Raw genomic sequence first — 55,380 nt, 5'->3', positions numbered from 1 at the left:
GGCCGCGGTGCGCGGGATCGCCTCACTGGCGGTGGCCTCGGCCGCGATCAACACGATCGGCAAGGGCGCGGTCCGCAGGGAGCGGCCGATACTGGACGCCGTGCCGGTGATACGACAGCTCAAGCGCCAGCCGATCACCACGTCGTTCCCGTCCGGGCACGCCGCGTCGGCCGCCGCCTTCGCCACCGGGGTGGCCCTGGAGTCGAAGGGCTGGGGAGCGGTCGTCGCGCCCGTCGCGCTGTCCGTGGCCGCCTCCCGCGTCTACACCGGCGTGCACTACCCGAGCGATGTGCTGGCCGGTGCGGCGCTGGGCATAGGAGCCGCGTTCGCCCTGCGCGGCGTCGTACCGACCCGGGGGCAGCTGCCCGCACCGGGCAGGCCGCCCGCCCACGCCCCCTCACTGCCCGACGGCCAGGACCTGGTCGTCGTGGTGAACCAGGCGTCCGGGACGGCCACGGCCACGGCCGCGCTGGTCCGGGACGCGCTGCCGAACGCCGAGGTGGTCGAGTGTCCCCCGGAGATGCTCTCGGCCGAGCTGGAGAAGGCCGCGGGACGGGGCCGGGCGCTGGGTGTCTGCGGCGGTGACGGCACGGTCAACCAGGCGGCGGCGGTGGCCTCCGTGCACGGTCTGCCGCTGGCCGTGTTCCCCGGCGGGACGCTGAACCACTTCGCGTACGACCTGGGCATCGAGACCGTGGCCGACGCCTGTGCCGCGATCGGCGCGGGCGATGCCGTCCGGGTGGACCTGGGCCGCTTCCGGCCGGGCCCCGACGGACCCGGCGGCGCCCACGGCTACTTCCTCAACGCCTTCAGCATGGGTGTCTACCCGGAGCTGGTCCGGACGCGCGAGCACTGGTCCCCCCGGATCGGCGGCTGGCCGGCCGGGGTGCTGGCCGCGTTCCATGTACTGCGCGGCGAGCGCCCCCTGGAGGCAGAACTCCAGGGGCGGCGACGGCCGCTGTGGCTGCTGTTCGTCGGCAACGGCCTGTTCCAGCGGGTCGGCCCGGCGCCCGGCCGTCGGCACAACCTCGCGGACGGGCTGCTGGACGTACGGGTGGTGCACGGCGGGCGGACGCCGGGGCTCCGACTGCTGGCGGCTGCCGTCGCCGGCCCGCTGACCCGCTCCCCCATGCATGCCGCCGTCCGCCGTCACCGGGTGCGGATCTCCGGGCTGAAGCCCGGGACACCGTATGCGTACGACGGTGAAGTCGCGCACAGCCAGCGCGAGTTGATGATCGACAAGCTGCCGGAGGCGCTGACGGTGTACTGCCCGATGCAGGTGTGAGACCGGCCAGGACCGGGTGAACGAGGGGCGGCCGACGCCATGTCGGCCGCCCTTTCCCATGCCCGCGCCACCCATCAAAGTCATCCCACATCGCAAGATGCCCATCTCATTATTCGGCATCCGGGCGTACCGTGGCCGTACCGATCAGCGCTTCGTCGTTCGCGTTTCGAGAGAGGATCCACGGTCATGCCGAAGGAGACCGCCGTCTACACCCACGGCCACCACGAGTCGGTGCTGCGCTCGCACCGCTGGCGCACCGCCGCCAACTCCGCGGGCTACCTCATCGGTGAACTGCGCCCCGGCATGGACGTGCTGGACGTGGGCTGCGGGCCCGGCACCATCACCGCGGACCTCGCCGCGCTGGTGGCCCCCGGCCGGGTCACCGCCGTCGACACCACCCGCGAGATCCTGAACCAGGCAACGGCGGTGGCAGCGGAACGCGGCCTGGACAACCTGGAGTTCACCACCGCCGACGTGCACGCCCTGGACTTCCCCGACGACAGCTTCGACGTGGTCCACGCCCACCAGGTGCTCCAGCATGTCGGGGACCCGGTGCAGGCGCTGCGCGAGATGCGACGCGTCTGCCGGCCCGGTGGCGTCGTCGCGGCCCGCGACAGCGACTACGCGGCGATGACCTGGTTCCCCGAGGTGCCGGTCATGGACGCCTGGCAGGAGCTGTACGGCCGGGTGGCCCGCGCCAACGGCGGCGAGCCGGACGCGGGCCGCCGGCTGCTCTCCTGGGCCCGGCAGGCCGGCTTCACCGACATCACCCCGACGGCCGCCGCCTGGTGTTTCGGCACCCCGGAGAGCCGGGACTGGTGGAGCGGCCTGTGGGCGGACCGTACCGTCGGCTCGGTCTACGCGAAGCTGGCGGTCGACGGCGGGCACGCGTCGGCCGAGCAGCTGACCGCGATCGCCGAGGCGTGGCGCACCTGGGGTGCGCAGGACGACGGCTGGTTCATGGTCCCGCACGGCGAGGTGCTCTGCCGGGTGTGAGCGCGCCGGCCCCGGGCCCACCGGCCCGGGGACGGCCCCGTCGGCCGAATCGATCACACACCGCTGACCGGCCAACTACGCTGTTCCGCATGGAAATCCTGGGAACCACGCTGCGTATCTGCGTCGACGACCTGGAGGCCGCGGTGGCCTTCTACGAGAACCTCACGGGCAGTCCGGCGCTGCGTTTCGAGCGCGGCGGGGTCTCCGTGGCCGCCATCAGCTGCTTCCTGCTGATGAGCGGCCCCGAGGCGGAGCTGGAGATCCTGCGCAAGGTGACGGCGACGATCGCGGTCAAGGACGTCGAGGAGGCCAACGCCGCGCTGGCCCGGGTGGGCGCCAGGGTCATCGTCGGCCCCGTCCACACGCCCGCCGGCCGCAATCTGATCGCCGTCCACCCCGACGGTTCGGTCTTCGAGTACGTCGACCGGAACCTGGTGACCTGAGCAACCGTCAGTCACGGGTGGAACGAGGGTAGTTCGACCCGTTCCACAACAGTCCGTCAGGTACGCGGCCGCATCCGGTAGTTGTACGCGTCCGGCAGCGGCTCGTCGTCCGTGAGCTCGGCCCACACCTCGTCCAGGATCTCCGCGCCCTCCCGCAGATCGGCGACCTCGAAGCCCTCGTCGAACAGGGCGCGGGCGGCCGTGCGGTCGCCCTCCGCGATCAGCAGCCTGGCCTCCAGCAGCCGGAAGCGGCCGCGGCGGCGGATCTCCGGGAGCAGCCCGTCCCAGACAGTGCGGGCCGGCCCTGGCCGGTCCGCCGTCAGCAGCGCCTCGATCGCCTCCCGGCCGAGGGCGGCGGTGGCCGCCGTCCAGGTGTCGCCGTCGTCGCCGCGTTCGGCGCACAGGTCGCCGAACGCCTCCGTGTAGTGGTCGGCCGCCCGCTCCCACTGCCGGCTCTCCTGGGCGGCGACCGCGAGGCAGCGCAACAACGGCCAGCGGGACGGCGCCAGGGCCAGTCCGCGTTCCCAGCTGCGGACCGCCTGCGCGCGGTCGTCGGCGTGCCACTGGGCGATCCCCAGGTGGTATTCGGTGAGCGGTTCGGCGGAGGCCGTCTCCAGCATGTCGCGCCAGTGCGAGGAGACCAGGGAGGGGCCGGGCGGCGCCACCCGGCGCTGTTCGGGGAAGGTCCCCTGCTCCAGCAGCTCCAGCCAGGGCGCCTGCTGCTCGCCGAGGGTGGACGCGGCGAAGGGGGTGCCGGGCAGCTTGTACCCGGCGCGCCGCACTTCGAGCGCGCCCCAGCCGGACCCGGTGGCGAGACTCTCGCCCGGTTCGGTGTCGGCACAGCGGCGCCAGGCCTCGTACGCGGCGTCCACATCGGCGCGCGGCAGGGCGGCGGCGAGCCGCTGTTCGGTCTCCGCGCGGGCCGCGGACCAGTCGTCCCCGTGCACGGCTGCGGGGTCCGCCGACAGCGGTCCGTACGACTCCAGCCAGCTGAACTCGCCGCCGGGCTCCAACGGCACGTGTTCCAGCTGGGTACGGGCGAGCCCGGCCTGGATCTCCGCGTAGCCGGCGGTGCCGGGCTCCGTGAGCCACTCCTGCCAGCGGCGGCCGCCGGGGCCGCTGCCCCAGAGGAAGAGCTTGCGGCCGCGCAGCAGGTCGGTGGAGGTCTGGACGAGCCCGTGGCCGTTCTCGTCGAGGGAGGCGATCCAGCGCCGGGCGCCGTCGGGCACCTCGTAGAAGTAGTCGGCGGGGAAGTCGCTGCGCAGCGGGTACGTCCGGTCGACCGAGCCGCTCTCGGGGACCGGGACCCTGGTCAGCGTCCGCTCGTAGCCGAAGTGCCAGGCCTCCTCCGCCGGGGCCACGACCCGGGTGCGCTCGTCCTCCGCCACGGCGATGTTGGACCACCAGTAGACCGGTGCGGGGTGCTCGTGCGGATTGCGTATCCGTACGCCGACATGGAGGAAGTCGGAGTCGTCGGGCAGCCACAGGTCCACCTGGAACGGCAGGTCGCGCAGCCTCTCCCACTCCCAGAGCCGCACCATCTCGCCGCCGTCGGGCGCCGGGACCAGGGCGGCGTGCACCGGGGCGCAGGACAGGGTGGTGTGGCCGGTCGCGCCGATGTTCCACTCGATGCCGCCGGAGAACCAGGCGCCGTTGAGCGCGAAGTCGGCGGGCTGGAGCACGGGGTTGACGTAGACCAGGTCCCGGCCCGTGGGCTTGTGGAAGAGGGAGTGGACGCGGCCGCCGAACCCGGGCAGCACGGTGGCGCGCAGCCGGTCGTTCTCGATCACGATCACATCGAGGTCGGTGGCGGTGCGCTCGCGCCCGTAACCGTCGAGGACGGCCACGGGCAGCACGGTGGCAAGGGGCTCGTGGCCGATCTGGCGGGCCATGTCCCGGGGCAGATCGGCCCGGTCGCGGTCGTCGACGACATGCATCTCGTCGAGGGGCCGCAGCGCCGGCAACGGGTTCTCCGGTCCCGTCGCCGCCGCGGGCAGGGTCAGTACGGCACGTCGTACGGTGGTGGCCAAGGCAACCTCGCTCCCTCGCGCGGGCCGCCGCAGGTCCGGGCGCCCCCCGATGACCATGGAACACGCTGAACGCCGCACGGGCCAGAGGATCGGGCCCCCGTCTTCGGTAAAAGCACCAGCCACCGGCTCCGCGACGAGCCGGAGCCCACCGAATATTCCGCGTGCGGTCCGCCCCCGCAACCGTAGGCTTGCCCCTCGGACGTTTGCGGTACGCGACAGAGACGGTGGAACACGATGACCACGCAGCACACCTACCGAGTGATCGTGCGCGGCACCTGGGAGGGGCTGACGGACGAGGCGCGCGAGAGGCTGCTGACGGAGGTGGAGCAGCACGGTCTGGCGGCCATGCAGTTCACCGAGGAGGGGTCGCTCACCTATGACCGTGTGCTGAAGCACTTCAGCTTCCGGTACGTGGTGGTGTCGGACGCGCAGGACGGCGAGGAGATGGCGTCCGCGATCGCCGAGGACCGCGCGGAGACGACCCTGCGGGCGGCCGGCTACGGACACGGCGAGCTGCGTTCCACCGCGACGGACATGGACACCATGAAGATCAATTACAAGGGGCGGGTGCATTGAACCCTGGGTCCCGAACGGCGGTAACTCGCCCAGCCCTCCGGTGTTCTGCGCACGGGTGTTGGTTCCCGTAGGGGTAGCACGGAGGGCTGGGGTGCCGCGAGAGAGCCGGCTCCCGCGCCGTGGACCGTGCCGACCTGGCTGGAGCACCGGGTCCGTCGGTGCTGGGTAGCTGATGGAGGGCGTCCGTGGACTGCCGGGGACATCTCCGCGCTGTGCGGAGTGGGCGGCCGCGAAGGGGAGTAGCCCCGCAAACCGGTCGTCGACATGCTGGAACCCTCGGGTTCCCGGTGGCTGGGTCCGTGCAGAATCTGCCGGGCGGGCGAGACCTTCGGTTCCTTGTCGACGACTTACGTGCGTCGCGGGGCCGAGGTCGTGCGCCGGAACCCTCTCCGCACGTCTTTCCGAGGCTTCCCGCGGTGCGGGAGAGCTGGACGGTCAGTGTGATCCATTTTGTGTTGCTCATCGTGTGCGCGGTCGCGATCTGCCTCTCGTGCGAGTGGTTCGTCAACGCGGTCGAGTGGCTGGGCCAGCGGCTGAACGTCGGGAAGATGGCGGTCGGCACCATCCTGGCCGCGTTCGGTACCGCGCTGCCCGAGTCCGTGGTCACCCTGGTCGCGGTGACCACCGGTGCCAATGAGGAAGCCAAGAACATCGGCGTCGGCGCGGCCATGGGCGGACCGCTGGCGCTGGCCACCGTCGCCTACGGCGTCACCGGAGCGATGCTGCTCCTCAAGCGCCGCAAGGAAAAGGCCCATGCCCGCTCGACCACCGCCATGCCGGAAGGCCGTGCCGAGGGGGAGGACGAGGCGCTCGGCGAGGTCTTCGACCCAGATCATCGAGGCGCGCGGGTGGAGGCCGGCGAGGTAGCTGTCGGGGGTCTTGTCGTATCGGGTGGCGACGCCTCGCCACCCGCGCGGGGTCGCTTTCGGCCCCCTGCCCTCTTCGTTCGAGGCCGCCACCTTTGACCTGGCCTTCTCCTCCACCATGGCTGCTTCCTCCAGGGCGGTGACGACGTCCTCGTCAAGGTGCAGCCCAGCCGCGTCGTGGTGGGCCCGGACGGTGGTGGAGTCGATCCGGACGCCGAACTCCGTCGGCATCTCCCGCCACTGCGCGCCCGTCCTGACCCGCCGGATCACGCCCTCGAACTGCCGCCGCAGCCGCTCGGGATACGGGCCGCACTCACCGATCCGCAGGTACGGCTCGATGAACTCCCGCTCCGGGTCGCTGAGTTGCACTCGCGTCACGCAGGACGGTCCATCGGACCGGACCATGCCACGAAGGCACATTCCGCAGATCGATCACCACTCGATACGCGCCCTGGACCTGCATACCCGCGTACGAACGCACTCTCCCCCTAGTGTCGATTTCTAACACGTGGTAGATATTTGGCGCCGGCCTACCGCCGGCCGTGGTACCGACGTTGCACCGGGCGATCTCGCACCCGTAGCAGGCACCACCAACACGCCATCGACGAAGGGACCCGGTGTGGAAAGCATCACCAAGAACAGGCAGTCTCCCGAGGTGCTGCGCGCCATGATCGAGCGCGCTTACGGGGCCGCCCAAGTCCCGGCCGGGGACGGATGGGCGAGTGAGCTCGGGCACGGCTGGTTCAACGTCGCCTATCGCATCCGTCTGCGCGACGGCGCCGAGGTCGTCCTGAAGATCGCCCCGCCGCCGGCGGTGGAGGTGATGACCTACGAGCACGGTGCCATGTCGATCGAATTGACCACGCTGGACCTCCTGCGCACGCAGACCACCGTGCCGGTCCCCGCCGTCGACTTCGCCGACCGGAGCCGCGAGCTGTGCGACGCCCACTACTTCTTCATGCCGTATATCGACGCCGACAACCTCGGCATCATCGCCGATACGCTCCCCACGGCCGAACGCGACGCCTTGATGGAGCAACTCGGCGCGGTCAACCGGGAGATCAACGCCGTCCGCGGTCAGCACTTCGGCCCGCTGGCCGGACCCGGCCATGCCGGCTGGCGGCAGGCGTTCACCACGATGATCGAGAACGTCCTCGTCGACGGCGAGCGTCGCGGCGTCGACATCGGCTGGGACTACGACACCGTGCGCGCAGTAGTGGCCGAACACGCCGACAGCCTCGACGAGGTCACCGAACCCCGCCTGGTCGAGTGGGACCTGTGGAACAGCAACGTAATGGTCCGCGACGGCAAGATCGTCTGCATCATCGACCACGAACGTGCCTCCTACGGCGACCCGTTGATCGAGGCCGGCTTCGCCGGCACCCAGATAGCCGCCTTCGGTGACCCGGCACCCTTCATGCGCGGCTACGGTCACGGCGAGCTGACCGAGACCGAACAGACACGACGCCGCCTGTACTGCCTGCACCTGCTGCTGATCATGGTCATCGAGACCGTCTACCGCGGGCACACCGACACCAAACAGTACGACTGGGCACGCCCGCACCTCGACGAGGCCATGGCTCTGCTCGGCCGCACCCACCCGTGACCTCCGCGCAGACGGCTCCCGCCGCAGACCACACCACCCGGCTCGGCACCGACCCGGTAGGCCGTCTGCTGTGGCGCACCTGCACCCAGACCACCGCCGCGGTCGGCGTGTACGGCGTCTACGCCCTGACCAACGCCTGGTTCGTCGGCCGCGGCGTGGGCGACACCGCGATGGCCGCGGTCAACCTGGTCGCCCCGCTGTTGCTGCTGCTCGGCGCAGTGTCCACCACCGTCGGCGCGGGTGGCGCCTCCCTCATCTCCCGTGCACTGGGCGCGGGAGATCACCGGGCCGCCGCCCGTGCTGCGGGCAACTCCTTCGCCCTGTTCTGGGCCTGCGCCACCGCCACCACCGTCCTCGGACTGGCCTTCCTGGACCCGCTGCTCACCCTGCTCGGCGCCACCGGCGAACTGCGTGCGACCGCCCGCCCCTACGCCGCAGTACTGCTGTGCGGGGCCCTTGTCTCCACCGGCTTCTCCAGCCTGGTGCGAGCCGAAGGCCGCATGGGCTTCTCAACCCTGCTGTGGCTCGTGCCCGTAGCCGTACAGATCGCCCTCGACCCGCTGCTGATCTTCGGATTCGACATGGGTGTGCGGGGCGCCGCGCTCGGAACCATCGGCGGCCAGGCCGTCTCCGCGGCGATGAGCCTGTGGTTCTTCTTCGTACAGCCGCGCCGCTCCTACCGCATCGGCCTCCGGGACCTGCTGCCCCACGGCCCGACGCTGCGAGCGCTGCTGGGCGTCGGCCTGCCCTCGTTCCTCGCCGGCACCGGTGTCACACTCCTGGCCGTCCTTGTCAACGCCACCCTCGCGGCTACCGGGTCGGCCACCGCGCTCGCCGCTTACGCCGTCTGCGCCCGCCTGCAGACCTTCGTGCTGATGCCGCACACCGGCATCAGCCAGGGACTGCAGCCCATCGTCGGCTACAACAGCGGCCGCGGCCTGACCGACCGCGCACTCAAAGCCCGCGACTACGCGCTCTTCGCCTCACTCCTGTACGGACTGATCACCGCCGCCGCCCTCGCCGCGCTGGCCAGGCCCCTGGCCGGCCTGTTCCTGAACGATGACGACACCATCACCGCCGCCGGACAGGCACTGCCGGTCATCGCGATCGGGCTGACCGTCGCCGGGATCGGCCCGCTGGTAGCGGCCTACGCCCAGTCACTGGGCCGCCCCGCACCCGCGTACCTCATCTCCATCGGCACCCTGCTCCTGATCAAAGTCCCGCTGATCGCCGCCCTCGGCCGACTGGGCACCACAGGCGTCTGGACCGCACTGGCCACCGGCGAAGTGGCCACCGCAGCATGCGCCCTCCTGCTGCTGCGACGCCTGCACGGCGCTACGCCGAAGGCTCCTTGAGGAACTGCTCCACATAGGAACGCAGCACCCCGGCCATGTCCACCGCGTCCGGACTCGTCAGCCACTGCACCTGCAACCCGTCCATCAGTGCCACGAACCCGGCCGCCGCCACCCGGGAATCGACCCCGTCCCGCAACGCCCCCTGCTCCGCGAGCTCCCGCAGCGCATGGTGCACGTATTCCCGCGTCGTCCGGTAGTGCTCCCTGAAGTACTGATGCGCGGGATGATCCTCGGCGAACGCCTCCGCCGCGAGACGCACGTACAACTCGACCATGCCTGGATGCCGGGCATTGTGATCGGCCAGATCAACCAGATGCTGCACCGCCGCTTCGGGGGAATACACCTTCGGCCCGAGCTGAGCGGTGTCCTCTTCGTCCCGGCGCTCCAGCACCGCCGCCAACAGCGCCTCACGGCTGGGGAAGTAGTAGTGGAGGCCCACGTGGCTGATCCCGGCCCGCTTCGCGATCTCCCGCAACGAGGCGCCGTGATAACCCACATCCGCATACACCTCGACAGCGGTCGTCACGATCTGCTCACGGCGCGCCCGCCCCTTCGCATACCCGGGCGAGGACGCAGGCACCTTGGCTCCACCATCAGACATGACCCCATCATCGCAGCGGCGGCGATCAGAGGGCCGGGCAGCAGGTGCCTCAGCGCGATGCCGGTCGAACTGGACCGGCCCGCGAGCAAGGTCCACCTCTGATGGCAGCAGGCGCGTTGCAGACGATCACGGAGCGCGGCCACAAGAGCACTGAGACGATCCCCCTGCATGCTGCTGAATGGGCTACTCACGATTGCGCGAGGTTGCTCAATGCACCGAAGGAGACGACCGGTCCGGATCACTCAGTCCGCCCCGCTCCGGGAGCGTTGAGTCGGCGGCACCGCAGGAGCGCATGGCTGCTTCAGTCCTCGGAGCCTTCACCGGGATGCACGTGGCCGGCCGTCTGGCCGACCCCCTCGGCGCACGCGCCGTGATCCCCGCCGGTGCCGCGCTGTGCGGCGCGGCCCTGGTACTGCCCGGCCTCGCCCGGGAACCCTGGAAGAACAACGCCTTCCTCTTGCTGACCCCGCTCTGCTCGACCGCCGCCGTCACCGCCGGAGTTCTTCGCACCGGATCCGGCCGCACCCGCGAGTTGGCGTCGAGCAGCCACTGACCGCCTGTGCGGCACGGCCCCTGACTCCGTGCCGCACAGGCCCCCCTCGCCCCCGACCCCTAAGGAGCCTTCGATGTCCGAGATGACCCAGGTGAATGCTGTGCCGCGCTGAGCGCCCATCGAGCCGCCTCCTCTCCTGGCAGGACTGGCCGCGCCTTTCACCGTCAGCTGGGCTCAGCGCCTGCGGTCCCCAGTGCCTGCCCGCATCCTGCAGAGAACCAATCAGCGACGGCGTGAAGACGGGATACGGGCGGCTTCATCACCGCGGCGGGTTTCGGTCCGCTCCAGCGTGCCCAACTCGCGCGGGGCCCGGAGCTCATCCCGGTCAGTCCCCTGGCACTGCCCGGCAACCTCGTTCTGCCCGCTGAACAGCGCCATGGCCGCCCGATACAGCTCAATCACAAGGGGCGGCGGGATGCCGGGGCCGGAGGACATGGCCCAACGCGCTCACGCCTCGTCCCCGAGTCCTGCCACCATCGCGTGCGCCTGCGTCGCCGTGTGCGTGAGGCTGATCAGCCAGGTGCGGACGCCCGCCGCTTCCGCCAGCGCCGCCGCTCGGCCCGTGAGGTGGAGGGAGGGCTTCCCCTCCGGGGCCCGCCGGACCTCGATATCGGTGAGCGGTGCACCGGCGAGGCCCGTGCCCAGTGCCTTCAGCACCGCTTCCTTGGCCGCGAACCGAACCGCGTACCGCTCGGCCGGGTCCTTCATGATGTCGCAGTAGGCGCGCTCCGCTTCGGTGAACACCTTGGCCCCGAAAGACGGCCAGCGGGCGAGCACGCTCCGCATCTCCGCGACGTCCGCCAAGTCCGTTCCTACGCACAGGACTCGCCTGCCGACCAGGCGTTCCGTCCATGTCGTGTGGGACGCCACTCCGGTATCCTCTCTGTGCTTGCCGCCTGCCCCGCCGCAGGCTAACGTGCCTGCCGCTGTCCGACAATGCACCACCGGAACCGAGAGGGTCCCTGCGATGAGTGTGCGGTTCACGGTCGAGGTCAATCCCAGCCCGGTGAGTCGCGCCCGTCGCGCCGAGATCCTGGAAGACCCCAAGTTCGGGCAGTACTTCACCGATCACATGGCCCGTGCCGTGTGGACGAAGGACGGCGGCTGGCGGGACGCCGCCGTCGTGCCGTTCGCCCCCATCACGATGCACCCGGCCGCCGCCGTCCTGCACTACGCGCAGGAGATCTTCGAGGGCATGAAGGCCTACCGCCACGCGGACGGCTCGGTGTGGACCTTCCGGCCCGAGGCCAACGGCGAGCGCTTCAACCGCTCGGCCCGCCGGCTGGCCCTGCCCGAGCTGCCCGTCGAAGTCTTCCTCGACTCCGTCACCGAACTGGTGCGCGCCGACCGCGACTGGGTGCCAGAGCAGGGCGAACAGAGCCTCTACCTGCGGCCGTTCATGTTCGCCTCCGAGGCGTTCCTCGGCGTGCGGCCCGCGGCCGAGGTCACGTACATGGTCATCGCCTCGCCGGTCGGTCCGTACTTCTCCGGCGGCGTGAAGCCCGTCTCCATCTGGCTCTCCGGTCAGTACACCCGGGCCGGGCGCGGCGGCACCGGTGCGGCGAAGTGCGGCGGCAACTACGCCGCGAGCCTCGCGCCCATGCTGGAGGCCGGTGAGCACGGCTGCGACCAGGTCTGCTTCCTGGACGCCACCGAGGGGCGGTACGTCGAGGAACTCGGCGGTATGAACCTGTACTTCGTCACCCGCGACGGCCGTCTCATCACTCCCGCGCTCGGCACCATCCTGGAGGGCGTCACCCGCGCCTCCGTCCTCACCCTCGCCAAGGATCTCGGCCTCGACGTCGAGGAGCGGCCCGTCGACATCCGCGAATGGCAGGAGGGCGCCCGCACCGGCGAGATCCGCGAGGTGTTCGCGTGCGGGACCGGCGCCGTCGTCACTCCCGTCGGCCGCCTCGTCTGGGAGGACGGCGAGGCGACCGCACCGGACACCGACACCGAGGACTCGATCACCATGAAGCTGCGCCGCAGCCTCGTCGACATCCAGTTCGGGCGCGCCGAGGACCGGTACGGCTGGATGCGACGCCTCATCTGAACCCGGGCGCCGCGGGCAGCGAGGCGGTGAGCAGTCCGTGGCCCACCGCCTCGTTCGGGCAGGTCCCGCCGCAGTCGTCGCCGGTCAGCGTCCGCCCCCGTGTCACCGGCAGACAGGCGTCCGCCAGGTCCGCGGCGGTCAGCGCGCGGCCCTTGCCGATGCCCTGCTGCACCGCGAGCGCCACGACCCCTGCCGCATACGCCGTCGCTCCCGATGTTCCGCTGGACACCAGCCAGCCGTCGTCGGGGGCGGTGCCGTCGTACGCGCTGTTGCGGCGGTCGAACATGCAGCCCGGCTGGGTCGGGAACACCACGTAGTCGCCGTGCGGCAGCATGCCGCAGGGCCCGGACAGGTCGGGGACCCGCCGGCCGGGGAAGACGTCCGAACGGTAGCTGGACGCCAGGTCGGCGGCCTGCCTGCGCCCGTCCGGCCCCACGTGGACCCCGCCGACCGTGATCGCGCCCGGGGTCGCCACCGACTGGAACATGGCGGTCCGCCGGTCCGTGGAGCCGTTGCCGGCGGCGAACAGGACCGTAATCCCACGCCGCACCGCGTTCGCGATCTCCAGGTGGAGGTGCGGCTCCGCGCGCAGGGTGCCCCAGCTGCAGGAGATGACGTCCGGGGCCAGCTCCACCGCCCGCTGGAAGGCCGCCAGCGGGAAGGAGAAGCTCTCGCAGGCCATCTTGACCATGGTGAGGTCGGCGCCCGGTGCGACCGCGAGCAGCAGCGCCGACATGGCGGTGCCGTGGCCGCGTTCGTCCACGGCGGGATCGAGGGCGGACAGCGCGGGGACGACCCTCGTGCGGTAGCCGTGGGCGCGGTGGTGCGGATGGTCGTACAGGCCGGTGTCGACCATCACGACCCGGACCCCGTCGCCCCGGACCCCGGCCGCGTGCGGCCGCCCGGCGCCCGCGAGGCGTACCGCGTCCTCGGGCAGCCGCAGATACCGGGCGTCGCGAGGGAGGGGCGGGGTGGCGTCGACGCCCAGCTCGAAGCCCGCCCGGGGGATCCGTACCTCCGCGACCAGTTCGGTGTGGAGCCGGGAGCGGAGCGGGCCGGCGGCGGCGAACTCGTGGCGGACCGTCTCCCGGATGTACTTGTTGCGCACCGGCCGCACCGGGTGGCCGAAGACCTCCGCGAGCAGGGCGGGGGCACCGGAGACGGTGATGCCCACCTCGGTGCGGGCCTCGACGTCGAGCCCCTCGCGGGCGTACGCGTCGGCCAGCCGGTCCACGGTGCCGGGCGCCGGGAGGAACTCCTCCGCCCGGTGCCGCAGGAGCAGCGCGGGGTCGTCGCCGAGCGCGAGACCGGTGGCCGAGCGGGGCACGACAGTCAGCACGCCGCACCGCTCGAAGCGGGCCAGTTCCTCGTCGGTCACCTGGACTCCGTACCCTTTCCGGCCGCGTCCGCCGTCGCGCGCAGCCGGTCGCGGTCGAGCTTGCCGGACGGCGTCAGGCTGACGTCCCCGTCGGCCAGGAACTCGATGCGGGCCGGCAGCATGTAGTCGGGCAGCCGCAGCGCGAGCTCCCTGCGCAGCTCCTCCTCGCACAGGCCCGTGTCGCCGTCCTGCCGGCCCAGGACGAAGAGCATGATCGCCCGGCCGGTCAGCGGGTGGGCCACCGGAACCGCGCAGCAGTCCGTCACCCCGCCCACGGCCAGCGTCGCCGCTTCGACCTCGGAGAGGTGGACGAGGTTGCCGTTGATCTTCAGGGCGTCGTCGCGGCGTCCCAGGAAGACCAGGGCGCCGTCCTCCGGCCGTCGGCGCACGTAGTCGCCGGAGCGGTAGTACCGGCCCCCGGCGCCGGCCGGGAGCTCGATCACGGACCGGGCGGTGCGCTCCGGCTCGCCGCAGTAGCCCGTCATCACCTGCGCTCCGCCGATGAGGAGTTCGCCGGTCTCCCCGTCCCGCACCGGCCGCAGCTCGTCGTCCACGACGAGCACGTCGACGGCCGGCAGCGGATGGCCGATGGGCAGGAACTCCTCGCCGTCCTTGCCCGGGGCGTCGGTGAGGAAGAGCGTGGCGCTGTGCGTGGTCTCGGTGGGCCCGTACCCGTGCACGTACCGCAGTCCGGGTACGAGGGCGGAGAACGCCTCCAGGACCGACACCGGGCACGACTCGCCGCCGAACCACAGCCGCCGCAGCGAGCCGAGGTCGCGGCGCCCGGCGTCGCTGAACCGGCTCACCAGCATCCGGATCACGGACGGCACGAGCAGCGTGTCGGTGATCCGCCACTCCTCGACGGCGCGGGTGACCTGGGTGGGCATGCGCAGCCGGGGCAGCAGATGGACGCTGCCGCCGACCAGGAACGTCGACCACAGATCCACGACGGAGGCGTCGAAGAAGAGCGGCGCCACGTTGAGGAAGCGCATGCCGTCCTCGAAACCGACGGTCTCCTGTACCCCGGCCAGCAGGGCGCACATCGACCGGTGGCTGATCACGACGCCCTTGGGCGAGCCGGTCGAGCCGGAGGTGAAGACGACGTACGCGTGGTCGTCGGGGCCCCGGCCCGCCACGTCGGCCGGCCTCGGTTCGGCCTCGGCCGAGGGGTCCCAGCCGGCGCCGGCGTCCACGGGGTCCGCGCCCACCGTGACAACCGTCCCGGCCGGCGCGCCGTCGAGCAGGTCCCGGTAGGCGGGCTGGACCAGGGTGGCCGTGGGCGCGCACTTGCCGAGCAGCAGCGCGATGCGGGCCGCCGGCAGCGACTCGTCCAGCGGTACGTAGCGGGCGCCGAGCCGCAGCGTGGCCCACATGACCGCCACCGAGGCGACGGACTTGTCCATCACCATCGCGACGGTGCCGCCCCGGCCCACGCCGAGCCCGGCGAGGAGGCCGGTCAGGGCCTGGACGCGCCGGGCGAGGGTCCGGTACGAGACCTGCTCGCCCGTCTCCAGGTCCACGACGGCCGTGGCCGCGCTGTCCCGCCGCCGCTCAAGCAGCTCGTCGGCGAGCATGACGTTCATCGTTCCTCCAGACGAGTCCCGTCGAGGCGGCGGCGGATCGCCTCCAGCAGCTCCGGGAAGGTGTCCATCTGCTGGTCGTACGAGCCGAAGTGGCCCATGCCGTGCATGGGGTTGAACGTGCTCCCGGTCAGCTCGTGCAGTTCCTCGGCGACCTCGAAGGGCACCCAGGGATCGTCCTTCGAGTGGAACTGCTCGATGAACGACTGGTTGGCGCGGATCGCTTCCCAGTCCCACGGGGTGTCGAAGAAGCCGCTGCGCCGCTCCAGTTCGAAGCCGCAGTCGTGGTGGTGGCCGGCGACGGCGAAGGTGCCGAGGAGCGGCGCCTTCTCGGCGTACCGGAAGGCGGCCAGCGCGCCGGACGAGTGGCCGACGATGACCGTCCTCCCGTCCGGGCGGATGACGTCGGTGAGGTAGGGCAGCCAGTACCGCATCCGGCCCTTGATGGGGTCGGGGAAGGTCTCGGCCACCACCTCGGCGCCGAGGGCCTCCAGTTCCCGCTTGAGATACGGGAACCAGATGCCCTCGACGCTCGCTCCGGCGTTCCCGTGGATCAGCACCACGCGCACGTCCGAACGGATCTCAGACAGGGGACACCTCATCTTCGAGGAGTTCCTCCAGGAGACCGGCGAGGGAGCCCAGGGTCGCGAAGTTCTCCGTCGTCAGCAGCTCGGGTTCGAGCTCGATGTCGTAGAACGTCTCGAACCCCAGGGTCAGTTCGATCATCTGGGTCGAGTTGAGCGACAGTCCGCCGTTGAACAGCGGGGTGTCGGAGTCGAGTTCGACCAGCTGCGCCGGGAAGATGTAGGCGATCACCCCACGGAGATCGTCCTCGATCTCCTTCTGGGTCTTGCGGGTGTTCACCGGCTGATCAGCTCCCCTCGGGTTTGGCGGAGGTGCTCTCCTTGGTGGTCTCCTCCGCCGACTTCGGGCGGGTCTGGAGGAAGAGCGGGGTGCGCGGGATGTTCTGCGCGTCCTGGTGGAAGGGGTTGCGCTTGTTCTTCAGCGACAGGTACATCGTGCGCCGGGCGCGGGCCTTCTCCTCGTCCGAGTAGAAGAGGAAGGCGATGTTCCCGGCGTTCTCCCGGCCGACCTCGGTGAGGGTCAGGTCCTCGTCGGTCTCGATCGCGTAGCCGCCTTCGACCAGCCAGTCCACCTCGCGGCGGTACTTCTCGAAGTTGCCGACGTCGGCCTTGCGGACGGTGCCGAAGACCGGGAAGAAGACCATGACCCGGTTCTCGACCTCGTCCTCGGAGCAGATGCGGCCCTGCTCGATCGGGATGATGCCCTCGTCGACCTCCCGCATCCACCGCTCGACGTCGGTGTGGTTGCGGTAGCTGCGCTCGCCCATGTAGTTCTCGGCGGCCGGACCGATGCCGAGGGTGTAGCTGGCGCGGTAACCGTTGCCGCCGCAGGCGTGGTTGAGGCCGATCTCGCCCGCGTCGTCGAGGTGGGTGAAGAAGTTGATCAGGAGCTGCTTGTCGTAGCCGTACTCGGCCAGACCGTTCTTGATCTGCCGGTACTGGTCCCGCTCGATGGCGCCCGACGGCTTGACCTCGGCGACCTTGCCGGCCCGGATCTGCTGGTCGAGGCGGGTGCCCTCCCACTGGTTGAAGCGGTACGTCTGGACGAAGCTGGGGCGCAGCTCGCCGCAGATGCCCTCCAGGTCCCGGGCCAGGACCTCGTCGTCCTGCCCCGGCAGGTTGTACATGAGGTCCAGGGCGAAGGTGCGGATGCCGGCCTTGCGGATGTTCTCGGCGGTCTGGTGGACCTGCTCGACGCTGGCCTTGATGGTGAGCTTGCGGCGGATCTCCTCGTCGAGGGTCTGTACGCCGAAGGAGATGCGGGTGATGCCGAGTGACTTCAGCATCTCGATGTAGCCGTCCTTGGAGAGCCCGAGCGGGCTGCCTTCCAGGGAGATGCCGTCGACCTCGCTCAGGTCGAACTCGCGGTGGACGGCCTCCAGGATGGTGGCCATCGACTCCTGCTCCAGGGCGGACGGCGTACCGCCGCCGAACTGGACGTACTTGACCTTCGTCCCCTCGAAGTACTTCGAGCGGGCGTTGCGCTGGATCTCCTTGACCATCGCCTGGACGAAGCGCTTCTGCCGCTCGCCCTGGTACTTCGCCGCCGACTCCTTGAAGCAGGCGCAGAAGTTGCAGAAGGCCTCGCAGAACGGGATGTGGAAGTAGAGCAGGATGTCGGTCTGCTCCGGGTGGGACTGGCGGTCCAGGAACGAGAAGTACTCCGCCTTCTTGCCCTCGGAGTCGAGGGCGTCCTGGAAAGCGCAGATCTTCGGGTAGAACCAGGTGACGTTGGTGCGCTTCTCGGGGCTCTCGAACTCGTCCTTCAGATAGAAGTTCGAGTCGAGGCCCAGCATGAACGGATTCTCGACGTGGGTCGTCATGACCTAGGCTCCCGCTCTGTGGGTCAGGAAGGCTGGCTGGAAGGCTCGGCGGGGGCCTCGGGGGGCTCGCCCTTGGTGCCCCGGCTCTCGAAGATGACCGGGTACTTGTTGCTCATCTCGCCGTTGATCTCGATCCACTGGAGCTTGTCCTCCGGCAGGTCGATGTCCGCCCAGATCGCCTCGGGCGGGCACTCGGCGACGCACGCGTTGCAGTCGATGCATTCCTCGGGGTTGATGTAGAGCATCTCGGGTCCCTCGTGGAAACAGCTCACGGGGCAGACGTCCACACAGTCCGTGTATTTGCAGCCTATGCATTCGTCGGTGACGACATACGCCATGGTTCTCTCCTCCCTCAGGCGTGTACGGGCGCGACTTCGGTGATCCGCCGCATCCAGCCGAACCGGTCGACGGACTCGCCCCGGTGGATGCCGTCCAGCAGGTCCCGGAAGCGCGCGGTGACCGGGCCGGCCTCCTGCGATTGGAGCCGGTACTCCTCGCCCTGGTGGCCGAGGGAGACCACCGGCGACAGCCCGGCGGCCGTGCCGGTGGCGAAGCACTCGGTGAGGGAGCCGTCGGCGACACCCTTGAGGACCTCGGCGAGTTCCACCGGCCGCTCGACGAGGGTGGTCCCCGCGTCCCGGGCCAGCTTCACGACGGAGTCACGGGTGATGCCGGGCAGGACGGAGCGGTCGAGCGCGGGTGTGGTCAGCACGCCGTCGATCACGAAGAACGCGTTCAGTTCGCCGATCTGCTGGACGAAGCGCCCCTGCGGGCCGTCGACCCACAGCACGTGGTCGTTGCCGTAGTTGTCGGCGATCTCGCCGGGCACCACGCCCGCCGCGAGCCCGCCCGCCGCGTTCACGTCACCGGTGCCGCCGGGCCAGGCCCGCACGTACCCGTCCAGGGTCATGGCCTTCAGCGGCTTCGCCTCCGCGGCGGCAGGCACCGACCCGAGCACGTAGAAGAGGCAGTCGTCCGCGGGCCCGGCGGTCAGCGCCGCGCCGTCGGCGGCGAGCACCGCCCGCAGCCGCAGGGAAGCTCCCGCCTCCTGCGCCAGCCAGCCCTCGTCCAGTTCGACCAGCGCCCGGACCGAACTCCACACCCGGTCGAAGTCGACCTGCGGCATCGCGAGCCGGCGGGCACCGTTGTTCAGCCGCTTGATGTGGCTGTCGGGGCGGAACACGGCGACCGTGCCGTCCGCGAGCCGGTAGGCGGCGAACTCGTCGACGACCGTCTGGCCGGCGAGTACGGCGGCGGCCGTGGGCCGCAGCGCCGGGGTGCTGTCCCGGTCGGCCACGGTCAGCCCCTGCCAGCCGCGCCGCTTGCCGGTCCGCATGAAGAACGCGTGGTCGGTGAGGACGGCCCCGGCCGCCCCGTCCGCCTCGGGCCGCGGGCGCGGGGTGGTCGTGGGGGTGACGGTCAGTTCATTGCTCATGCGGGGGCACCTTCCTTGTCCTGGTGGCCGACGCCGTCGACGTCGACCCTCACGTCTGCGAGGACCGAGGCGACGAGGCGCTCGACCCGGTCAAGGTCGCCCTCGAAGTGGATACGGGCGACCCGGTTGCTGAAAATGTCGCCCGGGTCGAGCACTGCCCCCGGCTCCGCCTCCGGCAGGAGGCCGCGGAACTCGGCCGCCCGTGTGAAGGCGTCGAGACCGGGGAGCGTTCCGGCGAAGGTGCCGGGCCGGTCGGTGGTGACGAACGCGAGGCCCGCGCTCACCGGCGACAGCGCGCCGGGGTCGTGCGGCACCCCGCGTGCGGCGTCGGCCGTGGCGGCGCACAGGTCCACGCCGGGTCCGGCGAGCACCAGTTCGGGGATGTTGTCGCCGGCGAGCCGGGCCCCGACCTCGATCAGGACGGGGCCGCGGTCGCGGACGATCCGGGTCTCGATGTGGAACGGGCCCACCGTGAGGTCGAAGGCGGCCACGACCTCGCGGGCGTACCGCTCCAGGACCTCCCCGTGCGGCGAGCGCTCCGGCGCGGTGGCGATGTGGCCCATCTCGAAGAAGTCCGGCGGGGCGGAGAGGAACTTGGTGGTGACGCTCGCGAGGTGCGGGCCGCCGGCGTCGACCCAGCCGTCGAGGGAGAACTCGGGGCCCTCCACGTACTCCTCGACCACGGCGGTCCGGCGCGGGTTCGGGTGGAACTTCACGTCCTCGCCGGGGTCGTGCACGGTCGCGCAGGCCCGTGCGTACTCCTCCTGGTCGTGGCAGAGGCTCACCATCAGGCTGCCGCCGCAGTCGACCGGCTTGACCACGACCGGGAACGGCAGCGGACAGGGGCCCGTGTCCCCGGGGCCGACCGTGACCGAGCGCGGGAAGGCGACCCCGCGCTCCTCGCACCGCCGCCGCATGACGTCCTTCTGCCGCACGGCCTCGGCCGCATCCGCGCCGAGCGCGGGCAGCCCGAGGGTCCGGGCCAGTTCGGCGGCCTCCGGTACCGCGTACTCGAAGCCGGCGATGACGCCGGTGGGCGCGGCACCGGTCTCCGCGACGGCCTTCTCGACCAGGCGGAGCAGTCCGGCCACACCCGCGCCGGGGTGCCAGTCGACGACGGTCGCGCCGGAGTGCACCTCGGGCGGCAGCAGCTCGGGGAACTGGGTCGGTACGAGGCAGGGGACTCCGGCGGCCACCATCCGGGCGGTGAGCCGGACACCGGCCGACAGGGGCTGGACGACGATCAGCATGCGCTTCCGATCCCCGCGCCGTCGCGGTCGTCGTCACCGAGGGTCCGGCCGACGTGCAGAGTGAAGATCATCGGCACCGGGCCGAAGTTCTTGATCAGCCGCAGCCCCTCGGCCGCGGCGGCGGGCCCCGTCGTCACGCAGGCGTCGTACTGCCCGGCCGCGCACAGCGCCGCGGCGAACGAGTTGCTGCTGGTCAGCGTGACGTCGCCGAGCCCGGCCACCAGGCTGCTGGGGGCCGGGTGGCTGACGATCGTGGCCATGGCGGCGTGGTCAGGACGCCCGGCCAGGACCATGTCGTGGGTGTCGAGGATGAAGCTGTCGGCCATCTCCAGTCGGTGCAGGTTCCTGAAGACGAGGTCGTGCAGCCGGGGGTAGACGGCGCAGGCGAGGATGGCCTCGGTGCCGTCGAAGGCCATCGCGTCGAGGCCGTCCTCCACCTCGGTGTGGAGCGTCACCTTCCCGGCGACGCCGCGCTCCGCGAGCCAGTGGTGAGCGGCCTTCTCCAGGTTGGTGCCCGTGGGGCCCAGGGTGTGGATCACGGTGACTCTCGACAGGGCGGGCTCCCGGTCGCTCTTCAAGGCCGTGCTGTTGTCGTTCATGCGCCTCGTCCCCCGTTCTCATCGGCCCATGTGATGGTCCGAAGCCAGCCATGTGTGTCGGGCGTGCGTCCGTGCTGGACGTCGAGCAGGCTGTTCCGCAGCAGCGCGGTCATCGGGCCCTCCCCTCCGTCGCCGACGGTCATGTCCTCGCCGCCGGTGCCGAGCCGGCTCACCGGGACGACGACACCGGCCGTGCCACAGGCGAACACCTCGGCCAGCTCTCCGGAGCGGAGGCCGGTGCGGACCGCGTCGATCGTGGTGTGCTCCTGCGCGACCGCGATCCCCCGGTCCTCGGCCAGGGTCAGCAGCGAGTCGCGGGTCAGGCCACGGACGATGGTTCCGTCGCACGGCGGGGTCGTCACCCGTGCCCGCGCCCCGTCACGCCAGACGAGGAAGACGTTCATGGTGCTGAGCTCCTCGATCCGGGTCCGTTCGAGCCCGTCGAGCCACAGCACCTCGTCGTACCCGGCGGCCTGCGCCTCGGTACGGGTGAGGAGGCCGGCGGCGTAGTTCCCGGCGCACTTGGACTCGCCGGTGCCGCCGCGTACGGCCCGCACGGTCTCGGTCGACGTGGTCACCGACAGCGGACGGAAGTCGGCCCCGAAGCACGGGTCCGCGGGGTAGGCCAGGATCACGCACCGGTAGCTCTTCGACGGCCGGAGCCCCAGGTCCGGCTCGGTGGCGATGAGCAGCGGCCGCAGATAGAGGCTCTGTCCGTAGCCGCCGGGCACCCATCGCTCGTCGGCCGCGACGAGCGCGGCACATGCCCGGGAGAACAGCGTGGCGGGCATTTCGGCCATCGCGAGCCGTGCGGCGGACCTGGCCAGGCGCCGCCCGTGGTCCTCGGGCCGGAACAGGTGCACAGAGCCGTCGGCGGAGCGGAATGCCTTCAGCCCCTCGAACACCGCCTGCCCGTAGTGGAGTCCGAGCGTGGCGGGGTCCATCACCAGGTCGGACCAGGGCTCGACGCGCGGCTCGGACCAGCCCGTCTCCGCATCCCAGTCGACAACGGCGGTGTGCCCGGTGGAGTAGCGGCAGAAGCCCGGGTCCTTGAGGATCGCTTCGAGCTCCTCGGCGCTGCGCGGCTCAGACATGGACCTCTGAGCCCCACAGGTCGAGCGGCGCGAGGGGGCCGCCGTAGCGGTCCGGCTTGGCCTCCGGGCGGCGCAGCAGCGTCCCGAAGAGGAAGTCCACGGCACCGGACCGGTAGGCGGCGTCGTCCTGCGTGGTCTCGATCTCCTCGATCAGGCGCACGAGTTCACGTACCGACTCGACGATGCGGGCCTTCGTTCCGAGAACGCTGCGCCCCTGGTCGTCCTGGGTGAACAGCCCCTGGGAGGCGAGCCAGGTGCCCAGTGCGAAGCCGGTGCCGGCATCGAAGTTGCGCAGCGGCTCGGGCTGCGCCGGGTAGCGCAGCAGCCGCTCCAGGAGGATGTACTCGAACACGATCTCGCCGTACGGCACTTCCTCCTCGAAGCAGGCGATCGCCGACTTCATGTCGACCTTGAGCTCCTCCAGGAGTCCGGGCCGCCAGGTCGTCTTGATCGCCAGGTGCTGGTCGAGGGGGCGCGGTCCTGTGTGGTGGAAGTAGTCGTGCATGTACCCCCAGACGCAGCGCGCCTGGTACGTGTCCTCCGGGTCCACGTCCGCGGAGACGAGCTCGTCCTCGCCCGCGAAGGGCGAACCGGGTCCGCACAGGCGCTCCGTGATCGCCAGGGTGTGGGCGTATATCTCGGTGTGCCGGTTGAAGAAGAACCACGCGAAGTTCTGGTTCGTGCAGCGCGTGGCGGCCGGGATGTTCTCGGGGAAGAAGACCACGCAGTTGCCCTCCCGCAGACCGCGGGAGGCGGACAGCAGCCGGGTGGACTGGAAGACGGCCTTGGGGTGCGGGTAGGTGGCCTGGAGCAGAGGGGTGCTGTCCGGGTCCTGGCGGATCACCGAGAACGCCTCGATGTGGACGTCGTGCCGGTCGCTGTTGGGAAGGGTCACGGGCCCCACGAAAGCGGCGGCCTCGCCGTCCTCGGGTGCGGGCACCGCGTCCCGGGTGCTGTCGAAGTGCGGCACGCCCTCGCAGCCCGCTTCCTGCCAGACCCTCAGATCCTCGCACGTGGCCGCGATCTGACGCTCCGGCATCAGACCTCGCAGACCCTCGACGGCGGAGCGGACGGCGTCGACAGCGACACGTATCTCCTCGTCGGAGCCGTCCGGTGAGCCATCACGAGCCTTGCTCCGCAGCTGCCGGAGACGGTTCACCGCAGGGATGACGACCTGCTCGAACTCCAGAAGTTTGGCAACGGTACGCGGCCCCACAACACCCCCATGTAAGTGGCCCGGATGAAACTTCCCGGCGGAACGCGCCTCGCCGGCGCCTCGCCTGAAGTGTTCGATATCGGAAGTTAGCTCCCGACTAGGCGCCAGGCAAGGGGTGTTCAGATGTTGACACGTAACGCCTTCCTCCTCGCGACCGGCGGGAGAGGCGCAGGTCCCGGATGCGCCGAAGCTTGGGGAAGATCGGGGCGAGCCGTATATTCTGGCACCGCCCCGCGAGCAGGGGGCATGAGTCAGCTGGTCTCGGACCGCGAGTCGGGGAGGTCCGCGATGAGGAACAGCAGCGCGTGGACGGGGAGTTCAGGGGGCAGCTTTTCACGGCGTCCGGGACGGGCGGGAAGCTCGTGCGGGCCGGGTCGAGGCCCGCGGTGACCGGGCTCGTGCGGATCAGGGTGCGCGGGGCCCGGCAGAGGCGGGACAGGGCCCGGATTTCCTGGCGTGCGGCCTCTTCTCCGACCGGTCATGAACATCGATAGCCCGTTCGTCGAACTTGGTGACATGAAACATGGGGGAGCATGAGCCACGAAGAGAGGGAGAGCACGACCGAGGCCCCCGGAGGGGAGAGGGAACTCGGCGGCGGCGATGCGGGAATACCGAAGCACGCCTACATGCCGGCCCCTCAGGTGGCACGTTTCGTGGCCGGTCGTGGACTGGCCGCGCTCGGCGACCAGTTCCTCCTGTTCGCCATTCCGCTGCTCGCCTTCAAATTGACGGGCAGCGCGTCGCAAACCGGCCTGATCTTCCTTGTCGAATGGCTTCCCCGGGTGATCTTCCTGCCCGTGGCCGGGGTGTTCGCGGACCGAATACGCAGCTACATCCTGTACATAGGCTCGGACATCGTCCGCTCCGGGCTGGCGCTGACCGCGTTCGCGCTGATGTTCCTGCTGCCCGACGGGAAGTTCCTCACGCTGTGCGTGCTGGCCGCCGGCATGTCAGTGGCCGGCGCGCAGTCGTACGTCGCCCTTGAGGCCACGCTCCCCCGGTTCGTTCCCATGGACCAGATGGTCCGGGCGCAGTCGATCATCCAGGGGACGGAACAGACCAGCGAGGTGGTGGGGCCCGTGCTCGCCGCGCTGCTCGCCGCCGCGCTGCCGACCACCAGCCTGCTCGCGGTGATCGGTGTGGTGTACGCGCTGACCACGCTCAACACCCTGTCCCTGCGCCGCTGGCTCCGGGTCGAGGCACTCGCCGGCAACACCGACGAACCCACCACGGTCCGTTCGGTGGCCACCGGCATCGGCGAGGGCGTGACGACCCTGCTCAAGCTGCCCGCGATCCTGGGCCTGGTCGGACTGACCATGACGGTCAACCTCATGGTCGGTGTCGGCATGGCCACCAGCGCAGCCACCACCGTGGGCGTCTTCCACCAACCGGACAAGTACTACGCGGCGTTGAGCGCCGGAGCCGGCATCGTCGGCATCCTGACCTTCTTCGTCGTCCCGGTCCTGATGAGGCGGCTGAATCCGTTCGCCGCCCTGATGACGTCCTACTCCCTGATCTGCCTGGGCGGCATCGGAGTCGGCCTGGCGAACACGTTCACCCAGTACGCGCTGAGCTACGCGCTCCTGCTCGGCATCGTCGGATTCTTCAACGTCGTCATACGCACGGAGCGCGTCAAGAGAATTCCGCGCGAGCACTTCGCGAAGACGATCGCCATCATCATTCTCCTGAATCAGCTGTCGCTGCCGGCAGCCGGACTCCTGGTGACCGTCTTCACCACGTCCTTCAGTCCCCAGAGCATTGCTCTGGGTTCCGTCATCGGCTCCGCCTGTGCCGTCGTCCTACTCATACCGCTTCTCGCCCGCCTGAGGAACTATCATGCGCATCCTGATCCTGCACCGAGTCACGGACAAAATGATCCGGCACGCGAACGGAATTGACCACGCGGCACACGACGTCACCTACGTCGGCCCCGCGGACCGGCTGGCCACTCTCCCGTCCGACCTCCGGTGCACGCTCATCGAGCGTCCCGACACCGGCGACCTCACGGAGGAGGTGCTGGCCGCCGTCGCCGGCCTCCCCGCCTTCGACATGGTGCTCGCGCTCTCCGAGTTCGACCTGATCGCCGGTGCCCGGGTGCGGGCGGCCCTCGGCGTGCCCGGCGACCGGGAGGAGGACATCAGGCCCTGGCGCGACAAGGTGGTCATGAAGTCCGCGGTCGCCGCGGCGGGTCTGCGGGTCCCCCGGTTCCTGTCCCTGACCGAAGCGCTCGACGCCGGGCCAGGTGGGCTCCCCTGGTCGGGCGAGACGGTGCTCAAGCCGCTGGACGGCGCGGCGAGTCTGAACGTCCACATCTACCCGACGGCGGACGCGGCCCTGGCTGCGGTCCGCGAGGCCGGGGTGCCCGAGGGCGCCGAGCAGGACGGCTTCGAGGTCGAGGAGTTCGTCACCGGACCCATCATCCACGTGGACGGCATGCTCATCGACGGCAAGCCCATGGCGATCCAGGCCAGCCGCTACGTCGGCACCTGCCTGGGATACGCGCAGGGAACGCCGCTCGGCTCGGTGCAGATCGAGCTGACCCCGGAGCTGAGCCGCTGGACCGCGGAGTGCCTCGCCGCCGTCTCCATCACCACCAGCCTCTTCCACCTCGAAGGCATCGAGACCCCGGACGGGCTGGTGTTCCTGGAGGTCGGCGCCCGCTTCGGCGGCGCCGACGTGGTGGACACCTTCGAGCTCGCCACCGGGGTGCATCTGCCCTCCCGTTACCTCCAGTTGGTCACCGGTGGCGCGGACGCCGAGAACCTGACCTGGTCCCAGGGCGACGGGTCCCGCTACGGCTGGTTCGTCTGGCCGAGCCACAAGCTCGGCGCCGAGTACTGCCGGATCGAGGGCGAAGCGGCGTTCCGCGAGAGCCCGCTCGTCCACCGGTGGAGCCAGCGGCCCGAGGACGAGCCGATCAAGACGGTGCTCAGCTACGCGGACACCGACATCCCCCTGGCCGGCGTCGTCGGCCCCGGCGACTCGGCCGAGCTCGACCGGTTCCTCAGTGACGCCTTCTCCGCCATCCGTGTCGAACCCTTCACGCCCGAGAAGGCCGCCGGAGCGGAGCCGGCGGGCTGACCGTACGGGCCGAGGCTCCGCCGGGCGGGTGGGCGTCGGGAACGGCGGGCCCAGGCGAGGAGGGCCGGGATCGCACGTTCCCCGTCCACCTGTCCGGCCGCGCGCACCGCGGCCGGCAGCGCACCGGCATCACTGCAGGCCAAGGTCTCCCAGCTGCGGCGTGCCCTGGAGGACGCAGAGGAGGTGTCCCGCGACCTGGTGGTGCACCGGCCGCCGGGGTACACACTCCGGGCCGAGAAGGAAGCCCTCGACATGCAGCGATTCCGTGCCCGTGCGGCACGCTCCCGCACGCTGGCCGAACCGCGGGCGAGGGCGGGGGCCCTCTCGGACGCGCTGGCGCTGTGGCGGTGTCCCGCGTTCACCGAATTCTCCGACGAGCCCTTCGTGCGGACGGTGATCGCGCAGCTGGAGGAGGAGCGGCTGACGACGGTCGAGGAGCACTTCGAGGCGCGGCTCGAACGGGGTGAGCACAGCCTCCTGGTGGGCGAGTTGACCGGTCTCACGACGGCGCATCCACTGCGGGAACGGCTGCGGATGGCGCACATGCGGGCGCTCTATCAGGCCGGTCGGGCGTGAAGGTGCCGGCCACCAGCAGGGAACCGCTGCGGCTGCCGGGCGAGACGGTGCTGCCGCTGCGGCCGCCGGAGTCGGCGGAGCCCGCCGAGCTGGAGAGGTCCAGCGCCGTGCGGCTCTTCGTCGTCGTACCAGCCGATCGCGTTCTTCAGCGACGCCGGATATCCGAAGCGGTATTCCTGCGTGACGACGGCGAACGCGTCGGCGGCGGCCAGCCACGGGGAGAGGTCGCGGACCGCCGAGGGCAGCGGAGCGGTGGGATCGGCCGCCATGAGGTCCGGCAGCCAGGCCGTGGCGAGATCGATGACATCGACCTCGAAGTCCTGGCGACGCAACGGGGCGCGAGCCCCGAGCCACTCGGCCGCGGCGAGACCGAACCGGTCCTCTCTGGCCGCGCCGACGAGGATCACCAGCCGTAACCGGTCGCGCGGATCGTCAGGGGCCGGGAACCGGGCGCGGCCGGCTGCGAACGGCGTCGCCGGGCCCGGCCGTTGACGTTCTCTCAGCGCTGTCCGGCGCTTCGTCAGGCGTTCACCAGGTGCAGTTCGGTTCCTGAGGCCCGCACGCCCTCGGCCGCCGCGTCGGCCAGGGCGCTGTCGGAGATGATCGTGTCGAAGGCGTTGAGGGGGGCCACACGGTACTTGCCGAAGGTTCCGAACTTCGAGGAGCCCGCCACGAGCACGGAACTGCCGGTGCACTCCATGGCCGCCTGTTTGACTTCGACCTTGGGCTCGGAGGGGATCGTCACGCCTCGGAGGAGATCCCATGAACTGGTGCTGATGAAGGCCATGTCGAGGGCGAGCTGCCGCAGGACGGTGGCGGCCAGCCGGCCCACGCTCGACCGGTTGGAGGGCTCCACCTGTCCGCCGACGTGGATGATGTCGAGGTGGGGCGCGGCCATCAGCGCGTCGACGGTCGTGAAGTCGTTGGTCACGACGGTCAGCGAGGTGTGGTGCACCAGGAGCGGGACCATGGCGAGCAGGGTCGTGCCCGCATCGAGGTAGACGGTCATCCCGTCCTGCACCAGTTCCGCGGCGCGCGCGGCCATGGCCTGCTTCTCGGGCTGCTCGATGAGGGTCTTGGCCTGGTGGCTCGGTTCGCTCTGCAGATGGCTGGCGATCCTGGCACCGCCCGGTACGGAGAAGACCAGTCCCTGACGCTCCAGTTCGGCGATGTCACGGCGCACGGTCATGTGCGAGACGCCCAGGAGCTGGGTGATCTGCTGCACGCTGAGCACTCCGTCGCGACGCAGGTGCTTCACCCCGTACGTCTACGTCACCCCCACCGGCACGGACCTGTCCCGGATCGACCCCGCCGGGCTCAGCGTCCTCGATCCGGCCGGGGCCCATCTCGACGGACCGAAGCCCTCCAAGGAATTCCCGCTGCACACGGCGCTCTACCGCCGCGATCCGGCCGCCCGCGCCGTGGTCCACCTGCACTCCCGGCACGCAACCGCGGCCTCCTGCCTGCCCGCCTGGAGCGAGCACAGCGCGATACCGCCGCTGACCCCGTACTTCGTCATGCGGGTGGGCCAGACGCCGCTCCTCCCCTACGCCGCGCCGGGCGACAGCGGGCAGGCGGAGCGGATGGAGGCCCTCCCGTTCCCCTTCCGGGCGGCTCTGCTGCAGAACCACGGGCCCGTCGTCGCCGGCCACTCCGTCTCCGCGGCCGTCGACGCCGCCGTGGAGCTGGAAGAGGTCTCCGCGCTGCTCCTCGCGCTCGGCGACCGCACTCCGCGGCTCCTCACACCCGAGGAGATCGCCCCGCTGGCCGCGAAATACGCCTCACCCTGGACGGGCGGCCCACCGGCCTGACACACGAGGCCCATCCTGGCCCGCCGAGGGTGCCTCAGGTCCGGTCCCCGCCGTCGAACGGCCATGCCTCGATGTCGCGGTAGCGGACCGGTCCCGGGCCGCCGCCGGTCGTGCCGCCGACCAGGTGCAGGCGTTCGGCCGGCCACGGGAGGCCGGTGAACCCGGCGAACACCGCGGCGATCTCGGCCACCGAGGACAGATCGCCACGGCGGGCACGGGCCAGCGTCAGATGGGGCCGCAGGGGCCGGTCCTCCAGGGCCACGCCACAGCTCCTGACGACGGCACGCACGTCGGCGGCGAGTGCGTGCAACGCGTCGAGTTCTCCGTCGATGCGGCTCCACAGCACCCGGTCGTCGAAGTTCCCGCCCTCACCCAGCGCCAGCCGCACCGGCCTGCGGGCCGCCGCGAGGGCGGCGAGCCGCGGAAGCAGCGGAGGGACGGCCGATACGGGGAGCTCACCGAGGAACGCCAGGGTGATGTGCCAGTCCTCGATGCGGTTCCACCGCATGTCCGGGTGCGTGGCGTACGCGGGGCGCAGCTCCCGGGCGAGCTCCTCCTTCGCCCGGTCGGGCGGGGCGAGCGCGATGAACAGGCGAAGGGTCGCGGGCCGGATCTGTTCGTTCACCCGGGAATTCGTACACCATCCGGACGGACGGGCGACGAGCGGGTGCCGGGGAGCCGCGTCCGCCGATGGCGCGCCCCCATAACAAGCAAGTGAGTACTTGCCTATCATGTGGGGGTGGCCGACGACCTCTTCAAAGCCCTGGCCGACCCCACCCGTCGCACCATCCTCGACGAGCTCACGGAGCAGTCCGGACAGACACTGTTCGAGATCTGTTCGCGGCTGAGCATGAGACACGGGCTCGGCATCTCGCGTCAGGGGGTCTCGCAGCACCTCGCCGTGCTGGAAGCCGCCGGGCTCGTGGAGACCAGGCGGGAGGGCCGTTACAAGTTCCACGAACTGCGCACGGCGCCGCTGCGGCAGATCACCGAGCGCTGGCTCGTGCCCGATACACCCGGACCGGAGAAGAGCACCTCATGAAGATCCATCTGACCAGCGTCTTCGTCGATGACCAGGACAAGGCCGAGCGCTTCTACACCGAGATCCTCGGCTTCGTGAAGAAGCACGACGTCCCGGTGGGCGAGACCGACCGGTGGCTGACCGTCGTCTCGCCCGAAGAGCCCGGCGGTACGGAACTCCTCCTGGAGCCCCTCGGCCACCCGGCCGCCAGGACCTACCGCGACGCGCTCGTCGAGGACGGGATCCCGCTCGCCCAGTTCGCCGTGGACGACGTGAAGGCCGAGTTCGAACGGCTGAGCGGTCTCGGCGTCCGCTTCGTCCAGGAGCCGCTGGAGACGGGCCCCGTCACCACCGCCGTCCTCGACGACACCTGCGGCAATCTGATCCAGCTCGCGACACAGCCGCGGTAGCCGCCCGGCCGGACCCGCGGCTGCGTCACCTCATGTCGGCGGTGATCGCCCAGCGCTCGTGGTCGCGCCAGCCTCCGTCGATGAAGAGGAAGTCCGGCGAGAAGCCCTCCAGCCGGAAGCCGGCCCGGCGCACCAGTGCGAGCGAGGCCTTGTTGCCCGGCTGGATGTTGGCTTCGAGGCGGTGCAGGCCGAGGGGCCCGAAGGCGTACCGCAGAACCAGGTCGAGCCCCTCGGCCATCAGCCCGCGCCCGGCCGCGTGGGCGAAGGCGCCGTATCCGAGGGCGCCGCAGCGGAAGCCGCCGATGACGATGTTGTTGATGTTGATGAAGCCGGCGACGGCACCGTCGGCCGCGCCCTCGCCGCCGTGCCGCTCGCACACGAGGAAGCCGGCTTTTGCCGGGTCCTCGATGAGTACGGTCGCGTACGCGGCGTACGTGTCCGGATCGGCGGGCGGGAACAGCCAGGGCCGGTGCAGTTCGCGGCTCTCCCGGGACCGTGCGGTGAACTCGTCGGCATCCGCGAGGGTGAAGGGGCGGATCGCCGTGCGCGACCCCTCGGCCAGGTAGGTGGTGTCGGACATCGGCCCAGCGTAAGTGCACTACGCCGGACCACGGGGCCGGCGCCGTCCGGGACGCCCGCGGGAGATCGCCGCTGCTACTTGGGCCGCCTGCGGAAGACGTAGGCGCCGCAGGCCATCCCGGCCACGAACATCACGATCAGCGCCACGTAGAGCGGCATGGTCACCAGCGGGATCAGGAGGCGGACCGTCACGTCGCCGGTGTTCTCCGCGATGAACACCACCGACAGGACCGCGATGACGAGGACCAGAATGCGGGCCGGGGTGAACGGCCCGGTGCCTCTCGTCCCGCCGCTCGACACATCTTTCGGGCTCATGAACCGGCCCCTTCCCTGCTCCTGGCGCGCGCCTCGCCCCCGGAGCACCAGGATGGCTCCGTCCGGGTGCCGGTGGGCGGTCCTGTACGCCCATCCGGGTGGCGGGGTGCGGCAGGCGCTCACCTCATCGGTTCGCCGTGCCGCCGCAGGTTCGGGCCGGGGAGCCCGCCCGCACCGCTCAGACCAGCGCCGGCACCTCGACCGTGAGGGTGGCGGGCCCGCCGTCCGCGGGTGCGTCCAGCACGGCCGGCACCCCGAGCGGAATCGTCAGCCCGGTGGAGCCGTGGCCGAAGCCGAGCTCCTCGACGACGGGGACACCGAGGCCGCCGAGCCGGTCGGCGAGCACCGCCCGCACCTTCGCGTACGGCCCGCAGCCCGTCCAGGAGCCGCAGGCCACCCCGGCGACGCCGTCGAGCGCCCCGGCCCGCAGCAGCTGGGTGAGGATGCGGTCGATGCCGTACGGGTCCTCGGTGGTGTCCTCGATGACCAGCAGCCCGCCGCGGGCCGACCGGCGGGCGTGCGGGGTGCCCAGATCGGCGGCCAGCAGGCTCACGCAGCCGCCGTAGGTGATCCCCCGGGCCCGGCCCGGCACGATGGCCGCCGCTCCGTCGAGCCCGAGTGTCCGTACCGTCCAGGGCTCGAACAGGGTGGCCCGCAGGGATTCCTGGGTGCGCGGGTCCTTGAGGAAGGTCTCGGTGCCGGCCATGGGGCCGTGCAGGGTGGCGAGCCCGGCCCGCAGGGCGAACGCCTCGTGGAGCACGGTGATGTCGCTGTATCCGACGAACACCTTGGGCCCGGCGGCCCGCATCGCCGCCCAGTCGAGCAGGTCGACCATGCGGTGCGCCCCGTACCCGCCCCGGGCGCAGATCACCGCGTCGACCGACGGGTCGCACCAGGCGTCCTGGAGATCCCGGGCACGCGCCCCGTCCGTACCGCCGAGGTGGTCCAGCTCGGGGTGCACGTCCAGGACGTGCGGCATCGTCACGGGGTCGAGGCCCCAGCCGCGCAGGACGTCGAGGCCGGGCTCCAGGCGGTCGACGGGCACCGGTCCGCTCGGGGAGACGACGGCGACCCTGGCGCCCGCGCGCAGCCGGGCCGGGCGGGTCAGCGGTACGAGGGGTGCGGAGGCCGCGAGGGTCACTTCCGCAGCTCCAGCCGCGGCACGTCGGTCCGCTCGATGCCGAAGGTCTGCGCGTAGAGGGAGAGTTCGGCCTCCAGCGCACTGATCATGGTGTCGGCGCGGCGGAAGCCGTGGCCCTCGCCCGGGTAGGTGAGGTAGGCGTGCGGGATGCCGCGCCCCTCCACGGCGACGAGGAAGCGTTCGCACTGCACGGGCGGGCAGATCGGGTCGTCCTCGCCCTGGAGCAGCAGGAACGGCGTGGTGAGCCGGTCGGTGCGGGTGATCGGCGACCGTTCGCGGTAGCGGTCGGGGACCTCGGCGAGCGGGCCCACCAGCGACTCCAGGTACTGCGACTCGAAGTCGTGGGTCTCCCCCGTGCCCCAGCCGGTCAGGTCGAGGATGGGATAGATGATGGTTCCGCAGGCGTAGACGTCGGTGCCGGTCAGCGAGGCGGCGGTGGTCCACCCGCCGGCGCTGCCGCCGCGGACGGCGAGCCGGTGCGGGTCCGCGGTGCCCTCTGCGGCGAGTGCCCCGGCGACGGCCGCGCAGTCCTCCACGTCGACGACGCCCCACTGTTCGCGCAGGCGGTTGCGGTAGGCCCGTCCGTAACCGGTCGAGCCGCCGTAGTTGACCTCGGCCACGCCGATGCCGCGCGAGGTGAAGTAGGCGATCTCGAGGTCGAGGACGAGGGCCGCGTGGCCGGTGGGGCCGCCGTGCGCCCATACGACGTAGGGCGGCAGCTCGTCGGCCGGGCCGGTCCGGTCGGGGCTGTGCGGCGGGTAGATGTGGGCGTGGATCTCCCGGCCGCCCGGACCGGCGAAGGTGCGGTCCGCGGGCCGGGGGTAGTACGCGGGGTCGACGGCGTCCTCGTGCGGTGCCCCGATGATCCGGGTGTGCCCGGTCGAGGTGTCCAGCTCGACGATCTCGTACGCGCTGCGCGGGCTCGCGGCGATGCCGATGACCCGGCTGTCCTGCACGGCGAGCGTTCCCGCCCAGTCGGTCCAGGGTCCGGCGATGTCGACGAGGCTGCCGGTCTCCGGGTCGAGGATGCCGAGCGTGGTGGACCCCTTGCCGTGCAGGGTGGCGATCAGCCCGTTCTCCAGCGGCCGGAACCAGCTGAGGCCGATCTTCCACAGCGGTCCGGCGAACTCCTCCTCCCTGGGGCAGAGTTGCACCGCGTTGCCGTCCGGACCCGCGCGGTACAGGTTCCACCACCCGCTGCGGTCACTGGCGAGGAGCAGCGTTCCGTCCGCGGCCCACTGGATCTGGGGTACCGATTCCTCCGGACCGCCCAGGAGGGTCCGGGGGGCGTGGAACGTACCGTCGTCGCCGATGTCCGCGACGATCACCTCGGTGCCGTCCCACGGCATCCGCGGGTGGTCCCAGGCGATCCAGGCCGCCTGCTGTCCGTCGGGCGAGAGCTCGGGCCCGGTGACGAACCGGTGCCGGGCGTCGGAGAGTTCGCGTACCGCCGGCCTGTCGTCGGCCGCCGAGCCGTCGAGCGGCACGGCGGCGATCAGCCTGCGCAGTTCGCCCGGTCCCTCGCCGGTGAACTCCTCCAGGACGCACCAGACCTCGCCCGAGGCGCCCCGGTCCGGGTGCAGTCGCGGATCGACCCAGCGCAGTCCGCCGCCGACCGGCGAGACGGGGGTGAGCGGCCGGGGTTCGCCGGGTCCGTCCGGCTCGTAGGCGTACAGCCGCTGGTCGTCGAAGTGGACGAAGACGATCAGCGGGCCGCCCTCGGCGCGTTCCGTGCCGGTCCAGGGCCGTCCGCCGTACTCGATGACGCGGCTGCGGACGTTCCAGGGGGCGGGCAGCTCCGCGGTGGTCCCGTCGGCCAGGCGTCGCACGAGGGCGCGCCGGCCTGCCTGGGCCGGGCGCGGCTCCGTCCACCACAGTTCGTCACCGACGGCTTCGACGTACTCCGGCCGGCCGTCCCGCGAGGCGGCCGTCGCGGCGTCGATCGGTGACGGCCAGCTTCCGTAGGCCCCTGTGGTTGCCATGTTCGATTCCCCCGAGTGGGTCAGGCGGTGCGGAGATAGTGGTCCAGGACCCGGACGCCGAAGTGCAGCGCCTCGACGGGGACACGTTCGTCCACGCCGTGGAAGAGGGCCTGGTAGTCGAAGCCGACGGGCAGCTTCAGCGGTGAGAAGCCGTAGCCGGTGATGCCGAGCCGGGAGAACTGCTTGGCGTCGGTACCGCCGGACATGGAGTACGGCACCACGTGGCCGTCCGGGTCGAACCGCTCGACGGCGGCCCGGAGCCTGGCGTACGTGGGTGAGTCGACCGGGGCTTCCAGGGCGATCTCGCGGTGATGGAACTCCCAGTCGACCGAGGGGCCGGTCAGCCGGTCCATGGTGGCGTGGAACTCGTCCTCGCCACCGGGCACCATCCGGCCGTCGATGAACGCGGTGGCGTGGCCGGGGATCACGTTGACCTTGTAACCGGCGTCCAGCATCGTCGGGTTGGCGCTGTTGCGGACGGTCGGCTCGACGAGGGCCGCGGCCGGTCCGATCTTGCCGAGGAGTTCGTCCACGTCGAAGCCGGGGGCGTCGAGGTCGGGGTGGATGCCGTGCAGTGCGGCGATCTCGGTGAGCGCGGCGCGGACCGTCGGGGTGAGGCGTACCGGCCATTCGTGTGCGCCGATACGGGCGACGGCGGCGGCCAGCGCGCTGACCGCGTTGGCCTTGTTGACCTTGGAGCCGTGCCCCGCTTTGCCGTGTGAGGTGAGCTTGAGCCATCCGGTGCCGCGTTCGCCCGCCGCGATGGGGTAGAGCGGCATGTTCGGTCCGGCGTGGAAGGTGAAGGCGCCCGATTCGCTGATGCCCTCCGTACAGCCCTCGAAGAGTCCGGCGTGCTGATCGGCCAGGAAGCCCGAGCCGTCGTCGGCGCTGGCCTCCTCGTCGGCGGTGTACGCGATGACGATGTCGCGGCGGGGCCGGATGCCGGCCCTGGCCCAGAACCGGACGACGGCGAGGACCATCGCGTCCATGTTCTTCATGTCGATGGCGCCGCGGCCCCAGACGACCCCGTCGCGGATCTCGCCGGAGAAGGGGTGCACGGTCCAGTCGTCGGCCTCAGCGGGCACCACGTCCAGGTGCCCGTGGACCAGGAGCGCTTCGGCGGACGGGTCGGTGCCCGCGATCCGGGCGACCACGTTGGTACGGCCGGGGGTGCGCTCCAGGAGCACGGGGTCGAGTCCGGCACCGGCCAGCCGCTCCGCGACGTACTCGGCCGCCGGGCGTTCGCGGCAGTCGCCGCCGCCCCGGTTGGTGGTGTCGATCCGGATGAGTTCGGAGGTGAACGTCACCGATTCGTCGAGCGCGAGGTCATCGACGCTGTTCTTGGGGTTGGTCACCTCAGCCATACTGTTCCTCCACGGCGGAAGACACGATGGTCGTCACCGCCTTGAACGTGCGGATACCTTCGTACATCGTCTCGCTCGTGTAGGCGACACGCCTCTCGCCGGAGGCCGCCACGCCGGGTACGACCGTGGCCGCCGCGGCCAGGTGCTCGGCGTCGAACTCCAGCTCCACGGTGAACGGTCCGCCGTCGACCGCCGGGTACCGCCCGGCGAGCGCCGTCGCCTCCTTGGCCGCCGCACGGATATCGGCGGCGGTACGGGCGGGGGTGCGGCAGACCGCGGCGTACCGCGAGACGTAGTCCTTGACCGCGACCGTACGGGCGTCGGGGGCGTACCCCCGCGCGTCCACACAGGTCAGGTCGTCCCCGGTGACGAGGACCACGGGGACGCCGTACTCGGCGGCGACGTGCGCGTTGAGCAGCCCCTCGCTGGCCCTGACCCCGTTCAGCCACACCCCGGTGATGGAGTTGGCGAGATAGGTGTGGGCCAGGACCCCTTCCGTACCGGCACCCGTGTGGTAGCCGACGAAGGCGACCGCGTCGACGTCCCCGTGCTGGATGCCCTCCACCATGCTGAGCGACTTGTGCTTGCCGGTCAGCATCTGGACCCGGTCGTCGAGCCGCTCCAGCAGCAGGTTGCGCATGGTCCAGTGGGCCTCGTTGATGAGCACCTCGTCGGCGCCCCCGTCGTAGAACCCGAGGGCCGCGGCGTTGACGTCGGAGGTGAACAGGGAACGGCACCGTTCCCACTGCGGGGAGCCCGGCAGGACATCGGCCGGCCACGTCACACCGGTGGCGCCTTCCATGTCGGCGCTGACGAGGATCTTCATGCGGCCACACGGTACGCGTCGCGGAACGGGCAGGCCAGGGCTGTCCGGACCTCCAGTGGTCCACTCCACTGAAGGAGGTCCGGCGGAAGGCCCCGGAGCGGGCCTCAGCGGCGCCTGGCGCCCTTCAGGAGCTTCTCGATCCGGCTGAGTTCCTTGTCGCTGAACTCCAGGTTGCGGACCGCCTGGACGCTGTTCTCCAGCTGGGCGACGCTGCTCGCGCCGACGACGGCGGAGGTGACCCGGCCGCCGCGCAGCACCCAGGCCAGCGCCATCTGGGCCAGCGACTGACCGCGCTCGGAGGCCAGTTGGTCCAGCTCGCGGAGCGATCCGACCAGCTCCGGGGTGACCGAGTCGGCCGACAGGAACGGGCTGCTGCCCGCCGCCCGTGAACCCTCCGGGATGCCGCGGAGGTAGCGGTCGGAGAGGATGCCCTGCTCCAGCGGGGAGTACGCGATGGAGCCGGTGCCCAGCTCGTCGAGGGCGGTGAGCAGGCCGTCCTCGACCCAGCGGTCCAGCATCGAGTAGCGCGGCTGGTGGATGAGCAGCGGGGTGCCGAGGTCCTTCAGGATCCGGGCGGCCTCGCGGGTCTGCTCGGCCGAGTAGTTGGAGACACCCACGTAGAGCGCCTTGCCCTGCTGGACCGCCGAGTGGAGGGCGCCCATCGTCTCTTCGAGCGGGGTCTCGGGGTCGGGCCGGTGCGAGTAGAAGATGTCGACGTAGTCGAGCCCGAGACGGCCGAGGCTCTGGTCGAGCGAGGAGAGCAGGTTCTTGCGCGAGCCCCACTCCCCGTAGGGGCCGTCCCACATCAGGTAGCCGGCCTTGGTGGAGACGATGATCTCGTCCCGGTGCCGGGCGAAGTCCGTCCTCAGCGCGCGGCCCATCGCGCTCTCCGCGGAGCCGGGCGGCGGGCCGTAGTTGTTCGCCAGGTCGAAGTGGGTGATGCCGAGGTCGAACGCCCTGCGGAGGATCTGCCCCTGGGTCTCCGGCGTCCGGTCCCCGCCGAAGTTGTGCCACAGGCCGAGCGAGAGGGCCGGCAGCTTCAGCCCGCTGCGCCCGGTGCGCCGGTAGGGCATGTCCTGGTAGCGGTCGGCGGACGGGATGTACATGCGGGGCTCCACGGGAGAGGTCGTTCCGGTCCGCCGGGGACGGGCTGCTGTTCGGCTCCGCCCCGGCGAGCTTGCAGGGTCCAGGCTCGCCCACATCGATCCAGCAGTCCAACAGGAGATTCCGCTTGGATTCAGCGTCTATATTTCTCAATCATGGAGTTGCGCCAGCTGGAACACTTCGTCGCGGTCGCAGAGGAGCAGCACTTCACCCGGGCCGCCGAGCGCCTCGCGGTGTCGCAGTCCGGCCTCTCCGCCTCCGTCCGTGCGCTGGAGCAGGAGCTGCGGACCCCGCTGTTCAGCCGGACCACCCGCAGCGTGCGGCTGACCGAGGCGGGGCGCGCCCTGCTGGTGGAGGCCGAGCGCACGCTGGCGGGCGCGCGGGCGGCGAAGGACGCCGTCGACGCCGTACGGGGGCTGCTGCGCGGCACCCTGTCGGTGGGCGTCGAGCAGTGCGTGGCCGGGGTGAGCCTGCCGCGGCTGCTCGCCGCCTTCCACCGTGCGCACCCGCACATGGAGATCCGGCTCCGCCAGGAGGGGACGACGAGCCTGGTGGACGGGGTGGCGGGCGGGCGGCTCGACATCGCGTTCGCCGCCACGGTGAGCTCCGTGGAGTGGCGCGGCGAGCTGGTCCCGCTGGCCCGTGAGCCCATGGTCCTGCTGTGCGCCCCCGGTCACCGGCTGGCCGCGACGGAGCGGGTCGGGTGGGAGGAGCTGCCGGGTGAGCCGTTCATCGACTTCCATCCGGACTGGGGTCCGCGCCGGGCGGCCGACGAGGCGTTCGCGTCGGCGCGGGTGCGCCGCACGGTGGCGCTGGAGGTCAACGACGTGCACAGCCTGCTGGAGCTGGTGCAGGAGGGGCTCGGCATCGCGGTGGTGCCGCACCACTTCTCCCGCAAGCCCGAGGCGCGGGACCTGGTGACGGTCCGGCTCGACGGGGCGGTCCAGCCGTACTACGAGAGCGTCGTGGTGCTTCCGGACGCACGGTCCATGAGCCCCGGAGCTCGGGCGCTCATGACGCTGGTGCGGGAGGAGACGGGGCGCTGACGGTTTCCGGGGCGCGGCGGCTCAGGGACTGCCCGGCCGGCGGCCACCCGGCAGCGCTCAACCGCTCAGCGCCTTCGCGAACGCCCCCGCCGTCTGCTCGACGCCGCTGCACGTGTCGCTCGCCTTCGAGGTGTTCCCGCCGGTGCACGGCCGGTCGCGGAAGGCCGCCCACTGGGAGAGCGCACCGACTCCCACGCTCCGGGCGAAGCTGCGCAGCGACGCCGCGTCGGCGAGCGTGAAGGTCTCCCCCGCCACGTCGTTGACGCCGATCATCACGGTGATGTGCAGGGCCCGCCAGGCCTTCTTCTCCGACAGTCCGAGCAGGTCGGCGATCTGGCCGTGGGCCGCCTCTGCGGCCTGCCGGGCGTAGTCGCCCATGTCGCCGTCGTGCGAGGAGCTGTAGTTCATCGCCATGATGTTGACCGCGGAGACGTCGACGCCCTGCGCGACGGCGTCGTCGAGGACGGCGGTTCCGTCGGCCTCCAGCCCGTCGGGCATGACCGGCAGGGTGTACGTGATGTCCACGTCCCGCTCCTGCTGGAGCAGGTGCAGGGCCTCGTTGCGGCGGGTGACGGACGCCGTGTCGGTGAGCGCGTCGCCCTCGATGTCGAAGTCCGCCCTGGTCGCGCCGACGGCGTCGAGCACCTGCCCGTAGGCATCGGCGAGTTCCCGCGCGCTGTCGCAGGCGAGCGCCGGTTCGGTGCCCGCGGCGCCGCCGAAGGAGACCCGGACGTCGGCGCCGGAGGAGGTGAGCGCGGCGACGCGTGCGACCACCGCGGGGTCGGTCGCCGCGGCGCTGCCGCCCCACACCGGGGTGCACGCGTCACCGTCGGCGACCACGAAGGCCAGGTTGTACGTGTCCGGGGAACCGGCGGTGTCCGTGCCGGCGGCGGTCGTGGCGCTGGCGTAGGGGGTGTACGCCGTCGCTCCGGCGGCGGACGCGGTGGCGCCGGGGCGGCGCGGTGCGGAGCCGGCGCTCTGGTCCGCCACGGTGCCGGTCGCGCAGCCGGAGCAGACGAGCAGGAGTGCGAGAAGTCCGGCGAAGGCAGCGGTGGCCCGGGGCGATGACATACGCATGGTGTTTGCACCTGCTTTCGGTGAAGCGTGTCCCGGAACTGCGGCGCAGAGGGAGGGGCGCACCGAAAACCTCTCACACACACCTGTCGTCCCCATCCACAGGAAATTCACGGCCGGACAACACGCGGACAGGCACCTGAGGGGTGAACACATCCACAGAGCAGCAGAGTTGCTGCCTCCACGGACAGGATGGGCAACGAACGGCGGCCCGTCCGCTCTCAGCCGGCGAACAGGTTGCGGACGTATCCACAGCGTTCGGCCAGCAAGTCCTCAGACTTCGCACATAGCGGTTGGTCAGCATACGCAAATGCATTCCGATACCGCTGTCGACAGAGAACCGGCCGTGCCCGGCCGACGCCGCAAACACGCGCGCACCGCCCGGACCGAGGCGCCGGAAGGGCCCGTCTTCGTGGACAGTTCGGGCCGCCGCGCCCGGCTGCTGCGCCGTGCGGGCATCGCGCTCGGCATCGCCTGCGCGGGGTACACGGCCGTGCTCGGCCTCTCCTTCATGGGCGGTATCTCCCTGTCCCCCTCGGCCCTGCTCCCCTTGGACGGCGCGCCCGCCACGCCGGGCGGTCCCGGCGGGGACATACCGCCGGGCAGCGGCACGGGCGCACCGCCCACCCCCGAGGCGGCACCCCGATGAGCAGGATCGGGCGGGTCCGCCGCCAGGCGGTCCCCGGGCCGCGCGTGGTCATCGCCCTTCTGCTGCTGCTCGGCCTCGCCTCCGTGATGCTCCTCGACGGCTATCTGCGGTCCGAGGTCGGAAACGACCAGCGGGTCCGCTCCGACGCGAGCGCGAGCAAGGTGCCGGACAGCGTCCTGAACGGCGGCCCCCTGCTCACCTTCCGGGGCGGCACGGCGCGGACGCAGTCGGTCCCCGACCGGACGATCGTGCTCACCTTCGACGACGGCCCCGACCCGGAGTGGACCCGCAAGGTGCTGCGCGTCCTGGACGACAACGACGTCCCCGGCACGTTCTTCCTGGTGGGATCGATGATCTCGCGCTACCCGGAGGTGGTGCGCCAGATGGTCGACGACGGCAACGAGGTGGGGGTCCACACCTTCACCCACGTCGATCTGTCGTACCAGGACACCGCCCGGGTCACCCGGGAGATCGCCCAGACCCAGCTGGCCCTCGCAGGGGCCGCGGGCATCACCACCACACTGTTCCGGGCGCCGTACTCCTCGGCGAACAACGCCATCGACAACTACAGCTGGCCCGTCTACAAGAAGCTCGGCGCGATGGGCTACACGAGCGTCTTCATCGACACCGACAGCGAGGACTGGCAGCGGCCCGGCGTCAACAAGATCATCGACCTGGCCACACCGGAGAGCGGGAAAGGCGCCTCCGTGCTCTTCCACGACTCGGGCGGCAATCGCGCGCAGACCCTGGCGGCGCTGCCCCGGTACATCAAGAAGATGAAGGCGAAGGGCTACACCTTCACCACCGTCAGCGGCGCCCAGCAGCGGGACGGGCAGTCGTCCCGGAGCCGGTCCGCGCAGGCGGCGGGGCAGCCCGCCACCGGTCCGTCCACCGGCTCCGTACCCGAACAGGCCGCGCACCGCGAGGCCGGCACCGCCACCCGCTGGGAGGGCCGTGCGCTCCTCGCGGCCGTCGCGGTCGCCGAGTGGACGGTTCCCGTACTCGCCGCCGTACTGATGGTCGTCGGGGTCGCCGTGCTGGGGCGGTTCGGGATGATGCTCGTCCTCGCCCGGCGCCACTACCGGCAGCGCAACAGACGCCGGTTCGTCTGGGGTCCCGCCGTCACCGGACCGGTGAGCGTCATCGTCCCCGCGTACAACGAGAAGGAGTGCATCGCCCACACGCTCCGCTCACTCGCGTCCAGTACCCATCCGATCGAGATCATCGTCGTCGACGACGGGTCGACCGACGGGACCGCGGAGATCGCCGAGTCCCTGGGGCTGCCCAACGTCAGGGTCGTGCGCCAGGAGAACGCGGGCAAGTCCGCCGCGCTCAACAACGGTGTACGGCAGGCGCGTCACGAGATCGTCGTGATGATGGACGGCGACACCGTCTTCGAACCCGACACCGTGCACCGGCTGGTGCAGCCCTTCGGCGACCCGGAGGTCGGCGCGGTGGCCGGCAACGCCAAGGTCGGCAACCGCGGCACGATAATCGGTGCCTGGCAGCACATCGAGTACGTGATGGGCTTCAACCTCGACCGCAGGATGTACGACCTGCTGCGCTGCATGCCCACCATCCCCGGCGCGATCGGCGCGTTCCGCCGCGGTGCGGTACTGGCCGTCGGCGGCATGAGCGAGGACACGCTCGCCGAGGACACCGACATCACGATCGCTCTGCACCGCGCCGGATGGCGGGTCGTCTACGCCGAGCACGCCCGCGCCTGGACCGAGGCGCCCGCATCGCTGGGCCAGCTGTGGCGGCAGCGCTACCGCTGGAGTTACGGCACGATGCAGGCGCTGTGGAAGCACCGGGGATCCCTGACCGACCGGGGGCCGTCGGGCCGCTTCGGCAGGGTCGGGATGCCGCTGGTGGTCCTCTTCCAGATCGTCACCCCCCTCTTCGCACCGCTGATCGACGTGTTCACCCTCTACGCGATGCTCTTCATCGACTTCAGGGCGTCCCTGCTGGCCTGGCTGGCCGTCCTGCTGGTGCAACTCGTCTGCGCGGCCTACGCGTTCCGTCTCGACCGGGAGAAGTACCGGTATCTGCTGATGCTGCCGCTCCAGCAACTCGCCTACCGGCAGCTGATGTACCTGGTGCTGATCCACTCGTGCGTCACGGCGGCCACCGGCGGCCGGCTGCGCTGGCAGAAGCTGAAGCGCACCGGCTCGGTCGGTACGCCCGTGTCCGGTACGGGGGCACGCTGATGGCGGGTGCGCACCGACGGGGGGCGCCCCCGGCGGTGCCGCGCGCCGAGGCCGCCCGGGGCCTGCCACGTGGGCCCGCCGGCGGGGGCCGAGACCGGTACTTCGACGTGCTGCGGGCCTTCGCGCTGGTCCGCGTGATCACCTACCACACCTTCGAATGGCCCTGGCTGGGGCTGGTGTTCCCGTCCATGGGCGTGATGTTCGCGCTGGCCGGTTCGCTCATGGCGCGTTCGCTGGAACGGCCGGCCAGGCAGGTGGTCCGGGGGCGGCTGCGCAGACTGCTGATCCCGCTGTGGGCCTTCGGCCTGGTGCTCGGCGTGGCGATGCTGCTGCACGGCTGGGTGCCCGGCGCGGACGTCCTGTACTGGGTGCTGCCGGTCGGTGATCCGCCGGGCGACGCGTGGGGCGAGCAGGCCTGGGCGGTGCTGTGGTACCTGCGGACGTACCTCTGGTTCGTCCTTCTGTCACCGGCCCTGCTGCGGATCTTCCGGCTCGCCCCGCTCCCGGTGCTGGCGCTCTCCCTCGTCCCCGTCCTGGTCCTGACGGCGCTGGGCGGCGTACCGGACGGGCGGCTGGGGAGCGCGGTCAGCGATGTCTCGGTCTTCCTGTTCTGCTGGCTGCTCGGCTTCGCCCACCGCGACGGGGTACTGGACCGGCTCCGCCCCGGCCCCGTCGTCCTCGCGGCGCCGGTCCTGCTGGCGGCAGGCGGCTGGTGGGCGTTGCACCACCGGGTCGACGGGTCCTACGACCTCGATGACATCCCGCTCGCCCAGGCCCTGTGGTCCGCCGGCTTCGTCCTGCTGCTCCTGCGGTTCCGGCCCGGCTTCGAACGGCTCGGCCGCCACCCGGTGGCCGAGCGGGTGGTGAAGGTCCTCAACGCCCGTGCCGTGACGGTCTATCTCTGGCACGAGGTGGCGCTGATGGTGAGCGTGCCGCTGATCGACCTGATGTGGAACGTGCCCGCGTTCGAGACGTATCTGCCGCTCGACAGCATCTGGCTGCAGTTCGGCGTGGCCTGGGTCCTCATCGCCGCGGCCGTGGTGCTCCTCGGCTGGGTCGAGGACGTCGCCGCGAGAAGGGCGCCGCGGCTGCTGCCCTGACGGATGCCCCGGGCCCCGGACGGTCTGCGCGTCCGGGGCCGGCACTCTCCTGTCGGGCCCCGGATCAGCCGACGGCGAGCACGAACCACCTGGCCGGCAGGTCGATCCGGGTGCCGTCGGGCAGCCGCTCGGTCTGCGGCAGGGCCGTGTCACCGCTGTCCAGCGTGGTCAGCCCGGCCGCCCTCAGGAGTTCGGGCACCTCCTCCTCTGTGGCGTCCGCCGGCTTGAGCCCGTGGTCGTAGACCCGGCGCAGCTTCTTGGGCGGCCCGTCCGGCCCCTGCGCCGCCTGCCGGAGCACGTCCTTGGAGGCCGGGGTCAGCTCGGCGACGAACGCCCGGCCGCGCGCCCCCAGCAGCGTCGCCACGGCCGCGGCGACCGCGGGCCTGTCCCCGGCCTCGCTCTGGTGGATCACCGCTCGCATGTAGACGTTGGCGTCCCCGATCCGCTCGTGCAGGGCGCGCACCGCGTCGCCGTCGGTCAGATCGAGCCGGGCGAACTCGGCGACGCCCTCGGTGTCCGCGCGGCGGGCATGGCCGATCGCGGCGTGCGAGAGGTCCACGCCGATGGCGCGGGCGAACCGGGTGGCGAGGTAGCGGGTCTGGGTGCCGTTGCCGCAGCCGAGGTCGACGACGGGCAGCGCGGCGTCGGCGTGCGGCAGGAGCAGTTCGCTGTGCGGTGCGGCGCTCAGTGAGGGGTCGGCGTCCCAGATCGCCTCGCCGGGCGCGTCCGAGGTGGCCGCCCAGAAGCCTTCCCACGCCTCGCGGTACCGCTGTGAAACATCCATGCGCACTCCCAAGTCCCGTCGCGCTGAAGCACCTTGCACACCAAGGAACTACCGCTCCCCGCTGGTCAGGGCAAGGGTGCGTACAGGACCGGCGGCCAGGGGCCGCCGCGTTTACCAGCCGTTGCGCGGGAGGCGGGGCAGCCGGGAGAGCGCCATCTCGAACCAGACGGTCTTGCCGCGGGCCGAGGTGCTGCTGCCCCACTCCCGGGCGAGGCTGCTCACCAGGACGAGCCCGCGGCCGAACTCGTCGTCGGCGGCGACTTCGAGGAGCGTGGCGGGGGCGGGCTCGTCGTCGCTGACCTCGCAGAGCAGGGCGCCGGTGCGGACCAGCCGGAGCCCGATGTGATGGGTGCGTCCGTGCTTCACGGCATTGGTGACGAGCTCGCTGACCATCAGTTCGGCCGCCTCCACGGCGTCCGGCAGCTCCCAGTCGAGCAGCTTGCCGCGGACCATCCGGCGGGCACGGGCCACCTCGCGCGGGTCCAGCGCGAGTTGCCACTCGACGACGTCGTCGTCGGGGATGCCGTTGAGCCGGGCCATCAGCAGCGCGACGTCGTCGTTGCGGCCGCCGCTGGGGTTGAGCGCGCGGATGATCGTGTCGCAGGCGTCGTCCATCGACGCGGCGGGGTGCGCGGCGGAGGCGCAGAGCGCGGCGAGACCGGCACCGATGTCCTGGCCGCGCACCTCGACCAGGCCGTCGGTGCAGAGCACCAGACGGTCGCCCGGCCGGACCCGTACGGTCGCGGTCGCGAAGGCCACCCCGCCGACCCCGATCGGCGCGCCGGTCGGCAGGTCGAGCAGTTCGGCCCGGCCGTCCTCCGCACGGACCAGCACCGGCGGGATGTGCCCGGCGTTGGCGATCTGGAGCTCGGAACGGATCGGGTCGTACACGGCGTAGAGACAGGTCGCCAGATACTGCTCGCCGAGGCGCTGGGCCAGGTCGTCCAGGTTGCGCAGCAGCTGTGCCGGCGGCATCTCCATGGTGGCCATCGTCAGTACCGCGGTACGCAGCTGGCCCATCATCGCGGCCGAGTTGAGGCCGTGCCCCATCACGTCACCGACGACCAGCGCGGTCCGGGAGCCGGGAAGCTTCACCGAGTCGAACCAGTCGCCGCCGACCCTGCCGAGCCGGGCGCCGGGCAGATAGCGGGTGGCGATGTCGCAGCCGGCCATGCGCGGCTCGACCTGGGGCAGCATGCTGTCCTGGAGGGTCTCCGCGACGTTCTCCTGGTAGGTGTACATGCGGGCGTTGTCGAGGACGAGCCCGGCCCTGGCGGCGAGTTCGGCGCCGGTGGTGCGGTCCATGTCGTCGAAGGGCTCCCGGCCGGGGCGCCGCATCAGGACCATGAAGCCGAGCACCACGTCGCGGGCCTTGAGCGGCACGATGAGCAGGGAGCGGTGGGTGATCAGCGGGCGCAGGTCGCGCTTCTCGAACTCGCCCGAGATCCGGTTGCTCAACTCCTCGCTGACGTAGGGGATGATGACCGGTTCGCCGGTGACCATGCACTGGAAGAACGGGGTGTGTTCCGGGAAGGCGATGGACTCGCCGACCGGCACGGTGTCGTCCCAGCGGCCCGGTTCGTCGTTGTGCTCGACCCAGACCCGGTGCCAGATCGTCGTGACGTCGGGCGGGCCGTCCGGGAAGCCCTCACCGGCGAGGACCGCGGCGCGCAGATGGGTGCCCGCGAAGTCCGTGAAGCGGGGCACCGCGGCGCTGGTGACCTCGCGGATGGTGCGCTCCAGATCGAGGGAGGAACCGATGCGGCCGCTGACCTCGTTGAGGAATTCCAGCCGTTCACGGACCGCCGCGTATTCGAGGTCCAGCTCGGGGCGGGGCGCCGCGCGGGGTGTGAGCCGGGCGTCGGCGTTGTGCCGCGATTCCCCGGAGTCCCGGTGTCCGGCGCGCTGCGGCACTCCCCAGTCAGGGGTCACCGGAATCCGGTCGTGGCGGCTGAAGTCCAGTACGGGGTAGCCGAGTTCGAGTACCTGGGAGACGATCCGGGTGGCCTCGTGGACGCTCATGCTGGGCAGGATCTCGGGCAGCCGCCCGGACAGCTCCCGGTAACCGGGGAAGTCGGTGTGCAGGGCGAATCCGGGTGCGATCGTCTCGGCGTCCCGGCCCTCCCCCGCCGCCGCGCCGCGCACCTGCGCGGAGTCCGCGGCGAGGACGAGCAGCCGCTCGGGGCCGGGGCCGACGAGTGGATAGGCCCACCACAGGATCTCGATCCGGCCGCGGTCCGGTTCGTCCACCCGGGCCCGGCCCGCCGCCGGGTAGCCGACGGTGCCGCTGAGGGAGCTGTCGAGTTCGGGGCCGTACTCGGCGTACATCCCGCCCCGGGACGGTTCGCCGTGGTCCTCCAACGCCCCGGCTACCGGGAGTAGTTCGCCGGCCGGGCAGCCGACCGCGTCGTCCCTGGCGACACCGAAGAGCTTTCTGGCCCCGGTCGACCAGTGCGACACGAGTCCGTCCGCGTCGACGACGACCACGGCGAGCGGCACACGGCCCGCCGTGGCGTCTCGCGGTGGTGGTGGTGTCCTCTGCGACGGCACACCGAGGTCCATGGGCGGAAGGCTCCTTCCCCACCGCAAGGTTCTGCGGTACGTGGCTCCACCGTACGGGGCCGCGACCGGCGCTCGCCGGTCATCGACCGAATCACCCCCGAAGGTGGTGCGCCCCGCGCACTCGGGGGCGCACTACCTTCATCACCTGTCTCGTGGGCTCAGTCCTCGTGGCCCAGTTGGAGGTCCCTTTCGGTGCGCCCGCCGCCCGCGACCTGGAGGACCGTGGCCACCGGCGGGTAGCCGGCGGCGATCACGGTGTACTCGCCGGTGGACAGGTCGACGAACCGGAAGGCACCGTCGGGCCCGGTGGTCACGGTGTCGACCACATTGCCCGCCGCGTCCAGGAGCGTGACCCGGGCGTCCTCGACGAGCCGCCCGCCACTGGCGCGTACGACGCCGCGCAGCACGGCGCCGCCGGCCAGTTCAATGTCCTGCCGGGTCTCGCGGGCCGCCTGCACGCTGACCGGGAGCGCGGCCGGCCGGAACGCGGGGGCGCTGGCCGCGAGGGTGTACTCCCCCGCCACCAGTTCCGAGATCACGTAGCCGCCCTCGCGGCCGCTGCGGGTGGAGGAGACCACCTCGCCGCGTACGTCGGTCAGGGTGACGGCCGCGTCGCGCACCGGAACGCCGTCCGCCGTCATCACGGTCCCCGCCAGCCGGCCCGCACCGCCGAGCACCACGTCGAGTTCCACGGGCCGCTCGCCCACGGTGACGCTGACGGCCTGCGGCTGGTGGCCCCCGGCCGCGGCGATGAGGACGTACGAACCGGCGCCGGGGACGCTGAGCGCGTACCGCCCCTCGTCGCCGCTGGCGCCCCTGCCGACCTGCTGCCCCTGGACGTCGATGAGGGTGAGGGCGGCGTGCGGGACCTTCGTGCCGTCGGGGTGCTGGACGCTGCCGCGGACGGGAACCCCCGAGAGCGGTGCGGCGGGCTGGACGCCCGCGCCGGCGCGGGCGGAGGGGATCGTCGCGGGCTCGGCTGCGGTTTCTGGGCTGTGGTGGGACACCAGCGGTTTCTCCTTGAGGAAGAAGGCGAAGAACAGGCCGAGCACGAGGACCGGCACAAGGTAGAGGAAGATCCGGGGCATCGCGTCGGCGTATGCCTGGATATAGCTGTCACGCAGCACCGGGTCCATGGCGTGGACCAGTTGCGGCGTGATCGACTCGGGGTCGGGCAGACCGGCTCCGGACGGCAGGCGCACCTCGAGCGCGTCGGCGAGCCGCCCGGCGAAGAGCGTGCCGAACACGGCCGCGCCGACGCTGCCGCCGATCTGCCGGAAGTAGTTGTTGGCGCTGGTGGCGGTGCCGAGGTCGGCGGGCCGTACGGAGTTCTGCACGGCGAGCACCAGCACCGGCATGATCAGCCCGATCCCGAGACCGAGCACCGCCTGCGCGATGCTGTACTCCAGCCGCGGGGTGTCCGTTTCGAGCCGGGACAGCAGCCACATGCCCACCGCCGCGAGAGCGCTGCCGGCGATCGGGTAGACGCGGTACTTACCGGTACGGGAGATCAGCTGGCCGGAGACGACGGACGCGGCGACGATGCCGCCCATCATCGGGAGCATCAGCAGCCCGGACTCGGTGGCGGTGGCCCCGTCGACCATCTGCAGGAAGGTCGGCAGATAGCTGGCGGCGCCGAACAGGGCGACCCCGACGACCGCGCCGACGAGGGCGCTGACGTTGAAGATCGAGTCGCGGAACAGCCGCAGCGGAATGATCGGTTCGGGTGCGCGGTGCTCGACGACGACGAAGAGCAGAGTCGTTCCGGCGGCTCCCGCGGCCAGTCCCAGGATGGTGCCCGAGCCCCAGGCGTACTCCGTACCGCCCCAGCTGGTCACCAGCACCACACAGGTGGAGGCGACGGCCAGCAGCAGGGCGCCGAGGATGTCGAGCCGCGGCCGGACGGTGGGCTTCGGGAGCTTCAGTACGACGGTGATGACCCCGAAGGTGACCAGGCCGAACGGGATGTTGATGTAGAAGCACCAGCGCCAGGAGGCGTGGTCGGTGAAGAAGCCGCCGAGCAACGGGCCCGCCACGGAGGCGAGTCCGAACGCCGCGCCGATGAGCCCCATGAACCGGCCGCGCTCCCGGGGCGGCACGACATCCGCGATGATCGCCTGGACGCCGATCATCAGCCCGCCGCCGCCGACGCCCTGCAGGGCGCGGAAGGCGATCAGTTCGTCCATGGTGCGCGACCAGCCGGCCAGCGCGGAGCCGATGACGAAGACGACGATCGCGAACTGGAAGACGCCCTTGCGGCCGAAGAGGTCGCCGAGCTTGCCGTAGACCGGGAGCCCGATGGTGGAGGCGAGCAGATAGGCGGTGACCGCCCAGGACATCTTCTCCAGGCCGTGCAGCTCACCGACGATCTTCGGGAGCGCGGTGGCGACGATCATCTGGTCGAGCGCCGCGAGCAGCAGCGTGAGCATCAGCCCGATGAAGATCAGGCGGATGCGGCGGGGGTCCGTCTCGTATGCCGGGGGCAGGAACGGAGCGGCTGATTCCGTCGCGGCCGGTGGCGGGGGCGGTTCGGACGTCTGCACCGTTCCGGTGTCGCCCGTACCGTCGGGCTCGTCCTTCACCAGAGTGATCCCACCCACCACGTGCCGCTCCCCTCGTCGCATTCTGCGCCGCCCATTTGTCGCATTGCGATATAAGGGAGGGCAAACGCGGCGAGGGGCGCTGACGGCGCACCCGGAAGGCTTAGCCGCCGGTGGGGGCCACTACGGCGCACCACCGGCCGGGCGGAAAGACCACCCGAACCGGTGAGGCCGGAAAGCGGGACCGGGGGTTACTTCTCCACCTCGGTGGCGAGATTCTGCAGGAGCTCGTCGTAGATGCGGCCGAGCCCCTTGGGCGCGAAGGTCCTCTCGAAGAATCCGCCGATGCCGCCGGCGCCGTTCCACACGGTCGAGACGACCGCCTTGGACTTCCCCTCGCCGGCCGGGGTGACGGTCCAGGTCGTGACCATCGAGGAGTTGCGGTCCTTCTCCACGAGCTGGCCCTCGGTGGGCTCGCTGACCTCCAGCAGGCAGTCGCGCACCCGCTTGCTGGTGGCCTGGAGCTTCCAGTGGACGAGGGTGCCCTCGCCGTCGCCGCCCTCACGCACCTCGTACTCGCTGAAGTGGCCGGGCAGCACCTTGCCGCGGACGTCCTTGTAGTCGGCCAGCACGTCGAACACCGCTTCCGGGTCCGCCGCGATGATCCGCTCTGTCGTGGCCTCGACCTGCGCCATGGCTGTTCCTCCAGCACTCGGTTGTTCGGGGTGTGCTGAGCCAACCACCTCCGGCACCCGGCTCAAAATCCGCTCGGGGACGAAGGGGAGGAAACGATCAAGGGAACAAGTGTTCTATTCTCGGGTCAGTGCTACCTAGGAGGCGTCCATGCGCTGGGACAATCTGGCCGATAACCCGGTATGCCAACCTCTCCCCTGCCGCTCTCCGCGCGCCGGAGGTAACGCCCCTGGCGGCGGGTCTGTGGGAGGAGGCGGAGCCGCCGGGTGAGATCGGCCCCGCCTCCCTTGTTCCGCGCCCATCGGGGGCGCGACCGTACCTAGCCGTCAGCAGGCGTGGGGGACACCCTGGGTGTCGGTACGGGGTCTTCTCCGGCACGGACGACGAACGCGAAGCCCGTCACGATCCGGCGGAATCCTCTGTGGTTGCTGCGGCCGGCGTGGCTCAGGCACTCCACGTCGACGGCTGCGGCATCGGTGGACGGTTCGGCGCTCCACTGGCATCCGAGACAGTCCGCCTCGTACGTGATCTCGGTGTCGGGATGCGGGGCGATCGTGTGCGAGACGTTGCGGATCAGTGTGCGAGTGCTCATCGATGCCCCCCATGCGGGTGCTGCCGGATCTCAACGTTGCAGTCTGAGACGGCCGACGGGTCCCCGCTGTTGCGTGCCGCCTCCCGCTGCCGGCCGAGCACCTTGCAGATGTCGCAGCCGTAGTTCGGGACCGGCTCCGGCGGCACCTGAGGATCCGTCAAAAAGACGGGGCCCCACATCCCTGTTTTATCCATTCCCGCACCTCCGCCGTTGACTTCTGGCTTCAGCATTTCGTCGTGGCGGACGGCGAAACAGGGACGGAGCGTCCTACTTCCGCGACGCTATTTCTCCACCCCGAGGAACTCAGCCAGTTTCCGGAGCCCCGGCGGGTGGGCCGGCAGCTCCCACAGGTCGCTCACAATGGCGACCGCAAGTGTGTGATGCCGCATCCATGTCGGAGCGACCCGACGCAGGCTCTCAAGGGCCTTTACAGCGCCTCCCGCATTGCCTAGGTCAGTGTGTGCGCGGGCGACGTCCAGAAGCAGCCAGGTGCGCCAAGACTCAGGCGTGTCTTTGCTCAGCCGCATTCCCTTGGCGAGGCGTAGCGCCTCCTCCGGCCGGTCGTGCTGAACGGCCAGACGTACGCGCTCAATGCGGACTGACGACTTACTGAAGACGCTCAGGAGCCGCCCGTCTCCCTCGGTCGGTGGCATCTTCGCCAGTCGGCCGGCAGCCTTCTCCGCGGCTCGCATCATCGTGTCCGCCTGCTCATAGTCGTCGAGCCTGGCGTAGGAGGTGGCGGCAGACATCGTCAGCCCGCCCCACACACGGATCCCCGCCGCATCGTCGGTGAGGCCGTCCCGCTCCAATCCGTCAGCGGCGTACAGGGCGATGCTCGTCGCGTCGTCCAGCCGGTTGGAGCGCTGGTAAGCCCACGCCAGGCTGTTGCAGATCATCGGGACCAGGAGCGGATCCTCCGACGCCTCCGCGGCAGCTATGGCGCGCTCAAGAGCAGCAAGGGCAAGGTCCAGCTTGCCCAGACGGATGCTCAGGTGTCCGGCCAGCTGGAATGCCTTGCCGAGCGCTGCCTGTCCTCCGTCTGCATCCTGCGACGCCGTCAGCCGTGCGTCAGCCAGGATCCCGGGGAGGAGGTTGAGTAGCTGCGGGAACTCTGCCGAATGATAAATCGACCAGGCATCCGCGATCTCCGCGCGCAGGAGGTCGGACGTGAGCACCTCCGCTCCGTCAGACTCCTGCGGAGGCGCGAACATGAGCGGGTGCACGGCTCGTCGCACGGCCACGAGTTGCGGCGGGTCTGCCTCGCCCGTTGACGGAACGCCGGGCGGGTCGCCCAGTAGCGTCGTCAGTTCGACGCCCAGCCCGCCGGCTAGAGCATGCAGCGTCGGCAAGCGGGCGGACCCCTTGCGCTTCTGCTCCAGCTTGCGGATGACGTCGACGGACACGCCTGACTTCTCCGCCAGCTCTTCCTGTGTCAGGGTCGATAGCCGGCGGAGTCGGGAGAGCTTGTCTCCGAGATGCTCGCTCACAGCTCAGACGGTACGCCGCCCGACGTCTGACGTCAGAGCCATCCCGCAGACCGCATGCGGGTGCGCCAGGACCGGCCATGGCTCTGGTTGCAGAACTGCTTGATACGTCCACGGCCGGGCACCTGCGCGACGTCGGCGCCGCACTGCGGGCAGGAAACGGGCTCGTTCTTGGCGGGCTCACAGTGGTTCATGGTTGATCCTCTCGGGTTGGTGGCTCTGCATGGCTCCATGTCGGTTCCTTGCAGGCTGAGTTGGGAATGTTTGGGGCTGCTCCACCATGTCGGCAGAGCAGCCCCCTGTGTGCTTCCTACACGTACCGGCCAGTCTCGATCGCGGCTCCGGTCTCGGCGTCGCGGACCGTGATGCGGTGATCCACGATGTCGGTGATTTCACGGTCACCAACCCACACGTGGTTCTCCACGCTGATGTTGGGAGCCGCGCCTCCGCTCCGCTGGCCTGCGGCCTCACGGAACATCGAGCGCGTGTCGGTGTTGCTGATGACCTGCGCCGGAGAGCTGAAGTACGCCAGCTCAGGGCCGTTCTCACCGACGATGGAGAACTGACCGACGGGCGGGTATCCACCTGCGGCAAACCCCTTCGGTGTCGGCATCTGGATTGCAGGCTTGAAGCCGTAATGCGACGTGAAGAGGCGATCGTTCCAGCCTCGCGCAGCCTTACCGACGACTACGCCACGCCCCCCGCGGCTTTCCACGTTCGTGCCGGCGAGGGTTCCGGCTGTGTGGCCGACCCCGGCATTCGTGATCCCGATTTGGAACGGCGACCGGAGATTCCGCACCCATCCTGCGGGAGCCGTGTTCCCGTTGAAGCTGTGCGTCGACCAGAGCCGGCCCCGGGGGTTCTGTCCCAGGATGACTTTCTGAATCGACGACATCAGACCCGAGCAGTCGAACGATGGGTTCATCGCACCTGCCCACTGGTACGGCTTGCCAGGCCTGCGACTTGGCGAACGCGAGAGCACGGCCGACGCCACCGCTTGCGGCCACGCCGGATCCGTCCTCACCCCCCATGCCAAGGATGGAGTTCGCCATCTGCTTGATGAACGCGATCGGGATCTTGGTGACCGTCTCGCCCCACTTGGAGTTGGCGAACTGCTTCATCGAGTTCTTGACCCAACTGGACGCCTTCTCGAACACGGCGTCAGGATTCGTCAGGAACTCCGCAGCGTCGACAACACCGTTCTTGATCTTGTTGCCTGTGTTCTTGATGCCGTTCCACAGGTTGCCGACGACGCCACCGTTGGCAAACGCCGGCGTTCCGTTGGCGATTGCTGCCTGAACGGCCCCAACGCCACCTGAACGGGCGGCGGCGTTCAAGGCGTGGATGGAACTAGTGTCCTGAGTCGTTAGTTCGTCCTTTTGGCCAGTCTGGCACGCAAGCAGCTACACAGCGGTACCAGTTGACCCTCTGTCGGCACTCATTGCAGTTATCCCCAACTGCCTGTGGATAACCTCCCGTCCGCCCGGTACCTGCGGGGAGGCGGAGGAGCGCGACGAGAGGCCCACGGATGTGACCGACGCCACACGAGCTGATCAGTCCGCAGCCAGATCCGCGACGTCCTCAGGCGCCCATCGGAGGATCACGCGTGCAGGATCCAGCGTCTTCGGCCCCCGTTGCCCGGGAAGGATCACGATCTCCTCGAAGGCGTCGGCCATCATGTCCCGTTGATCATCCAGCATTGCCGTCCCGAACACTTCCCTGATCGTCTTTCCCGTGTCAACAAGCGTCACGAGCCGCTCAGGTGCCGTTGCCGTTAGCTCCGCCCGCCGCGCTTGAAGCCCCTGGAGCTTTGCGAAGCCGTCGGTCGTAGCGGACTGTCCCAGCTCCCTGACGGCGTGAGCGATATCCGCCTCCACCATGGACAGTTCCTCGGCGTTTGAGACGCGGACTTCTTCGCGGAAGTACCGGAGAGGTCCCACAGCCTGTAGGTACTGCTCCGTGACGTACTCCTCCAACTTCTCAGCAGCGATGCTGACGCCCCCCTCGCACACTCCGCCCTGAGACCCGGTTTGACACCGATAGACGACGCTTCCGCTCCGACGGGCAACCGTCAGCTTGTTCGGGCAGCCGTGGCAGTAGAGCAGCCCGGAGAGCAGCCGGGCGGGATGGCGTCCCGTTGACCTCGGGCGCGACGGATCGGGCGCGAGAAGTGCCCGCAGAGCCGCGGACTGGGCCGTGGTGATGACGGGAGGGTACGGAGCTTCGATGTGTCCCTTGTCGTCCAGCAGTAGCACGCCGTTGACGGTGATCCTTCCCAGTACCGCATCACCCGTCAGCGCCCGCTTCAGCGCCACACGGGACCACTCCTTAGCCCTCCGCGGCTTCCGTCCCTCGTGGTTCAGCCGACGGCACACGCGCGTCAGGTTGTCACCCGCAAGAATCCAGTCCGCAGCGTCCCGGAGGACGGCAGCTTCGGCCGGCTCGATATCCAGCGCCTGCCCCGGCCCGTTCGGGTTGTCGACGGCTCGGTAGCCGAACGGCGAGCCCCCGCCAGGCCACCTGTGCGCCTTTCGCAGGCGACGTACTGACGAGCGTGACCGGTCCCTCATCCGCTCTCGCTCAGACCGGGCCACCTCGGCCTGGAGCACGAACCGAAACCTGAACGAGTCCCCGTGCGCGCTATCGATTCCGCGGGCGTCCAGGAGCCTGACAGGGTGATGCGCGAATCGCCCGGTCGTGGGGTCTTTCCCCTCCACTACGTCCAGGAGTGACGCAGCGACGTTCAGCCCCTCGCGGGTCAACCGGTCAACGTGGAACGTCGCCAGTACATCCGCGCGCTGCTGCCGAGCATCGGAAAGCCAGTCCTGGAATTCCTTACGGTCGCGAAACCCGCCCGACAGCCCGTTGTCGACGTGGAGTGCGACCTCGCGAAGACCCTCGCGTGCGCAGAGTTCGCGCAGCTCCTTGATCATTCCCTCAAGGCTTGCGTTCGTCTCCCCAGCCTTGACACTTAGCCGCAAGTACAGTGATACGCGGTTGCGTTCCATGGCCTCCCCTTAGGGCGTGTGTGAGGTCGTGATCACCCTGGTGTCGGGGTGAGGTCGTTGATCCAGATCATGGATGCCCGCAGGTGGAGTCCGGCATCGTAGCTC

52 protein-coding genes and 2 pseudogenes (1 of these 54 only partly in view) are annotated in these 55,380 nt (G+C 70.7%); 20 read left to right on the top strand and 34 right to left on the bottom strand.

Translation table 11 applies throughout. The features are described 5' to 3' along the window. From ACIQM0_RS30725 to ACIQM0_RS30715, 3 genes are all read left to right on the top strand, one after another. Positions 1-1,285 carry the 3' portion of a bifunctional phosphatase PAP2/diacylglycerol kinase family protein gene (locus tag ACIQM0_RS30725; RefSeq protein WP_401292828.1) on the top strand. Its footprint begins 221 nt before the window's first position, so 1,285 of the gene's 1,506 nt are visible here — the last part of the coding sequence; the start codon falls outside the window, past its left edge; it ends in the stop codon at positions 1,283-1,285. Positions 1,286-1,471: 186 nt separating this feature from the next. Next, a complete protein-coding gene (locus tag ACIQM0_RS30720; protein ID WP_401292825.1) occupies positions 1,472-2,281 on the top strand; it encodes a methyltransferase domain-containing protein in 810 nt (269 codons plus the stop codon). 89 nt (positions 2,282-2,370) lie between these two features. After that, complete coding sequence (locus ACIQM0_RS30715; protein WP_401292822.1) at positions 2,371-2,724, top strand: VOC family protein; 354 nt, start codon at positions 2,371-2,373, stop codon at positions 2,722-2,724. Between the two features lie 56 nt (positions 2,725-2,780). Here ACIQM0_RS30715 and ACIQM0_RS30710 read toward each other — a convergent pair whose 3' ends face one another. Beyond that, positions 2,781-4,754: a DUF5107 domain-containing protein gene (locus ACIQM0_RS30710; protein WP_401292820.1), complete on the bottom strand. Its 1,974-nt coding sequence runs from the start codon at positions 4,752-4,754 to the stop codon at positions 2,781-2,783. 234 nt (positions 4,755-4,988) lie between these two features. Between ACIQM0_RS30710 and ACIQM0_RS30705 the strand changes: the two genes are divergently transcribed. Both ACIQM0_RS30705 and ACIQM0_RS30700 read left to right on the top strand, forming a co-directional pair. Then, a complete protein-coding gene (locus ACIQM0_RS30705; protein WP_401292817.1) occupies positions 4,989-5,330 on the top strand; it encodes a DUF6204 family protein in 342 nt (113 codons plus the stop codon). Positions 5,331-5,515: 185 nt separating this feature from the next. Next, a pseudogene (locus ACIQM0_RS30700) lies at positions 5,516-6,010 on the top strand (hypothetical protein); the annotation flags it as partial. Positions 6,011-6,145: 135 nt separating this feature from the next. Here ACIQM0_RS30700 and ACIQM0_RS30695 read toward each other — a convergent pair. Continuing rightward, positions 6,146-6,574, bottom strand: a pseudogene (locus tag ACIQM0_RS30695) (transposase); the annotation flags it as partial. Positions 6,575-6,815: 241 nt separating this feature from the next. Here ACIQM0_RS30695 and ACIQM0_RS30690 point away from each other — a divergent pair. Both ACIQM0_RS30690 and ACIQM0_RS30685 read left to right on the top strand, forming a co-directional pair. Continuing rightward, on the top strand, positions 6,816-7,802 hold the full coding sequence (locus tag ACIQM0_RS30690; RefSeq protein ID WP_401292813.1) for a phosphotransferase family protein: 987 nt from the start codon (positions 6,816-6,818) through the stop codon (positions 7,800-7,802). Further along, a complete protein-coding gene (locus ACIQM0_RS30685; RefSeq protein WP_401292810.1) occupies positions 7,799-9,157 on the top strand; it encodes an MATE family efflux transporter in 1,359 nt (452 codons plus the stop codon). Before ACIQM0_RS30690 ends, ACIQM0_RS30685 begins: the two co-directional genes overlap by 4 nt. Here the strand turns inward: ACIQM0_RS30685 and ACIQM0_RS30680 are convergent. Further along, the gene (locus tag ACIQM0_RS30680) at positions 9,138-9,758 is read right to left on the bottom strand and encodes a TetR/AcrR family transcriptional regulator (protein ID WP_401292808.1); all 621 of its coding nucleotides are present in this window, start codon (positions 9,756-9,758) and stop codon (positions 9,138-9,140) included. The genes ACIQM0_RS30685 and ACIQM0_RS30680 overlap by 20 nt on opposite strands. A gap of 292 nt (positions 9,759-10,050) precedes the next feature. Between ACIQM0_RS30680 and ACIQM0_RS30675 the strand changes: the two genes are divergently transcribed. Then, a complete protein-coding gene (locus ACIQM0_RS30675; RefSeq protein ID WP_401292806.1) occupies positions 10,051-10,311 on the top strand; it encodes a hypothetical protein in 261 nt (86 codons plus the stop codon). A 447-nt stretch (positions 10,312-10,758) separates the two neighbouring features. Here ACIQM0_RS30675 and ACIQM0_RS30670 read toward each other — a convergent pair whose 3' ends face one another. Beyond that, on the bottom strand, positions 10,759-11,181 hold the full coding sequence (locus tag ACIQM0_RS30670; protein WP_401292804.1) for a holo-ACP synthase: 423 nt from the start codon (positions 11,179-11,181) through the stop codon (positions 10,759-10,761). A gap of 97 nt (positions 11,182-11,278) precedes the next feature. Between ACIQM0_RS30670 and ACIQM0_RS30665 the strand changes: the two genes are divergently transcribed. Then, entirely contained in the window at positions 11,279-12,364 is a 1,086-nt protein-coding gene (locus ACIQM0_RS30665; RefSeq protein ID WP_401292801.1) for a branched-chain amino acid aminotransferase, read from the top strand. Here the strand turns inward: ACIQM0_RS30665 and ACIQM0_RS30660 are convergent. From ACIQM0_RS30660 to ACIQM0_RS30610, 11 genes are read right to left on the bottom strand one after another with little or no spacing between them, the layout of a single operon-like run. Next, on the bottom strand, positions 12,357-13,742 hold the full coding sequence (locus ACIQM0_RS30660; RefSeq protein ID WP_401292799.1) for a S8 family serine peptidase: 1,386 nt from the start codon (positions 13,740-13,742) through the stop codon (positions 12,357-12,359). The two genes, ACIQM0_RS30665 and ACIQM0_RS30660, sit on opposite strands and share 8 nt — an antisense overlap. After that, positions 13,739-15,325 (bottom strand): amino acid adenylation domain-containing protein, encoded by a 1,587-nt coding sequence (locus ACIQM0_RS30655; RefSeq protein WP_401292797.1) that lies wholly within the window; start codon positions 15,323-15,325, stop codon positions 13,739-13,741. Before ACIQM0_RS30655 ends, ACIQM0_RS30660 begins: the two co-directional genes overlap by 4 nt. Then, the gene (locus ACIQM0_RS30650) at positions 15,322-15,924 is read right to left on the bottom strand and encodes an RBBP9/YdeN family alpha/beta hydrolase (protein WP_401292795.1); all 603 of its coding nucleotides are present in this window, start codon (positions 15,922-15,924) and stop codon (positions 15,322-15,324) included. Before ACIQM0_RS30650 ends, ACIQM0_RS30655 begins: the two co-directional genes overlap by 4 nt. Further along, on the bottom strand, positions 15,905-16,186 hold the full coding sequence (locus tag ACIQM0_RS30645; protein ID WP_401292793.1) for an acyl carrier protein: 282 nt from the start codon (positions 16,184-16,186) through the stop codon (positions 15,905-15,907). Before ACIQM0_RS30645 ends, ACIQM0_RS30650 begins: the two co-directional genes overlap by 20 nt. 7 nt (positions 16,187-16,193) lie before the next feature. After that, the gene (locus ACIQM0_RS30640) at positions 16,194-17,729 is read right to left on the bottom strand and encodes a radical SAM protein (protein WP_363024769.1); all 1,536 of its coding nucleotides are present in this window, start codon (positions 17,727-17,729) and stop codon (positions 16,194-16,196) included. 23 nt (positions 17,730-17,752) lie between these two features. After that, entirely contained in the window at positions 17,753-18,067 is a 315-nt protein-coding gene (locus tag ACIQM0_RS30635; RefSeq protein ID WP_385027173.1) for a 4Fe-4S dicluster domain-containing protein, read from the bottom strand. Between the two features lie 14 nt (positions 18,068-18,081). Next, positions 18,082-19,164, bottom strand: a complete 1,083-nt coding sequence (locus ACIQM0_RS30630; protein ID WP_401292789.1) for an aminotransferase class IV — start codon at positions 19,162-19,164, stop codon at positions 18,082-18,084. Next, complete coding sequence (locus ACIQM0_RS30625; RefSeq protein ID WP_401292786.1) at positions 19,161-20,414, bottom strand: acetyl-CoA carboxylase biotin carboxylase subunit family protein; 1,254 nt, start codon at positions 20,412-20,414, stop codon at positions 19,161-19,163. The genes ACIQM0_RS30630 and ACIQM0_RS30625 overlap by 4 nt, the downstream gene beginning before the upstream one ends. Next, positions 20,408-21,013, bottom strand: coding sequence for a bacilysin biosynthesis protein BacA (locus ACIQM0_RS30620; RefSeq protein ID WP_401292783.1), 606 nt, complete (start codon positions 21,011-21,013; stop codon positions 20,408-20,410). Before ACIQM0_RS30620 ends, ACIQM0_RS30625 begins: the two co-directional genes overlap by 7 nt. Then, positions 21,010-22,107 carry a branched-chain amino acid aminotransferase gene (locus tag ACIQM0_RS30615; RefSeq protein WP_401292781.1) on the bottom strand — a complete coding sequence of 366 codons (1,098 nt, stop codon included), beginning with the start codon at positions 22,105-22,107 and terminating at the stop codon, positions 21,010-21,012. Before ACIQM0_RS30615 ends, ACIQM0_RS30620 begins: the two co-directional genes overlap by 4 nt. After that, positions 22,100-23,323: a DUF6421 family protein gene (locus tag ACIQM0_RS30610; protein WP_401292779.1), complete on the bottom strand. Its 1,224-nt coding sequence runs from the start codon at positions 23,321-23,323 to the stop codon at positions 22,100-22,102. Before ACIQM0_RS30610 ends, ACIQM0_RS30615 begins: the two co-directional genes overlap by 8 nt. A 533-nt stretch (positions 23,324-23,856) precedes the next feature. On the opposite strand from ACIQM0_RS30610, the gene ACIQM0_RS30605 reads away from it, so the two are divergent. The 3 genes from ACIQM0_RS30605 to ACIQM0_RS30595 all read left to right on the top strand — a co-directional run bounded on the left by ACIQM0_RS30605 (position 23,857) and on the right by ACIQM0_RS30595 (position 26,980). Next, positions 23,857-25,221, top strand: a complete 1,365-nt coding sequence (locus tag ACIQM0_RS30605; protein WP_401292777.1) for an MFS transporter — start codon at positions 23,857-23,859, stop codon at positions 25,219-25,221. Next, on the top strand, positions 25,160-26,404 hold the full coding sequence (locus tag ACIQM0_RS30600; RefSeq protein ID WP_401292774.1) for an acetyl-CoA carboxylase biotin carboxylase subunit family protein: 1,245 nt from the start codon (positions 25,160-25,162) through the stop codon (positions 26,402-26,404). The genes ACIQM0_RS30605 and ACIQM0_RS30600 overlap by 62 nt, the downstream gene beginning before the upstream one ends. A gap of 252 nt (positions 26,405-26,656) precedes the next feature. Next, positions 26,657-26,980, top strand: a complete 324-nt coding sequence (locus tag ACIQM0_RS30595) for a BTAD domain-containing putative transcriptional regulator (RefSeq protein ID WP_401292772.1) — start codon at positions 26,657-26,659, stop codon at positions 26,978-26,980. Here the strand turns inward: ACIQM0_RS30595 and ACIQM0_RS30590 are convergent. Both ACIQM0_RS30590 and ACIQM0_RS30585 read right to left on the bottom strand, forming a co-directional pair. Next, entirely contained in the window at positions 26,962-27,387 is a 426-nt protein-coding gene (locus tag ACIQM0_RS30590) for an NADPH-dependent FMN reductase (RefSeq protein ID WP_401292769.1), read from the bottom strand. The two genes, ACIQM0_RS30595 and ACIQM0_RS30590, sit on opposite strands and share 19 nt — an antisense overlap. 113 nt (positions 27,388-27,500) lie before the next feature. Next, the gene (locus ACIQM0_RS30585) at positions 27,501-28,238 is read right to left on the bottom strand and encodes a DeoR/GlpR family DNA-binding transcription regulator (RefSeq protein WP_401292767.1); all 738 of its coding nucleotides are present in this window, start codon (positions 28,236-28,238) and stop codon (positions 27,501-27,503) included. On the opposite strand from ACIQM0_RS30585, the gene ACIQM0_RS30580 reads away from it, so the two are divergent. Further along, positions 28,192-28,791, top strand: a complete 600-nt coding sequence (locus ACIQM0_RS30580) for a class II aldolase/adducin family protein (RefSeq protein ID WP_401292765.1) — start codon at positions 28,192-28,194, stop codon at positions 28,789-28,791. The two genes, ACIQM0_RS30585 and ACIQM0_RS30580, sit on opposite strands and share 47 nt — an antisense overlap. A 34-nt stretch (positions 28,792-28,825) precedes the next feature. Here ACIQM0_RS30580 and thpR read toward each other — a convergent pair whose 3' ends face one another. After that, positions 28,826-29,416, bottom strand: a complete 591-nt coding sequence (gene thpR / locus ACIQM0_RS30575) for an RNA 2',3'-cyclic phosphodiesterase (protein ID WP_401292764.1) — start codon at positions 29,414-29,416, stop codon at positions 28,826-28,828. Between the two features lie 114 nt (positions 29,417-29,530). On the opposite strand from thpR, the gene ACIQM0_RS30570 reads away from it, so the two are divergent. Together ACIQM0_RS30570 and ACIQM0_RS30565 are read left to right on the top strand one after the other, a co-directional pair. Next, positions 29,531-29,833 carry an ArsR/SmtB family transcription factor gene (locus tag ACIQM0_RS30570; protein ID WP_401292762.1) on the top strand — a complete coding sequence of 101 codons (303 nt, stop codon included), beginning with the start codon at positions 29,531-29,533 and terminating at the stop codon, positions 29,831-29,833. Next, positions 29,830-30,222 carry a VOC family protein gene (locus ACIQM0_RS30565; protein WP_401292759.1) on the top strand — a complete coding sequence of 131 codons (393 nt, stop codon included), beginning with the start codon at positions 29,830-29,832 and terminating at the stop codon, positions 30,220-30,222. Before ACIQM0_RS30570 ends, ACIQM0_RS30565 begins: the two co-directional genes overlap by 4 nt. Positions 30,223-30,247: 25 nt before the next feature. Here ACIQM0_RS30565 and ACIQM0_RS30560 read toward each other — a convergent pair whose 3' ends face one another. The 7 genes from ACIQM0_RS30560 to ACIQM0_RS30530 form a co-directional block, all read right to left on the bottom strand. Next, a complete protein-coding gene (locus tag ACIQM0_RS30560; protein ID WP_401292757.1) occupies positions 30,248-30,802 on the bottom strand; it encodes a GNAT family N-acetyltransferase in 555 nt (184 codons plus the stop codon). Positions 30,803-30,876: 74 nt separating this feature from the next. Next, entirely contained in the window at positions 30,877-31,116 is a 240-nt protein-coding gene (locus ACIQM0_RS30555; RefSeq protein WP_363020725.1) for a LapA family protein, read from the bottom strand. A 178-nt stretch (positions 31,117-31,294) separates the two neighbouring features. Continuing rightward, positions 31,295-32,257: an LD-carboxypeptidase gene (locus tag ACIQM0_RS30550; protein ID WP_401292753.1), complete on the bottom strand. Its 963-nt coding sequence runs from the start codon at positions 32,255-32,257 to the stop codon at positions 31,295-31,297. Further along, positions 32,254-34,239 (bottom strand): prolyl oligopeptidase family serine peptidase, encoded by a 1,986-nt coding sequence (locus tag ACIQM0_RS30545; protein WP_401292750.1) that lies wholly within the window; start codon positions 34,237-34,239, stop codon positions 32,254-32,256. Before ACIQM0_RS30545 ends, ACIQM0_RS30550 begins: the two co-directional genes overlap by 4 nt. 20 nt (positions 34,240-34,259) lie before the next feature. Further along, the gene (locus tag ACIQM0_RS30540) at positions 34,260-35,603 is read right to left on the bottom strand and encodes a M20/M25/M40 family metallo-hydrolase (RefSeq protein ID WP_401292747.1); all 1,344 of its coding nucleotides are present in this window, start codon (positions 35,601-35,603) and stop codon (positions 34,260-34,262) included. Beyond that, a complete protein-coding gene (locus ACIQM0_RS30535) occupies positions 35,596-36,429 on the bottom strand; it encodes a M55 family metallopeptidase (protein WP_363020729.1) in 834 nt (277 codons plus the stop codon). Before ACIQM0_RS30535 ends, ACIQM0_RS30540 begins: the two co-directional genes overlap by 8 nt. A gap of 104 nt (positions 36,430-36,533) precedes the next feature. Beyond that, positions 36,534-37,535: an aldo/keto reductase gene (locus ACIQM0_RS30530; RefSeq protein ID WP_401292745.1), complete on the bottom strand. Its 1,002-nt coding sequence runs from the start codon at positions 37,533-37,535 to the stop codon at positions 36,534-36,536. Between the two features lie 153 nt (positions 37,536-37,688). Here ACIQM0_RS30530 and ACIQM0_RS30525 point away from each other — a divergent pair, with 153 nt between their 5' ends. Next, entirely contained in the window at positions 37,689-38,579 is an 891-nt protein-coding gene (locus tag ACIQM0_RS30525; RefSeq protein ID WP_401292743.1) for a LysR family transcriptional regulator, read from the top strand. Positions 38,580-38,636: 57 nt separating this feature from the next. Here the strand turns inward: ACIQM0_RS30525 and ACIQM0_RS30520 are convergent, their stop codons facing one another. Then, positions 38,637-39,650, bottom strand: coding sequence for a chitinase (locus ACIQM0_RS30520; protein ID WP_401293081.1), 1,014 nt, complete (start codon positions 39,648-39,650; stop codon positions 38,637-38,639). Between the two features lie 313 nt (positions 39,651-39,963). Here ACIQM0_RS30520 and ACIQM0_RS30515 point away from each other — a divergent pair, with 313 nt between their 5' ends. Genes ACIQM0_RS30515 through ACIQM0_RS30505 form a run of 3 tightly spaced genes read left to right on the top strand, consistent with a single transcriptional unit; the run spans position 39,964 to position 43,612 of the window. After that, positions 39,964-40,302 carry a hypothetical protein gene (locus ACIQM0_RS30515; protein WP_401292741.1) on the top strand — a complete coding sequence of 113 codons (339 nt, stop codon included), beginning with the start codon at positions 39,964-39,966 and terminating at the stop codon, positions 40,300-40,302. Continuing rightward, a complete protein-coding gene (locus ACIQM0_RS30510) occupies positions 40,299-42,512 on the top strand; it encodes a bifunctional polysaccharide deacetylase/glycosyltransferase family 2 protein (RefSeq protein WP_401292739.1) in 2,214 nt (737 codons plus the stop codon). The genes ACIQM0_RS30515 and ACIQM0_RS30510 overlap by 4 nt, the downstream gene beginning before the upstream one ends. After that, positions 42,512-43,612, top strand: a complete 1,101-nt coding sequence (locus ACIQM0_RS30505; RefSeq protein WP_401292737.1) for an acyltransferase — start codon at positions 42,512-42,514, stop codon at positions 43,610-43,612. Before ACIQM0_RS30510 ends, ACIQM0_RS30505 begins: the two co-directional genes overlap by 1 nt. Before the next feature lie 64 nt (positions 43,613-43,676). On the opposite strand, the gene ACIQM0_RS30500 is transcribed toward ACIQM0_RS30505, so the two are convergent. The 7 genes from ACIQM0_RS30500 to ACIQM0_RS30470 form a co-directional block, all read right to left on the bottom strand. Then, entirely contained in the window at positions 43,677-44,396 is a 720-nt protein-coding gene (locus ACIQM0_RS30500) for a class I SAM-dependent methyltransferase (protein WP_401292734.1), read from the bottom strand. Positions 44,397-44,507: 111 nt separating this feature from the next. Beyond that, positions 44,508-46,958, bottom strand: a complete 2,451-nt coding sequence (locus ACIQM0_RS30495) for a SpoIIE family protein phosphatase (protein ID WP_401292732.1) — start codon at positions 46,956-46,958, stop codon at positions 44,508-44,510. Between the two features lie 158 nt (positions 46,959-47,116). Further along, complete coding sequence (locus ACIQM0_RS30490) at positions 47,117-49,561, bottom strand: MFS transporter (RefSeq protein ID WP_401292730.1); 2,445 nt, start codon at positions 49,559-49,561, stop codon at positions 47,117-47,119. Positions 49,562-49,749: 188 nt separating this feature from the next. Then, a complete protein-coding gene (locus ACIQM0_RS30485; RefSeq protein WP_401292728.1) occupies positions 49,750-50,193 on the bottom strand; it encodes an SRPBCC family protein in 444 nt (147 codons plus the stop codon). Between the two features lie 317 nt (positions 50,194-50,510). Continuing rightward, complete coding sequence (locus tag ACIQM0_RS30480; RefSeq protein ID WP_401292725.1) at positions 50,511-50,783, bottom strand: hypothetical protein; 273 nt, start codon at positions 50,781-50,783, stop codon at positions 50,511-50,513. Positions 50,784-51,064: 281 nt separating this feature from the next. Continuing rightward, positions 51,065-52,270, bottom strand: coding sequence for a helix-turn-helix domain-containing protein (locus ACIQM0_RS30475; protein ID WP_401292723.1), 1,206 nt, complete (start codon positions 52,268-52,270; stop codon positions 51,065-51,067). Between the two features lie 307 nt (positions 52,271-52,577). After that, positions 52,578-53,192 (bottom strand): hypothetical protein, encoded by a 615-nt coding sequence (locus ACIQM0_RS30470; RefSeq protein ID WP_401292721.1) that lies wholly within the window; start codon positions 53,190-53,192, stop codon positions 52,578-52,580. A 113-nt stretch (positions 53,193-53,305) separates the two neighbouring features. On the opposite strand from ACIQM0_RS30470, the gene ACIQM0_RS30465 reads away from it, so the two are divergent. Continuing rightward, positions 53,306-53,566 (top strand): hypothetical protein, encoded by a 261-nt coding sequence (locus ACIQM0_RS30465; RefSeq protein WP_401292718.1) that lies wholly within the window; start codon positions 53,306-53,308, stop codon positions 53,564-53,566. 254 nt (positions 53,567-53,820) lie between these two features. Here the strand turns inward: ACIQM0_RS30465 and ACIQM0_RS30460 are convergent, their stop codons facing one another. Continuing rightward, complete coding sequence (locus tag ACIQM0_RS30460; protein ID WP_401292715.1) at positions 53,821-55,275, bottom strand: recombinase family protein; 1,455 nt, start codon at positions 55,273-55,275, stop codon at positions 53,821-53,823. Positions 55,276-55,380: the final 105 nt, after the last annotated feature.

This window comes from Streptomyces sp. NPDC091387, from assembly GCF_044756945.1.
Lineage (GTDB): Bacteria > Actinomycetota > Actinomycetes > Streptomycetales > Streptomycetaceae > Streptomyces.
The sequence above is the reverse complement of the archived record's forward strand: the minus strand, read 5'-3'. Positions and strand labels throughout refer to the sequence as shown.

Excerpts from the sequence above, each read along its gene's own strand:
- ACIQM0_RS30720 (WP_401292825.1), top strand. The coding sequence starts at position 1,472 with ATGCCGAAGGAGACCGCCGTCTACACCCACGGCCACCACGAGTCGGTG.
- ACIQM0_RS30715 (WP_401292822.1), top strand. The coding sequence starts at position 2,371 with ATGGAAATCCTGGGAACCACGCTGCGTATCTGCGTCGACGACCTGGAG.
- ACIQM0_RS30705 (WP_401292817.1), top strand. The coding sequence starts at position 4,989 with ATGACCACGCAGCACACCTACCGAGTGATCGTGCGCGGCACCTGGGAG.
- ACIQM0_RS30680 (WP_401292808.1), bottom strand. The coding sequence starts at position 9,758 with ATGTCTGATGGTGGAGCCAAGGTGCCTGCGTCCTCGCCCGGGTATGCG.
- ACIQM0_RS30675 (WP_401292806.1), top strand. The coding sequence starts at position 10,051 with ATGGCTGCTTCAGTCCTCGGAGCCTTCACCGGGATGCACGTGGCCGGC.
- ACIQM0_RS30665 (WP_401292801.1), top strand. The coding sequence starts at position 11,279 with ATGAGTGTGCGGTTCACGGTCGAGGTCAATCCCAGCCCGGTGAGTCGC.
- ACIQM0_RS30655 (WP_401292797.1), bottom strand. The coding sequence starts at position 15,325 with ATGAACGTCATGCTCGCCGACGAGCTGCTTGAGCGGCGGCGGGACAGC.
- ACIQM0_RS30650 (WP_401292795.1), bottom strand. The coding sequence starts at position 15,924 with ATGAGGTGTCCCCTGTCTGAGATCCGTTCGGACGTGCGCGTGGTGCTG.
- ACIQM0_RS30640 (WP_363024769.1), bottom strand. The coding sequence starts at position 17,729 with ATGACGACCCACGTCGAGAATCCGTTCATGCTGGGCCTCGACTCGAAC.
- ACIQM0_RS30635 (WP_385027173.1), bottom strand. The coding sequence starts at position 18,067 with ATGGCGTATGTCGTCACCGACGAATGCATAGGCTGCAAATACACGGAC.
- ACIQM0_RS30630 (WP_401292789.1), bottom strand. The coding sequence starts at position 19,164 with ATGAGCAATGAACTGACCGTCACCCCCACGACCACCCCGCGCCCGCGG.
- ACIQM0_RS30625 (WP_401292786.1), bottom strand. The coding sequence starts at position 20,414 with ATGCTGATCGTCGTCCAGCCCCTGTCGGCCGGTGTCCGGCTCACCGCC.
- ACIQM0_RS30620 (WP_401292783.1), bottom strand. The coding sequence starts at position 21,013 with ATGAACGACAACAGCACGGCCTTGAAGAGCGACCGGGAGCCCGCCCTG.
- ACIQM0_RS30615 (WP_401292781.1), bottom strand. The coding sequence starts at position 22,107 with ATGTCTGAGCCGCGCAGCGCCGAGGAGCTCGAAGCGATCCTCAAGGAC.
- ACIQM0_RS30605 (WP_401292777.1), top strand. The coding sequence starts at position 23,857 with ATGAGCCACGAAGAGAGGGAGAGCACGACCGAGGCCCCCGGAGGGGAG.
- ACIQM0_RS30600 (WP_401292774.1), top strand. The coding sequence starts at position 25,160 with ATGCGCATCCTGATCCTGCACCGAGTCACGGACAAAATGATCCGGCAC.
- ACIQM0_RS30595 (WP_401292772.1), top strand. The coding sequence starts at position 26,657 with ATGCAGCGATTCCGTGCCCGTGCGGCACGCTCCCGCACGCTGGCCGAA.
- ACIQM0_RS30565 (WP_401292759.1), top strand. The coding sequence starts at position 29,830 with ATGAAGATCCATCTGACCAGCGTCTTCGTCGATGACCAGGACAAGGCC.
- ACIQM0_RS30560 (WP_401292757.1), bottom strand. The coding sequence starts at position 30,802 with ATGTCCGACACCACCTACCTGGCCGAGGGGTCGCGCACGGCGATCCGC.
- ACIQM0_RS30555 (WP_363020725.1), bottom strand. The coding sequence starts at position 31,116 with ATGAGCCCGAAAGATGTGTCGAGCGGCGGGACGAGAGGCACCGGGCCG.
- ACIQM0_RS30545 (WP_401292750.1), bottom strand. The coding sequence starts at position 34,239 with ATGGCAACCACAGGGGCCTACGGAAGCTGGCCGTCACCGATCGACGCC.
- ACIQM0_RS30540 (WP_401292747.1), bottom strand. The coding sequence starts at position 35,603 with ATGGCTGAGGTGACCAACCCCAAGAACAGCGTCGATGACCTCGCGCTC.
- ACIQM0_RS30535 (WP_363020729.1), bottom strand. The coding sequence starts at position 36,429 with ATGAAGATCCTCGTCAGCGCCGACATGGAAGGCGCCACCGGTGTGACG.
- ACIQM0_RS30530 (WP_401292745.1), bottom strand. The coding sequence starts at position 37,535 with ATGTACATCCCGTCCGCCGACCGCTACCAGGACATGCCCTACCGGCGC.
- ACIQM0_RS30525 (WP_401292743.1), top strand. The coding sequence starts at position 37,689 with ATGGAGTTGCGCCAGCTGGAACACTTCGTCGCGGTCGCAGAGGAGCAG.
- ACIQM0_RS30520 (WP_401293081.1), bottom strand. The coding sequence starts at position 39,650 with ATGTCATCGCCCCGGGCCACCGCTGCCTTCGCCGGACTTCTCGCACTC.
- ACIQM0_RS30515 (WP_401292741.1), top strand. The coding sequence starts at position 39,964 with ATGCATTCCGATACCGCTGTCGACAGAGAACCGGCCGTGCCCGGCCGA.
- ACIQM0_RS30510 (WP_401292739.1), top strand. The coding sequence starts at position 40,299 with ATGAGCAGGATCGGGCGGGTCCGCCGCCAGGCGGTCCCCGGGCCGCGC.
- ACIQM0_RS30505 (WP_401292737.1), top strand. The coding sequence starts at position 42,512 with ATGGCGGGTGCGCACCGACGGGGGGCGCCCCCGGCGGTGCCGCGCGCC.
- ACIQM0_RS30500 (WP_401292734.1), bottom strand. The coding sequence starts at position 44,396 with ATGGATGTTTCACAGCGGTACCGCGAGGCGTGGGAAGGCTTCTGGGCG.
- ACIQM0_RS30495 (WP_401292732.1), bottom strand. The coding sequence starts at position 46,958 with ATGGACCTCGGTGTGCCGTCGCAGAGGACACCACCACCACCGCGAGAC.
- ACIQM0_RS30485 (WP_401292728.1), bottom strand. The coding sequence starts at position 50,193 with ATGGCGCAGGTCGAGGCCACGACAGAGCGGATCATCGCGGCGGACCCG.
- ACIQM0_RS30480 (WP_401292725.1), bottom strand. The coding sequence starts at position 50,783 with ATGAGCACTCGCACACTGATCCGCAACGTCTCGCACACGATCGCCCCG.
- ACIQM0_RS30470 (WP_401292721.1), bottom strand. The coding sequence starts at position 53,192 with ATGAACCCATCGTTCGACTGCTCGGGTCTGATGTCGTCGATTCAGAAA.
- ACIQM0_RS30465 (WP_401292718.1), top strand. The coding sequence starts at position 53,306 with ATGGAGTTCGCCATCTGCTTGATGAACGCGATCGGGATCTTGGTGACC.
- ACIQM0_RS30460 (WP_401292715.1), bottom strand. The coding sequence starts at position 55,275 with ATGGAACGCAACCGCGTATCACTGTACTTGCGGCTAAGTGTCAAGGCT.